Genomic DNA, 57,671 nt, shown 5'->3' on the forward strand with positions numbered 1-57,671 from the left:
TTGTGATTGATCAGGCAACACGAGACTTGCTGGTACAGCAAGACCCGGCATCGGCTGAGATCATAAAACCTTATATTGAAGGAAAAGATCTAAAAAAATGGTATACACAGACACGTAATCTCTGGTTGATATTTACCCGACGCGGAACAGATATTGAGAAATATCCTGCGGTTAAGGGTTATCTTGAGAGTTACCGCGACAAGCTTGAGCCTAAACCCAAAGATTGGTCTAAAGAAATGGAATGGCCGGGAAGAAAGGCAGGAGCCTACAAGTGGTTTGAGATACAGGATTCCATTGGCTATCACGATGAGTTCCGCAAGATAAAGATACTATGGCCAGATATTTCAAGCTCAAATGATTTTTCTATGAATGCTGATGGCAGCTTTTTAGCGAATACAGGATATATGCTGCCAAAAGCTGACTGGTTTTTTTTGGGTTGGTTAAATTCGAAAGTATTCAAGTTTTTGTTTGAAGCACGATCAACATCAATTAGGGGTGGTTTCTATAGATATATTCGGCAGAATATTGAAATCATACCTGTTCCCCCCGCTACACCAGAACAGCAGCAAAGCATCGGACAGCTGGCGCAGCAATGCCAGCAACTGGCAGAGCAGCGACTGCAGGTCAGCCAGTATTTTACCCGTCGCTTGCTGGATGATCTCTGCCCTGCAAATGCAGCTGCCCAACCCAGCCTGAACCAGAAATGCCAGCAATGGTGGCAACTGGATTTTAAAACCCTGCAGGACGAACTGAAAAAAAGCTTCAAACTCAAAGCAAAAGACACCTTGATACCGGTGGCAGAACGCAACAGCTGGCAAGACTACTTCACCGCAGAACAGCAGAAAATCTGCCAGCTGGATCAGCAAATCCAGACTGCTGAAGATCAGCTTAACCACGCAGTCAACCAGCTGTTTGGTTTAACCCCATCAGAGGTGGGCAGGTTATGAGGAAAACCAATGCGCCTGACTCCTGAAGAAGTGACCGCAATCAAAACAGCTGTACATCAGGCTTTTGGCAGCCAGGCTAAGATCTGGCTGTTTGGCAGTCGTGTGGATGACAGCAAAAAAGGTGGCGATATTGATTTGCTGGTGGAACCACCGAATGGCTGTGAAGGTCTGCTGGATAAAAAGCTGCAGGTGTTATCCACACTGATGCTGGCGCTGGGCGAACAGAAGATTGACCTGGTTGTGGCACGAGATCCTTCACGGCTGGTTGAGCAAGAAGCCAGAAACAAAGGAATTGAGTTATGAATGATGAGCTGAGCAAAACCAAGGTCGAAAAAGCACTCAGGGAGTGTGAAATACATCTGAAACGCATGGCCTATGCGCGTGGCAAGCTGGCTGTATTGATGCCAATGAGTGAGCAGGGTTATCTTGCGCTGACGGAAGAGCAAATCGAGTCACTGGATCAGTATATTTTCCGCTACATCAAAATGCAGGATGCCATGGGTGAGCGGTTGTTCAGGCAAATGCTGGATCTGCTGGAAGAGCCAGCGCGCAGTCAGCCCTTTCTGGATAAACTCAATCGACTGGAGCAGTTGGGTGCCATCAGCAGCAAGGAGGTATGGTTGAAACTGCGTAATCTCAGAAATCTTCTGACGCATGAGTATGAAGATGATTCGGCCAGTATGAGCGAAGTCATCACTCGGGTGTATGGGGTTTATCCGGAAGTTGAAGCCACTTACCAGCAGGCTGCAGATTTTATACGGCCTTATCTGCACTGATTGCGGACTTGTCGCATTTACCTACGGATTGGCTGGAGGCTGATCCAAACTCAGGCTCAGAGCTGGAGCAAAAGATCAGTGTGCTGATGCAGTGTGAAGAGTGTCACTTTCTGGAGTGGTTGTTATGAGCCGTATGGCCTGCAAATTTAAAGTTATCCAGTTTATCCCTTTCAGCGAAACAGAGGAGTTCGCCAATGTGGGGATAGCCCTTTTTTGTCCGGAAAGAAGGCAATTACACTTCCAGCTGGCATCGGGTCGGTTTCAACGTATCACCCATTTTTTTGAGCAGCTGGATGTCAGGATTTATAAGGCCACGATAGAGTTTATCCGTGAAGAACTTGAGCGGGTGCAAGCGTTATTGGTCAATGAATACCAGCAGTCTCTGGCTTTACAGATTTTTGATGAGGCTACACGTGAGAAAGGCGGTTTAATCCGTTTTTCCGGCCCGAAGTTTGTTTATGCAGAAACGCCTCATGAAAAAACCAGTGAGCTTTTCCAGCATTATGTTGAGCGGAGCTTTACAAAAACGCCCGACTGGGAACAGCAGCTTGTGCAGCGTGTGCGCGACATCCTGCATGGCTTGGGTGTTGCTCAGCATTATAAAAAGGAAAAGCTGACAGCAGGTCTGCACTCACAGACCTTCCCTTTTGTTTATATGAAAGATGGGGTGCCGTTACGAGCCATCAAGCCGGTTGTTTTTCACCAGCAACAGCCAGAGCGTGCAGTTGATCGGATTGATAAGCTGGATAAAAAGCTGAGCGAATTGACGGGGCAAGGAATTATTAAAGAAGACAACCTGTTACTTGAGGTCAGCCTGAAAGACGATCTGGATAGCAGGGCAAGGGAATATATCGAGAAAACTCTCAGGGAGTTCAGGGAAAAGGGACTGGCAGTGATTAACGCAGATGATGAGAAATCCTTGTCAGACTTTGCCTGCCAGCCTTTTTCAATTTGAAGCCGAACCAGCTCAACTCTGCTTCCCCTGCACGGCTTCATCCAGGTGGGTAAATACCAGGTCAGCATGAATATGCGGCAGGTGGGCTTCGAGTAGTTGGTTGCGCAGGTGGGGGCGTACGACCAGTTCCACATCCAGTTGGCGGCTCTGGTAGTGGGCAACAGCTTCATCCAGCATCAACAGGGCGCTGGCATCCAGCAGCTGGATTTTGCGGCAATCAAGAATAATCTGGCGGGTATCCAGCACTGCATCCACTGCTTCAATACGGTCCAGCATGTGGCTGGTGGAACCAAAAAACAACGGCCCCTTGATGTGCAGGATGCGCACTCCTTCTGTCTGGCGATTCAGGGAAGGTAGATCGTGGTTCACCTCAAAACTGACTTCGGCACGTTGTGCCAATCGCCAGGTGATAATGCCCATCGCAAGAATGATCCCTGCGGTTACCGCAATCACCAGATCTGTGAAGAAGGTCAGCAACAACACCGTGAGCAGAATGGCAAATTCACTGCGTGGCAGCACCTTTGCCATTTTGAAAATACGCAGATCCAGAATATCCACACCCACTTTCAGTAGAATACCGGCCAGAACTGCCAGCGGGATGTTTTCAGCCAGAGGTGCCAGTCCCAACAGCAAACCCAGCAGAAGCAAGGCATGAATCACACCACTGAGGCGGCTGTTGCCTCCAGCTTTAACATTCACCACGGTACGCAGGGTAGCACCGGCACCCGGCAGCCCACCGATAAAAGCACAAAGCATATTACCCAGCCCTTGTCCCATCAGCTCTCGGTTGGGTTGATGATGAGTGTGGGTGATGGAGTCAGCAACCAGAGACGTCAGAAGACTATCGATGCTTCCCAGCACTGCCAGAGTTAAACCGAGGGTGAAGATCAGTGTCCATTGATCCAGTGCAAAACCAGGCAGTGTGAACTGCGGCAGGGTTGAAGGCAGGTTGCCAATTACCGGCACATCCATGGCAAAGTGCAGGCTGATCAGGGTACATACGACCAGCGCTACCAGTGGGGACGGTAACCAGCGGCTGATACTGGCGGGGGTCAGAAAAACCAGCAGCAGTGTAATGCCACCCAGCAGCAGTGCCTGCAGGTTGATGTCTTGCAAGTGTTGAGGCAAGAGTAACAAGGCTTGCAAGGGTGTCGAGGGTGCAGTTTGCCCCAGCAGTGGAGCCAGTTGTAATACCAGAATAATGCCACCAATGCCGGTCATGAATCCAGATATCACTGGGTAGGGGATAAAACGCACCAGAACACCGGCACGCAGGGCTGCCAGCAACAGCTGGAACAACCCGGCCACCAGTACCACCATCATTACCAGTGATAAATTGTTGCCGAGCATAACCAGTGCCGAGGCAAAAACAATGGTCATTGGGCCGGTGGGGCCAGACACCTGCACACGAGTGCCGCCCAGCAATGCCGTAACCAATCCCAGTGTTATGGCACCATAAAGCCCGGCCAGTGCACCGGCACCGGAGGCAACACCAAACGCCAGCGCCAAGGGCAGTGCCACAATACCGGCAGTCAACCCGCCGGAGAGGTCTCCGGCCAGGTTGCTGAGTTTATAGGTCATGGGGGGATTATTGGCTGTCTGTTTCAGTAGCAACTGGCAGCGGGAAGTGGTTCAGCTGATGGATTTCATTCCAGTAGCGTTTGAAATCCGGACTGCCTTCACGGCTGTAGTTGAGGTTGCGGAACAACCCGGTCAGACGGGTGAAGTGTTCACGCGTTTTGTCCTTGTCATCCAGATGTGGATGTTCATACAAGCAACGTTTCAGCAATTTAAAAAAGGTCTGCTGGCGCTGCATAGAGGTGGAAGCATCCACATCATCAAAGGCATCCTGCTGCAGATACACCTGATCCAGGCACTGGGCGCGGTTGTAGGTCAGAAAGTCATCCAGCGTGACCCCTTCTTCACCGGTCACCTGCATCATCTGTTGTACGTCTTCACCCTGCACCAGTAACTGGTGCATCTGTTTAACGTCTTTTACCCAGCCTTCACCCAGATTTTCACCGTACCAGTTACTGAGTTGATCCAGATAACGTGACCAGGAGATCAGCGGATCAACCGCTGGGTAAGCCCGTTTGTAGGCACGATCTGCACTCAAACCCAGGAAGGTTTTGACGGTACGCAGGGTGGACTGGGTCACCGGTTCTTCAAAGTTACCACCTGCCGGTGAAACGGTGCCGATTAAGGTCAGGCTGCCGTATTCACCTTCGTTGTTGCGGATTAAACCAGCACGTTCGTACAGGGTACGTACCGAGGAATCCAGATAAGCAGGGAAGGCTTCTTCACCGGGGATTTCTTCCAGTCGACCGGAGGTTTCCCGCATTGCCTGTGCCCAGCGCGAGGTGGAGTCGGCAATAACCAGCACGTTGTAACCCATCTGGCGGTAATACTCACTCAGTGTGATGCCGGTATAGATGGAGGCCTCACGCGCAGCCACTGGCATGGAGGAGGTGTTACAAATAATGATGGTGCGATCCATCAGAGTGCCGCCTTTGGGATCGGGCAGTGCTGGGAATTCCGTGATGGTTTCCACCACCTCACCGGCACGTTCACCACAGGCTACTATCACCACAATATCCACATCAGAGAAGCGCGAAATCAGGCTTTGTAAAACTGTTTTACCGGCACCAAACGGCCCCGGAATACAGGCCGTACCACCTTTGGCCACCGGGAAAAAGGTGTCGATCAGGCGGATGGAGGTCAGCAGAGGCTGCTCCGGATAACAGCGTTCACTGAAGCGTTGAGCCAGCAGCGGTTGGCACACCGGAATACGTACCGGCCAGCGTTGTTGCATGGTCAGTTCATGTTCTTTGCCGCGATGATCACGGATACGGGCAACGGGGGTGTCCACCGTGAAGGTGGCTTCCTGAATCCAGGTGATTTCCACTTCACCCATCTGATTAAAAGGCACCATGATTTTGTGTTTGAAGCGACCTTCCTGCACATGACCCACCGGATCACCGGCTTTTAATCGTGCACCAACCTTCACACCCGGTTGAAAAGCCCATTGTTTCTGACTGTCGATGCCTTCCACCTGCAAACCACGGGGCAGGAAAAAACCATGCTGGGAGGCAATAATTTCCAGTGGGTTCTGCAGGCCGTCATACACCTGACCCAGCAAACCCGGACCCAGGGTCACGGACAACATCTGGCCGGACTGGCGCACCGGATCACCAATGGCAACACCACGGGTGTTCTCAAAGACCTGTACATCGGCTTCACCATGGCGCACCCGTAATACTTCGGCCTGCAGGTATTCCTGTCGGCCATCGGCAGGTGTACGTGTTGGGCAGATATACACCACTTCGTTTTTGATCAGGGGGTAGAACTGTCCCTGCTCATCCGTTTCCAGCCGCAGGGTGACAATATCATCCCTGACTCCGGCGACCCGGGCAGTAATCTGTGCATCCTTCATCAGGAGAGTTCCTCAAAGGCTGATTGCAGGTGTTGCGTGATGGCTGGTGATTCCAGCAGTTGTTCACTCATGCGCTGGAAAGAAACCAGTGCTTGGGTGGCATCACTTTTAATATGTTTTTCCGCCAGTCCCCAGCGCAGTACAAAACAGATCACGGTTTCCAGCGTGAACTGAAAGCTGCGCTCTACAAATAACAAATCTTTCCACAACCAGGCGTTCAGCTGTTGTTCCAGCTCTCCGGAATGGCCTTTCTGCAGCAGCGGTTGCAGCTCTGCCAAAAACGGTAAGGCGTTGTCCAAACCGAACAGCGGTTCGTGCCAGCGGCGGCGGATCTGTCCTGTCCAGCGTCCAAAACCGGAAAAATGCTCCGGCCCGATGCGCCCCTGCTGACGATAACGCAGGGCGGCCAGCAGCGTTTGCCATTCCAGCCGGAACTGGATGCGTTCACGGATAGCGGGTGATTCCAGTTGGTTGAGCTGATGCTGCCAATCCTTGACCAGTGTTTGATCCGGCAGGGTTTGTAGCGACAAGTCACTCTGGTGGTAGAGCTTTTCAGCCAGTTGCAACTGCTGCAAATCTTCATCACTGAGCATCGTCAGGCGGCGATCCAGAGCAATTCTGGAAATCGGCAGCTGTTTGCACTGTGCCAGTGGTGGCAGATTGGGCAGTGCAGTTACCAGAGTGTAATAACCTGTCACTAGCGGATCACTCCTTCCAGCAGTGCACGGAAGCGTGGCTGCAGGTGGCGCAGCAGCAGTTTGGCAATGGCCTGATCAGTCAGGTCCACTTCCATGTCCTGCCCCACCAGCCTTACACGAATACCTTCACCTTTATGGCTGTTAAAGCTGACACCTTCACGCAGCAGTTCAGCCGACAAGGACTGCACAAACTGGCTGAGGCGGCCTTCTTTGTATTCACTGGCGTTGCGGCGCATTTCATCCAGACCGATGATGTTGTCCGGCAATAAGACTTCCACTGCAGCGGCTTCATTCAGGCCGGATTGATCACGCACCCGACCCACCAGCTCCAGAATCATGCGCTGCATGAATTCCTGATTGTTCATCTGCTGCTGGATCAAACGATCCACCTGATCGGTGAAACTGCGCGCCAGGCTTTCTTTTACATCCAGCAGCAGATCACGAGCCGCCATTTTCAGGGCGTCTTCCCCAGCCTGACGCCGCTGAGCTGCTTCTTTGCGTGCTTGTGTCCGTAACGATTCCGCCTCTTCTTGTGCCTGTTTCAGCAGCAGTTCGGCTTCCTTCTCGGCATCCTCAATAATCCGACCGGCTTCGCTGCGCCCTTTCTGAACACCCTGTTGCCGCAGTTGTTCAATCAGCGCTTCGATGCCGGATGAGGCGTGGTTTTTTTCCAGTTCAGTCATGTTCAGCTCCCGTGAAACCTTTCATTAACTAGGCAGGCACACCGGCACTGATCACCAGAGCAAAAATGAAGGCAAAAACCGCAAAACCTTCCACGATGGCAGCCGGTGCCAGTGACATACCGAAGATTTCTGGACGGATTTTTGAAACATTAATGGCAGAAGCACAGCTGCGACCCTGATAAATTGCACTGAACATCAGTGCCAGGCCGCAGAGCAGGCCAATGGCTGCCAGACCCGGTGCATTACCCAGTGTCAGTTCACGGTTCAGGGCAAACATCACCACAATACCGTAGATGGACTGGGATGACGGCATGGCAGAAATACCTATGTAGCGGCCATGGCCGGTTTCGGTTTCCAACAATGCGCCCGCTGCTGCCTGACCGGCCAGCGAACAGCCAATCATGCTGCCGATGGCACCCAGTGCCATGGGGCCGTACAGGCCTGCCCAGCCAAGAGCCAAGATCAGGTTATCCAAGGTGTTACCTCCCGTTTTGCAAAGGGCTGGAAGGGGTAACCTTCATCAGCCAGACTCCAGTTATAAAACTCGATCAGGTTCAGACGCAGGCCGTGAATGACCCCGCTGACCACGGTTAATACAAAATTGAGCAGATGACCCACCAGCAGGATCAGCATCTGTAGCAGCAAACCAATACCCGGCATGGCTGCACCTACATCAGCAGCCAGCTGGTTAAAGGTAATCGCCAGCGAGGCACTGGCTAGACCTAGCGCAAACAGACGCAGGTAGCTGAGAATATCGCCGAAAATTTTGGTGACATTGGTGAGTGCCAGCAGGCCGGAGACCAGGGTGCCAAGGCTGAGGCTGGATTTTGGTGCCGAGAAGAGCAACACCAACACCAACCCAAGACCAAAAATCACCCAGTGCAGTGTTGTGAAGCCGTAAATCCAGCCGATCAAAGCGATGAACACCGAAAGTGCCCAACCCACCGAGGAGAGACCTTGGCTGGATTTACGCCTGACCCAGGCCATCATCAGGTTGCCGAGAATCAGGTGTCCGGCACCAATACAGATGGACAGGGTCATCATCGAATCAAAGTCGTTGAGGTCGAGGATTTTTAATGAACCCAGCAACGGCAGCGGTGCGGAGGCACCAAAATAACTGCCAACCAGCACACCCCAGAACACCCCGGCTCCAGTCAGTGCGGCACCCATGGCGCGCAGGCGGCGTCCGGTTTCGGTTTGTCCCATGGATTTCCAGTACCAGAGCAGAATGGCCCCCAGCAGCAGTGAATAACCGGCATCCGACATGATAATGGCAAAAAAGCTGACAAAGGAGAAAAACACCACCCGTGATGGATCCCAGCTGCGGTAACCGGGGGTCTGGAAAAAATTGACCACTTCTTGTCCGCCACCCACCTTTTCCGGGTTTTCCAGCAGTGTAGGGGGCAGTTCTTCCATGTTGGGTTGTTCCAGCAGCAATACCAGCCCCTGTTGTGTGGCAAAACTTTGCAGTTGTTTCAGATCTCGTTCAGCAATCCAGCCCTGCAGGGCAAACAGCTCATCATAATCCTGGGTCTGATCAGCCACTTCGGCCAGCAGTGCCGCATCTTCGGTGTTGGCAATGTTGCGTTGTAACAGGTAAATCCAGCGAGTCAGGGCTTCACGCTGGGCTTCGGTGGCTTCCAGACTGATTTCTGACTCTTCCAGCTGTTCGCGCAGCTGGCTTAAAGGCACGTCACCGGTATGAGTACGTGGCACCGGCATCAAATTGGCATCGGGTTCTGTTGCTGCAACCACCACTATGTAGGTGTGGCGGTTGTCCTGATGTACGGATATCCAGGGCAGCGTGGTGTGTTCCACTTCTTTCATCTTGAAGTTGGGCACCAGATAGAACCAGAATTTCTCATTACTCAGATGATCCGGATCGGGCAGGGAGAATTCACCCCAGGGTTCCAGATCCTTGATACGTTTTTGTAGAAAATCGCGCTGTTCACTCAAGGCAATACGTTCGCTGCGATTTTTATCCACCTCAAGCAGCACCTGTTTTAAGTTCAGCTGCTTGTCACGGGTGACCTGACGCCGTTTGTTCGGGCAGCTCAGCAGATACTGCAGTGAGCGCTTTAACAGCTCCGGATTAACGTCTTCCTCAGCAGCGGCACGCGACTCCACATCATGCAGTGGAATGATGTGCATCAAACCCAGTTGCTGCAGGGCATCCAGCGTTTGTAGCTTGTTCTGGGTCAACCCGATCAGGGAGGCTTTTTCAAGCTGCAGAATACTCATGCCTGACCTGCCTTGAGCCGTTTGTTTTTGGCAATTTTGGAGGTGACCACCCCGGCGCGTTCACTGTCCGACAGGGCAATACGAATCTTGCGGATGTTGCGTTCCGAGCGTGGAATCAGCACCTTGTCAAACAGGTTCAGGCGCTGGGTAGTTTTTTGCAGACCTTTTTCCAGCAGCTCCATGCGTTTGTTCAGTACCTGTTGATGCAGCTGTAACTCAGTGGCCTGAATCAGTAGCCGAGTCAGGTGATCCATCCAGTGATCAGTCGCCAGTAATGAATAGGGTTTGGCGACTAGCTTAAGGCTTCGGATTTCCGGCAGGCGTAAACCCACCAGATTAGCCTGAGCAATATCCAGTGTCTGGACTTCCACCAGTTCACTGGCATGACCGGAAAAATTGGACAACATCGGTAATTGTTCGCGGATTTCCCGCTGTAACTGGTTCAGTTGTTCATCACCGCTCAGCAGCAAGCGCCGTGTTGTAGCACGGGCAGCCAGTAGCTGTTTGCGTTTTAAATCCAGCGCCGGAACAAACTTCTTGTAGGCTTTGACCTTGCGGCCTTCCTTGTTCAGCGTGCTTTTGTTCAGTGCCAACTTACTCACGGCAAAGACTCCTGTCAGGCGTTTTCAGTGGCAATCTGGTGCGGAAAATACTTGTCGATCAGGCTTTGTTTCATCAGCAGCTCTTCTTCACGGAAACACTCCGCCAGCGTTTGCCAGCCCAGATCCAGGGCTTCTTCCAGTGGCAGGCTGACATTGATGTCCATAAAGCGTGATTGAAACAGGCGACCGAACTTTAACACCCGCTCATCAAACTCACTGAGTTCAAACGACATGGCCTGTTTCTGCTCAGCATCCTGTGAAGCGGCATAAAAACGGATCAGGGTGTTCATGATCTGGCTGTGATCTTCACGGGTGACCTTACCAATCACGTGCTGTTTCAGACGCGAGAGTGAACCAAAGGGATCAATCACACCATTGTGCAGGTAAAACTGGCCTTCGGTGATATAACCGGTGTTGTCCGGTACTGGGTGAGTCACATCATCACCGGGCATGGTGGTCACCGACAGGATGGTGACCGAACCGGCACCCTTGTAGTCACAGGCTTTTTCATAACGCCGTGCCAGTTGGGAATACAGGTCACCGATATAACCTCGGTTAGAGGGTACGTGTTCCATCGAGATGCCCACTTCTTTCAGGGCATCAGCATAAGCGGTCATGTCGGTCAGCAGCACCAGCACTTTTTTGCCTTCACTGACGGCATAACGCTCAGCCACCGCCAGCGCCATATCCGGTACCAGCAGGGCTTCCACGGTGGGATCAGAACCCTGATGCACAAACATTACGGTACGTGCAGCTACACCGGCTTCTTCAAAGGTACGGCGGAAGAAATAGTAGTCGTCAAAAATCAGCCCGATGCCACCAAACACTACGATGTCAGCATCCGCCTGAGCACCAATACGAGCCAGCAACTGGTTGTAGGGTTCACCGGCCACCGAGAAAATGGGGATCTTCTGGCTTTCGACTAGACAGTTGAACACATCAATCATTGGCACATCCGTACGGATCATGCGGGATGCCAGGATACGCCGGGATGGGTTAACGGTCGGGCCGTCGATTTCGATTTTTGGTTCTTCAGTCAGAGCCGGACCACCGTCAATCGGGTGACCGGTGCCGGAAAAAGCACGTCCGAGAATATTGGGTGAAAAGGTGACTTCCATCGGGCGACCAAGAAAACGCACCACCGAATGGGTGGATAAGCCCTTGGTGCCAGAAAAAACCTGCAGTGAAACCTCCTCACCTTGCAGCAGGATCACCTGTGCAGTGCGGGGCAGTACATCCTGCATTTCGTCTTTGCTTTCGATGAGTGCCAGATCACCAAAACTGATCTGGGAGGCACCGGCTTCAGAGGCGGGAACGTGTACCTTGACGATGTCACCAACAATCTCAAGGATACGGGAATAACGGATTAACAGCTGGGACACATCCACCTCCATGCAGAGCAATTAATGTTGCTGTTGTAATCTTCTTTATGCTGATTTGCAAGAGGAATCATTGAATCATGGGTCACGATTCATGATTGCCTGTCTTGCCGTCAGAATCCAATCCAACAAGGGCTTCAGGTTAAGATCAACAGATGAAGCTTTTGGGTCAGTCGTGTTATGTTTTATTGCAACTTAACAACAAGATCAAAAAACCATGCTTATCAATGCCGATGTAGGTGAAAGTTTCGGTGCCTGGCCAATGGGGCAGGATGAACTGCTGATGCCCTGGCTGGATCAGGCCAGTATTGCTTGTGGTTTTCATGCCGGTGACCCGGATGTGATGGCAGCGACTGTAAAGCTGGCATTAGAGCAGGGCGTGGAGATGGGTGCTCATCCCTCGTATCCCGATCTGCAGGGATTTGGGCGGCGCTCCATGCAGCTGCCCCCGGATGAAGTGCAACACCTGCTTCTGTATCAGGTGGGAGCCTTGCAGGCGATTGCTCAGGCAGAAGGTGGCAGTATCCGTTATGTAAAACCCCACGGTGCGCTGTACAACGATATGTTGCGAGATCCCCATCTGCTGGATGCCGTGATGCAGGCCGTGGCACGGCTGAATCAGCATCAACAACACCCGCTTAAACTCATGTTGCTGGCGCGTGCGGATAACTCAGCGGTGATCCACAAGGCCACTGAATATGAGTTGCCACTTTATTTTGAAGCTTTTGCCGATCGGGCTTATACCCCAGAGGGTTTGTTGATGCCACGCAACCAGGCCGGAGCCGTGTTGCATGATTTGCCAGCCATTCAGGCGCAGGCACAGCAGTTATTACGAGGGCAGCCAGTCAAAGCCGACAGCCTGTGTGTACACGGTGATCATCCGCGTGCCGTGGAGATTGCCGAAACCCTGTTCCGGTTGGTTAAACACCATGCAATATAAGCTCTACCGTGCTGGTTTAAGCGGGGTATTGCTGGTGCTGGCGGATCAGGTTACACCGGGACTGTCACAACAACTGCGCCAGCTGCGTGAGTACCTGCTGGAGCAGTTGGCCGATATCCAACCGCAACTGACACCTTCTTACACCAGCCTGTTGCTGGAATATGATCTGCTGCAAACGGATCATCAAAGCTTGCTGGACAGACTGGAAACCCTGCTGGTGGATTGGTTGCCACCACCATCCACATTACAGGATGCTCCACTGGTTCAGTTGCCAGTGTTTTATGACCCGCAGGTCGGACCGGATTTACAACGGGTTGCCAGTGCTTGCAACTTGTCGATTGATGAAGTGATCCAGCTGCATTCATCCTTGGATTATGAAGTCTGTGCACTGGGATTTGCGCCGGGTTTTGCTTACCTGTCTTTAACACCGCCGGCTTTATCCATGCCGCGCCTGGGTCAGCCCCGAGCGGTAGTACCCGCCGGTAGTGTGGCATTGGCGGATCGTCAGACGGCAGTTTACCCACAGGACACACCCGGCGGCTGGAATCTGCTGGGCAGAACCCCCGTTAAACTTTTTGATCGAATGCGGGACTCGCCCAGTCTGTTGCAACCCGGTCAGCGGGTGCAGTTTGTGCCGATTGATCAGGCCGAATTTTTACGTCTGGGTGGCTCGCTGACACAGGTACAACAGCCATGAGTTTTACCGGGGTTCGGGTGCTCAAGGGTGGTGTGCTGACACTGGTGGAAGATGCCGGACGCTGGGGGGTGTCGCATCTGGGATTAACTCAGGGTGGGGTGATGGATCGCCATGCCTGGGCTTGGGGTAATCGTTTGCTGGATAACCCCTGGGGCACAGCAGCACTGGAAATCACCCTGGGTGGTTTACAACTGGAGTTTTTGCAGTCGACCTGGTGTGCATTAACCGGTGCAGACATGCAGGCACAAGTGGATGGATTGCCGCAGGGCAACTGGCAGTCTTTTTATGTGCAAGCAGGCAGCCGACTGGAGCTGGGTTTTGCCCGTACTGGTATGAGAGCTTATCTGGCGGTGGCTGGTGGTTGGCAGACGCCGGTTGGACTGGGTGGCAGTCGCAGCAGTGTACAACGGGAAATGCTGGGTGGTCAGGATGGCCTGGGTAGTGCCTTGCAGGCTGGCGATCTGTTGCCTTTGCAAGGTATTGCCGCTCATACTTTGCATCGCCGTGCTGTACCGGATGACTGGTTGCCAGATTATTCCCTGCCGTTAACCCTGGGTGTGATTGAAGGGTATCAAGCTGAGCAGCTGGGTGCTGCTTTCCGCAAGGCTTTTTATCAAACCGACTGGCGACTGACTGCGGCCAGTAGTCGCATGGCAAGTTTGTTCGAGCCGGATGATGAACTGCCAGAGCTGCTGAGGCAGGCTACCTCACCTCTGGTTTCAGAAGCACTGGTGGCAGGCAGTATTCAGCTGTTACCCAGCGGTTTGCCGGTGGTGGTGATGGCTGAACGTCAAACTCTGGGTGGTTATCCCAAAATAGGTGCGGTTTGCCCGATGGATCTGGATCAGCTGGCGCAGCAGGTTCCCGGCAGTTGTATTTGTTTTAAGCCGGTTGACCCGATGGATGCAGGGCGCAGAGAAAAAGCTTTTTTGCAGTTTTTTCGTTCTGGTTGATACCAAAGGTCAGCACGTAGATGGTTACGAAGCAGGAGTTTCTTGGGTATAATCGCCCGACTAAATTTTTCCGCTTGATTTTAAAATAGACAGGCTCCCATCGGTTAAGGCTTAACAGCCTGGCTCGGTTGGCCTGAAACCAGACTAGAGGTGGTGAGAGTGAAACAGAGAATTCAGGTGTCCCGCATCCTGGCTGCTGCAGCCGTTCTGGGTTTTGGTGTGCTGATGGCGCTGCAGGTGCAGGCACGTAATGCAACTCCCGAACAAATTGCTGAGCGTCTTAAGCCTTCCGGCGAATTGTGCCTGCAAGGTATGGATTGTGGTGGTGTAGCTGCTGCACCTGTGGCTGCCGGCCCCAAGTCCGGTGATCAGGTGTACAACAGCGTTTGTATGGCTTGTCACAATACCGGTGCAGCCGGTGCGCCTAAAAAGGGTGACGTCGCTGCCTGGAGTACACGTCTGGCTCAGGGTGTGGACACACTTTATGATCATTCTCTGAACGGTATCCGTGGTATGCCTGCTAAGGGTGGCAACCCGAATCTTTCTGATGCAGAAGTTAAGGCAGCAGTGGATTACCTGATTGAAGCCAGCCGTTAATCACGCCTGAGCAATAAAAAAGGCGGTTGCCGGATTTTTTCGGCGCCGCCTTTTTTGTGCCAGCACAAACGGTTCAGCTGTTCAGCATGGCTTTTAAAGCACTGATCCTGTCTTTCTTGCGCTGTTGTTTGTCTTCCACTGTTTCTTCTTCCACATTACGGCCTTCCCACTTCAGATCCTCCTGCGGCAGTTCATCCAGAAAACGGCTGGGGGTGGAGTTGAGCATTTCCCCATAGGTTTTGCGCTGTTTGGTGAGTGTCAGCGTCAGTTGTTGTTGTGCGCGGGTGATGCCTACATAGGCCAGTCGCCGTTCTTCTTGAATGGTGTCGGCTTCAATGCTGTTGCGATGTGGCAGCAGTTCTTCTTCCATGCCCATCAGGAACACCTGTGGAAACTCCAGCCCCTTGGAGGCGTGCAGGGTTAGTAGTTGCACCTTGTCGGAGTCATCCTCTTCTTCCTGTTGTTCCAGTAAATCACGCAACACCAGTCGGGCAATGGCTTCTCGGATACCAGCCTGGTCGTCTTCTTGCTGCATTCTTTTCAGGGTTTCTGCCAGCGAGTCAATCAATACCCAGATGTTGGCATAACGCCTTTCTGCCACTGTAGGCGAGCTGGCATTCTGGTGCAGCCAGGCTTCGTAATCCATGTCGCGGATCATTTCACCGATGGCTGCTATGGGGTCGTCTGTTTCACAACGGCGGATGATGCCATCCAGCCAGTGGGTGAAACGTCGCAGTCGCTCCACCTGATTTTCTTTCAGGTATTGTTCCAGCCCCAGTTCATGGCAGGCAGCAAACAAGCTGACACCCCGATCCTTGGCATAAATAGCCAGTTTTTCCAGAATCGCCGGGCCGATCTCCCGGCGCGGAATATTGATGATGCGCAAAAAAGCATTGTCGTCAGATGGGTTAATCAGCAGACGCAGATAACCCATGATGTCCTTGATTTCGTTGCGGGCAAAAAAGCTGGTACCACCACTGATCTTGTAGGGAATCTGAAAAGCCTGCAGTTTGATTTCCAGAATCCGTGACTGGAAGTTACCCCGGTAAAGGATGGCAAAATCTTTCCAGTGCACCCGCTCCTTAATACGGCGGGTCATGATTTCCGCAGCAATACGCTCCGCTTCGGCTTCTTCGTTGGGGCATTCAATCACCCGGATGGGATCACCATACCCCAGCTGGCTCCAGAGGTTTTTTTCGTGCAGGTGTGGATTATTGGCAATCAGCTGGTTGGCCGCTTTAAGAATACGCCCGGTGGAGCGGTAGTTTTGTTCCAGTTTGATGATTTTTAAATTGGGGAAGTCATCACCCAGCTGAATCAGGTTTTCCGGTCGGGCACCGCGCCAAGCATAAATGGACTGGTCATCATCCCCCACCACAGTAAAGGTTTTGCGCAGGTTGGTCAGGAGTTTCACCAGCCGATACTGGCTGATGTTGGTGTCCTGATATTCATCCACCAGCAGGTAATGCATCCGGTGTTGCCACTTTTCCAGTACTTCGGGCTGCTGCTGAAACAACAGCACCGGCAGGCGGATCAGGTCATCAAAATCCACCGCATTATAAGCACGCAGGTGGCGGTTATAGTGCTCATACACCTGTGCTGCCAGACGAGCAGAAGGGTTTTCCTCTGATGCCTGTGCCGCCATTTCCGGCTCCACCAGATCATTTTTCCAGTTGGAGATCAGATGCTGCACCTGATTGATAATGTCGGCATCCACCTGAGCATCCTTGTGCATCAGATCACGGATCAGGGCTTTGGTGTCTTCGGTGTCAAACAGGGAAAAACCGCTTTTATAACCCAGGTGTTTCACTTCCTTGCGGATGATGTCCAGCCCCAGTGAGTGGAAGGTGGATACAGTCAGCCCTTTGGCTTCTTCTCGACTGAGCATTTTACCGACCCGCTCACGCATTTCACGGGCTGCTTTGTTGGTGAAGGTGACAGCGCAGATGTGACGCGCGGCCATGCCCCGCTCACGAATCAGGTAGGCAATTTTGCTGGTGATGACACTGGTTTTGCCGGAACCGGCACCGGCCAGTACCAGTAGTGGGCTATCCACCTGCTGTACGGCTTCCTGTTGATGATCATTCAGTCGGGCAAGAATTTTCTGCATGGGGGCATCAAGCGCTCAGGTGGCGTTGGTTGGGATCGCGCCGGGAAAACCCAGTTGTTTCCAGGCTTCATAAACAATCAGGGTGCAGGCATTGGAAAGATTCATGCTGCGGCTGTCCGGTAGCATTGGAATACGCACTCGTTGTTGCGGTGGCAGGGTGTCGAGAATTTCGGCAGGCAGGCCACGGGTTTCCGGGCCAAACAGCAGCAGATCGTTTTCTTGGTAACTCACCTGATGGTAGTGCTGACTGCCTTTGGTGGTCAGTGCCAGTACTCGGCCAGGCTGTACACTTTCCAGCAGATCCACCATGCCGGTATGCACAGTGACTGCTGCCCATTCGTGATAATCCAGACCGGCACGACGCAGGCGCTTGTCATCCAGCAGAAAACCCAGAGGTTCGATCAGATGCAGGCGAAAGCCGGTGTTGGCACACAGGCGGATGATGTTGCCGGTATTCGGCGGTATTTCCGGTTGAAAAAGGGCAATGTCAGGCATGGGGTCTCCTGTGAAGACCCCGGATTATAACACCTTACTCGTCTTCATCATCGGCACCGCTGATACCCAGCTCTTTTAGTTTGCGGGTCAGGGTGTTGCGCCCCCAGCCCAGCAGTTCGGCAGCATCACGCTTGCGACCGCCGGTGTGTTTCAGTGCGGCATGGATCATGATGCTTTCAAAGGCTGGTACAGCCTTGTCGAGCAGGCTGGTTTCACCACGCATCAGTGCTTGTTCTGCCCAGTATTTCAGTGAGGCTTCCCAGTCACTGGCAATACGGCTGGGTGTTTTTGCCAGCAGTTCCGGTGGCAGATCATCAATGAGCACTTCCCGACCGGAGGCCATCACGGTCAGCCAGCGGCAGGTGTTCTGCAGCTGGCGCACGTTGCCCGGCCAGTCGAGGCGGCAGATGTATGCAATGGTATCCGGGTGCAGTACTTTGGTTTCCGAGTTCAGCTCGCGTGCCGCCTCTGACAAAAAGTGTTCAGTCAGGCGTGGAATATCTTCACGGCGATCTTTTAATGAGGGCAGGTGCACCCGGATGACGTTGAGCCGGTGAAACAAGTCTTCACGGAAACGTCCGGCCTCGACCAGTTTTTCCAGATCCTGGTGGGTGGCGGCAATGATGCGCACATCCACTTTAACGGCAGTATGGCCACCCACCCGATAAAACTCACCATCAGCCAGCACTCGCAGCAGGCGGGTCTGAGTCTCTGCTGGCATATCACCAATTTCATCCAGAAACAGGGTGCCACCATTGGCCTGCTCGAAACGTCCGTGACGTTGGGTGGCGGCACCGGTAAAAGCCCCTTTTTCATGACCAAATAATTCAGACTCAATCAGGTCACGTGGAATGGCCGCCATGTTCAGGGCAATAAACGGCTGGTGTGATCTGGGGCTGTGCTGGTGCAGAGCGTGAGCCACCAGTTCCTTGCCGGTGCCAGATTCACCGTTGATCAGTACGGTGATGGTGGAATGAGACAAGCGACCGATGGCACGGAACACCTCCTGCATGGCAGGTGCTTCACCGATGATTTCTGTTGTCTGCACGGCAGCGGTCTGCACCTGAGACTGATCAGCTGTTTTGGCTTTCTGTTCTTCAGCATGAGCCAGAGCACGGCGCGCTAATGCCACGGCTTCATCCACATCAAAGGGTTTGGGCAGGTATTCAAAGGCACCACCCTGATAGGATGCTACGGCACTTTCCAGATCCGAATGAGCTGTCATGATAATCACCGGCAAACCCGGATAGAGTTCGTTGACCTGTTTTAAAAGATCTAGGCCATCCATTCCGGGCATACGAATATCGGTGATCAGCGCATCTGGTTTTTGCTTCAGCATCTGCCTTAGCGCACTGTCGGCACGATCAAAGGCAGTGACCTGGATATTGGCCTGCTCCAGTGCCTTTTCCAGTACCCAGCGAATGGAACGGTCATCATCGATGACCCAGACATGGCCTTTAGGTGCGGTCATGGTGCTGCTCCTGTATCGGTTTGTTCAGTGGTGCTCTGATTGTCAAAAGGGATCAGCATCCGAAACTCGGTGTGCCCCTGCTGGCTGATGCATTCAATCAGCCCCTGATGTTGCTGCAGGGCGGCTTGTGCAATGGTTAACCCTAATCCGGTACCTTCCGCACGACCGCTGACCATGGGATAAAAAATGTTTTCCAGCATGTTTTCCGGTATGCCGGGGCCGTTGTCGATGATCTTGACCTGACAGACCAGCCGGTGGCGCTCGGAGCCGAGGGTGAACTGACGCTTGGCTCGGGTTTGCAGAATGATGCGGCCATTGGACTGACCGGATTCGATTAATGCCTGCATGGCGTTACGTACAATGTTGAGTACCGCCTGAATCAGTTGTTCTTTGTCACCAGCAAACTCGGGCAGGCTGGGATCATAATCACGAATCAGGCGCACCTGACCGCCAAACTCTGCCTGAGCCAGGGTGTACACTCGCTCCAGTACTTCATGGATGTTCAGGCGTTTCATTTCTGGCAGATGGCGCGGCCCCAGCATTCTGTCCACCAGATTACGCAGCCGGTCAGCCTCATCAATGATGACCTGGGTGTAATCTTTCAGGTCAGTATTGGGCAGGGCGCGCTCCAGCAATTGTGCAGCACCACGAATCCCACCCAGCGGGTTTTTGATTTCGTGTGCCATGCCCCTTACCAGTGCGCGAACGGTTTCCTGTTTATTGACCAGTTCTTCTTCGCGAGAAATGCGCAGTTGCCGATCACGCGGAAAAATTTCAATGATCAGCTGGGTGTTTTTCATCTCCGCGATGGGGGATGCTGTGTAGTCTACAGTTAAAGTTTCACCGTTATGCAGCTGTAGCTGCGCCTCCCTTTTGGTGAAGGGGTGCCCGGTGCTGGCTGATTGAGTCAGCGTGTCTGATCCTGCCCTTGGCTCCTGAAACAATTGAGCTACAGGCTGGCCGCGAAAACGCGTCAGACTGGCCGCAAGAAGCATTTCTGCGGCGGGGTTCATATAAATCAACTGAAGATTCTGCTCAAGCAGCAACACAGCAGTGGTCAGATTCTCCAGCAGGTGACGGGGCGGTTCCTGAGCCGGACTCATGCTTTTCTCTGGTGTAGTGAACTGTCGATACAATTTTCAAAGGGGATGCAAAAGCCGCACCAACCTGACTTTTTTGCACCAACAACCTACATCTCTGGCCTTGGGTGGGCATCATCACGGTGCGAGACATAAATGTGGGGTGTATCTTCCGGTACGCACTAGTCATCAGTGCATCAATATAGGGCTTATTTGATATTGATGCACTTATATGGTGCTTTTTATTGCGGGGGGATTTCCAGGGGCGGTAATTTTGCCGACTGGTGGCGTGGGAAAATCAGGCTGAAACGGGCACCTTGTAATTCCGGGCTGCGATCCACCTGGGTGCTGCCACGATGCCAGTAGATGATGCGTTGTACTATCGACAGCCCCAGCCCGTAACCGCCGGAGCTGCGGGTACGGCTGTCATCCAGTCGAGAAAAGGGCATGAATACTCTTTGCCAGTCTTCTTCTGGAATACCTGAGCCGTCATCTTCTACATCCACACGGAAGGTGTCACTTTCCAGATGACAGGTGACATGAATCCGATGGCTGGCATAACGCACGGCGTTACCCACCAGATTCTGAATGGCGCGCTGAAAATATCGGCCTTCCAGATCGGCTTCCGGGCTGAGTTCGGCAGGATTGTGGATGGTCAGTTTTAATTCCAGTTGCGGGTTGGTGCGCTGAAAACCACTGAGTACTTCTTCGAGTAGACCAGTAACATCCTGATTCAGAAACTGCAGTTGCAGTTTTTCCTGACCCAGACGGGCGTAGGTGAGAATTTCATCAATCAGGGTGTCGAGTTCATCAATGTCCCGATCTATGCCCTGTACCTGATGCAGGATGGCCGCGTGAGGGCTGCCGTCTTCACTCAGATCTTCGATCATTTGCAGGCCAAAACGGATACGTGCCACGGGTGTGCGTAATTCATGAGATACCGCATGAATCATTTCTTGCTGGGTACGCAGCAGGCGTTGTACCTGCTCGGCCATACGGTTAAAGGTGGTTGCCAGTTTACTGACAAAATCTTTGCCGGGCATATTGGCGCGTGCCTGCAGGTTACCGGCAGCGAGCTGACTGGAGGCTCGTTCAAGGTTGCGCAGACGATTTTCCAGACCATGCAAAAAACACCAGATGCTGGCCGCCAACATCAGCAGTGAAACAAGTAAAATACTGATCAGCAGAGGCAGAGGATAAGGATTAAACAGCTCAATTGGCCCAACCCGTAACCAGTTATTGTCACCCAGCTGTACATAACTGACCATGCTGCGCCCGTCATCGGAAAACAATACCACCTGCTCACCACGCTCCAGCCGTCTTTGCTGCAAGGGGTCGGTTTCAGCCGGTAATCGGGAAAGGAGTTGCAGTGGGTAAGCAAAGCGTTCGCCCAGTTGTAGCAGACGTTGTTCACGCAGTTCAGTTGGGGTGCGCTGCAGATCACGCAATAACAGATAAATTGAGGCGCTGGCCTGCTGTTCAGTCACACGCCACAAATCAGAGGTTAGCAGCAGTTCGGACTGATGAACCGGAAACACCACCTGCAACTGCTTAGACGTTTTTTTGCGCAGCACCAGTCGGTTTTCAGTCAGGCGACTGATTTCGCGGCGGGTGGACTGCAAGTCATTCAGGCTGCTGAGCTCAACATGTATGCCCAGAGTCTGGTTGATGTCATGCAGCCATTCGTGTTTCTGACCTTCATCGGTCAGGGTGAATTCTTCAGTCAGAGTGATGAACAGGCCGGATAGCAGCTCTTCCTGATAAGCCTCCAGCCGTACCTGATTGGCAAGATTAACCAGCAGAATGCTGAGTAGCAGGGTGCCAACCAGTGCGCCGAATACCCCGAGATACACACGCAGGAATATATTTCCAAGGCGTTTGTGCAGCAGACTGAAGCTCATGTCAGGATCTGTTTCCGGTGTTCACTTGTTGCTCAAACTTCCTTAACAAACAGATAACCCTTGCTGCGCACTGTCTTGATGCGACGTGGGTGCATCGGGTCATCACCGACCTTGGGACGAATGCGGGAAACACGCACGTCGATGGAACGATCCTGGCCGTCATATTCAATACCACGCAGGGCAGTGAAAATTTCTTCACGAGTCAGTACACGACCGGCACTGGATGCCAGCAGCCACAACAAGTCAAACTCAGCACTGGTCAGATCAATACTTTCACCTTTCAGCCACGCCTCACGCATGGCGCTGTCGATCACCAGATCACCGAACTCCAGACGCGAACTCTGTGGCTCATTGCTGTCTGCGGTGACAGGTTGAACCTCGGAGCGGCGCAGCAGTGCCCGAACCCGAGCCAGCAGTACTCGTGGGCGTACAGGCTTGGCAACATAGTCGTCAGCACCCATTTCCAGACCGACCACCTGATCCATATCATCGGTTCTGGCAGTCAGCATCAGAATGGGAATGTCTTTTTCCATCTTCACTTTGCGACAGATGCTCAGGCCATCTTCGCCGGGTAGCATCACATCAAGAATGATGAGATCAGGGTTTTCACGATCAATCCGTTCAACGGCACGAGCCCCGTCACCTTCAATGGAGATCTGGAAACCATTACCTTCCAGGTACTCGCGCGTCAGGGTTGCCAGGCGAGCGTCATCTTCAACAATCAGTATGTGGGGTGACTGGTTTGCATCCACTTTTTTAGTCTCACTTCGTAAATTGCCAGTTGATTTTAACCTGCCGAGCTTTTACCGCCGCTGCAGTGTTTTTCTGCATCATACCGCAATCCAGCGTGGTTTAAAGGGGTAAGAGGGAAATGTAGCGGCTAGGAACACAAACCAGGGTTTTTGTTGATCAATGGTTCAGACAGTTTCATGATGCAATAGCACCGTAGTTGCAAAGCTCCTCAAAACCTAACTGGGATTTTATGCCATTGAAGTCTAGGCCTAACAAATAACCAGAACCAGTAATGCTTGCGCGGGCTCACAACAGCTGCGCTTGTCTTCAAGGCTATTTTTCTACAATAGCGCATAACAGGCTGTTTTCTTAAGTATCTTTTTAAGAGCGGGAATTGCTGTATAAGCGTCAGGATAAATCAAGAAGCAGAGCAGCACGAATCAATTCTGCCAGGGAGTTCAGCTGCATTTTTAACATCAGATTATGACGATGAACATCCACGGTTTTAGGGCTAATTCCCAGCTCATCAGCAATAACCTTGCCGGGCATTCCTGCCGCCAGTCGTTTCATCACCTGTAGCTCCCGTGCGGTGAGCCGATTCAGTTGCAAGCGTAAATGGCTGATGTGTTGTTGTTCTGTCAGCCGTTGCCGGTGCAGGTTAACACCACGCTGGATTGAGTCCAGCAGCAGCTGATCATTAAAGGGTTTCTCAAAAAAATCCAGCGCACCTTCTTTCATGGCCTGTACCGCCATACTAACATCAGCGTGACCGCTCATCAGAATAACCGGCAGCAGAGGTTGTTGCTGCTTCAGCTGTTGTTGCATTTCCAGCCCACTCAAACCAGGCATCCGTACATCCGACAGCAGGCAGCCAGGTCGATCACTGGCTGGGCAGGCTAAAAAGTCATTAGGATGTCCAAAAGCCATCACTTCCAGGTCGACGGTTTCCAGCAACCATTGCAAGGACTCACGTACCTGCTGATCATCATCCAGCAGTCGAATCAAAGGCTGGGTTGTTTCTTTGTGCATCCATCCCACTCCAGAATCAGGTTTTGAGTTGTGGCAACTCAATTCGAGCCACGGCTCCCCCTTCCGGGGAGTTGGTTAAAGTCAGTGACCCGCCATGTGAGCGAGCCAGAGTCTGGCAGAGTTTTAGTCCTAACCCCATACCATTGCTGCGAGTAGTAAAGAAGGGATCAAACAGGTCGGCGACCAAATTGTGGGCAATTCCTTCACCCTGGTCTTTAAGAGTGATTATCCAGCAATGCTGCTGTTGCTCACAGCGGATGTCAAGGTTGCGCGCTACTACAGGTGTATTCCGCATGGCATCCAGAGCGTTGTTCAGTAGATTGATAAACAACTGCAACAGCTCGATCCGATTACCGTGCACCAAAGCAGAGGAAGGCAATAGTTTTAGCTGGACTTGTACCTGCTGTGCCTGAAGTGTTGACTCCATCAGCACCAATGCCTCTTTTAACAGCAGGTTGATATCCAGATCCTGTTTAGGTGGCAGTTCCTTACGCAGGAATCCACGTAAATTGCGAATAATTCCAGCTGCACGTTCACTCTGAGCAATGATCCGTGTGGTGGCTTCCTTGATTTTATTGTGGTCGGATAGTTTTTGTTCTGACTCAGGTTTATTCAACAGGCGCAACATACCCTGTGCATAATTCATGCTGGCGGTCAGGGGTTGGTTCAGTTCATGCGCCAGTCCGGCTGCTAGCTCACCCATCATGGAAAAACGAGAAAGATGAGCCAGTTCGGCTTGTTTCTGCTGCTGCTCCTGCATTAATTGCTGCAGTTCACGACTGCGCTGATGAACCAGATAACTCACCCGCAGGTGATGCATCAAAAACAAAAATATCAATCCCAGCGCCAACAGCAGGGGATAGCGGTACTGATACAACAGCGCCAGCAGCGGGTTATGTGGAAAGGCCGCATAAGGCCCGAAACGAAGGCGCTCGAACAGCCGATAAATACTCTGGTAGGACAAAGGAGCAGACCACTGAGAGCGCTCGTCATCCGCCCCGGGCATCTGCAACAACGCCAGCAACACCTGCTGCACCACCTCAGCTGGCTGGCGACTGGTGCTCAGAAAAGGCCAGTCTGGATAGAGATCACTGGACAACTGACAGGGGTAACCAGCCAATTGTCGATTTTCAACAACCCGGTAATCCTGCAGGTCAAGACGACCTTCAGCGGCCAGAGATTCCAGCAGGCAACTGCGCAGCACCACGGCATCCACTTCACCGGCATCCAGCAAATCAAGCAAAGATTCCATCGGATAACCTGCAAACACCCATTCACCGACATCACGCCGAACATCTAACCCCTGTTGCTCCAGTTGATCTCGAATCAACTGGAAACCACCAAAAGCATCCGGGTGCACTGCAGCCACTCGCCGACTATGTAGATCCTGCCACTGCTGCACGGAAGAATCCGCAGCAGAAACCACCAGCACCGATCCCACGGCTTGTTGTGGTGGATCAAAAATAGGATTGCTCAGAGTAGCCAGAGGTGCCAATGGGTAATGCTGACTTAGTTGCACATAATGACCAGGGTTGGTCATTACAAAATCCAGCTGGCCTGCTGCTAAAGCTGTCTCCAGCTCTTGCAGATTAAGTGGATGCAAAACCACCTGATGATTCGGCAGTTGCCGACCTATTGCAGTCAAGGTTGGCTGCCAATAACCGGCTGGAATAACATTATCTCGCCACTCAAGCACACCGAGATGCAGGGTTGAAGAGGGCGCAGCATTGCTGTTGCCACTCAGCAGCAGCAATACCAGCCACAATCCCACTTTATGCATAATTGACATCAAAGGTTGGCAAAAAATACGATCAACACACCTACCAGTGCCAGGTAACGCGCCAGCAGGTTCCACAGGCTGAAGTCTTGAAATCCTTCCCCGGCTCTTTGCGTACATCTTCTTTTTCCAGGCACCAGACATCAACAACATCGGCCTCCTTCGGGGTAAGAAGGCCAGGGGTCTGGCAGGATCACTGCTTTAACTTGGGTGATGCCAGCGGATATACCGGCTCACGTGACCCAGGTTAGTTGACCGATCAGGTAAACTAAAGGGTGATGCCCGGCATTTTGCCGCAAAGATGCCTTCAGGTCACCTTGCAACTGCAGTGAATGGCGACTTTCCCTGTAACCCTCTGGTAAACTGAGTCACATTACTTTAATGACTGTTTTCCGGAGCCAAACTTCCATGACGCAGAAAAGCGCCCCGTCCGCAGAGCATAATCCTGCTGCAGAAACCGAAAAACCCTGGGGAGGCCGTTTCAGCGAGCCGACCGATGCTTTTGTTGAAGGCTTCACTGCCTCTGTACTGTTTGATAAGCGTCTTTATCACCACGATATCGAAGGTTCTATTGCCCACGCCACCATGCTGTCCAAGGTGGGTGTGCTGACTGAGATGGAGCGGGATGCCATTGTGCAGGGTCTGAAAGAAATTCGCGCCGAAATCGAACGTGGTGAATTCCAGTGGTCAGTGCAACTGGAAGACGTACACATGAACATTGAGTCAGCTTTAACGGCACGTATTGGCATCACCGGTAAAAAGCTGCACACGGGGCGCTCCCGTAATGATCAGGTGGCTACGGATGTGCGTCTTTATCTGCGTGATGAAATAGATACCATCGCGGCAGAACTGACACGCCTGCAAAGTGGCTTGATTGATCTGGCGGCGGCTCATAACGACACCATCATGCCTGGTTTCACCCATCTGCAGACTGCACAACCGGTCACTTTTGGTCACCATCTGCTGGCTTGGAATGAAATGCTGCAGCGGGATTACGAGCGCCTGATGGATACCCGCAAACGGGTGAATATCATGCCCTTGGGTGCTGCTGCGCTGGCGGGCACCACCTACCCAATTGACCGGATTCAAACTGCTGAGCTGCTGGGTTTTGATCGTCCCAGTGAAAACTCACTGGACTCAGTGTCTGATCGGGATTTTGCGATTGAATTCTGCAGTTTTGCCAGCCTGTTACTGATGCACATGTCACGCATGAGTGAAGAGTTGGTGCTCTGGACCAGCTCCCAGTTCAACTTCATTAACCTGCCGGATCGTTTCTGCACCGGCAGCTCCATTATGCCGCAGAAGAAAAACCCGGATGTGCCTGAGCTGGTGCGTGGCAAAAGTGGCCGGGTGTATGGTCATCTGATGAGCCTGCTGACGCTGATGAAATCCCAGCCACTGGCTTACAACAAAGATAATCAGGAAGACAAAGAACCGCTGTTTGACACCCTGGATACCGTCAAGGGTTGCCTGCGTGCTTTTGCCGATATGATTCCGGCGCTGGAACCCCGCAAGGATGTAATGCGTGAAGCCGCTCGCCGTGGTTTTGCCACTGCAACGGATCTGGCTGATTATCTGGTTCGCAAGGGTGTAGCCTTCCGTGATGCCCACGAAGTAGTCGGTAAGTCTGTTGCTTTTGGTGTGGCAGAAAACCGTGATCTGGCAGAAATGTCTCTGGAAGAATTACAGCAGTTCTCCACCGTCATCAGTGCTGATGTGTTTGATGTGTTAACACTGGAAGGCTCGGTAGCCGCGCGCGATCACCTGGGAGGCACTGCACCGGCACAGGTGGCGGCTGCCGCCAAACGTGCCAAGGCACTGTTACGCCAGCGTGGCTGACAAACTCCGGGGAGCCATGATTATGCCATTACGTTTATCCCTGTTGCTGCTGGCACTTGTATTGCTGGCAGGCTGTGGTCAAAAGGGTGACCTTTACCTGCCACAGCAGACTTCACTCCTATCAACCGATTCAAGAGTCTGACAACCATGGACTTTTTTAACTACCGTAACGGCCAGTTGTTTGCTGAGGATTTACCGATTCAACAACTGGCTGAAGAATTTGGCACACCACTTTATGTTTATTCCCGTGCCACACTGGAGCGCCATTACCGCGCTTATGCCGAGCCGCTGGCCGGTCAGCCACATCTGATCTGTTATGCCGTCAAGGCCAACTCCAATCTGGCAGTACTGAATGTACTGGCTCGGCTGGGGGCTGGGTTTGACATCGTTTCCGCCGGCGAGCTGGAACGGGTACTGGCTGCCGGTGGTGATCCCGCCCGAGTGGTGTTTTCTGGCGTTGGCAAACAGGCTGGAGAAATTCGCCGTGCCCTTGCCGTGGGTATTAAGTGTTTTAATGTGGAATCCATCCCGGAACTACAACGCATTGATTGTGTTGCTGAAGAAATGGGGCTGTCTGCTCCGATTTCCATTCGTGTAAACCCAGATGTTGATCCCAAAACTCACCCTTATATCTCCACCGGCTTAAAAGCCAACAAGTTTGGTATTGGTTTTGAGCTGGCACGCGAAGTCTACAAACAAGCGGCCAATCTGCAACACGTACAGGTGGTCGGGGTTGATTGCCACATCGGCTCTCAGATCACTCAGATTGAACCCTTCCTGGATGCACTGGATCGACTGCTGGTGCTGATTGACCAACTAGCCGAAGACGGTATCAGCATCCAGCATCTGGATCTGGGTGGCGGCCTGGGAGTGTGTTACAACGATGAAACCCCTCCTTTACCTTCCGTTTATGTTGAAGCCCTGCGCCAACGCTTAGGTGATCGCCAGTACGAACTGGTGTTTGAGCCAGGGCGCGCCATTGCAGCCAATGCCGGTATTCTGGTCACCCGCGTGGAATACCTGAAAGAAGGTCAGGAAAAACACTTTGCCATCGTGGATGCCGCTATGAATGATCTGCTGCGCCCCGCACTTTATGGTGCCTGGCAGGCCATTATCCCGGTCATCCCGCATCAGGATGGTGTGCAAAGAAGCTGGGATATTGTAGGTCCAGTGTGTGAAACCGGTGATTTTCTCGGTAAGGATCGTGATCTGACCTTAAAACCCGGCGACCTGCTGGCGGTGCGTTCTGCCGGTGCTTATGGTTTTGCCATGGCCTCCAACTACAACAGCCGCAACCGCGCTGCTGAACTGATGGTGGATGGTCAGGAGCGTCATCTGGTGCGCCAGCGCGAAAGTTATGAGCAGCAGATGGCGGGTGAATTCACCCTGCCCAGACAGTGAGCTAACACCATGTTGCTTCATTTCACCAAAATGCACGGCCTTGGTAATGATTTTATGGTGCTGGATTTAATCAGCCAGAGAGCTAGGTTGCGTCCAGAACAAATTCGCCGCCTGGCTGACCGTCACTTTGGCATCGGTTTTGATCAACTCTTGACTGTGGAGCCTCCAACCAAGCCGGATGCAGACTTTTGTTACCGTATTTTTAATGCCGATGGCTCCGAAGTGGAAAACTGTGGCAATGGTGCTCGCTGTTTTGCCGTGTTTGTGCATGATAAAAAACTGACCTGCAAACAAACATTAAGAGTCGAGACTGCTGGCGGGCCACTGATTCTGCAGCTGAACGACAAGGGGCTAGTCACTGTCGATATGGGCGTGCCACGCTTGCAGCCTGACGACATCCCTTTTCAGGCCGCCCAACAAGCCACCAGTTATCCCTTGCAGCTGCAGGATCAAACCCTGGAGATCGGTGCGGTTTCTATGGGCAATCCACACGCGGTATTGCGTGTAGACGATGTGCTCAACTATCCGGTTGAACAAATCGGCCCACAAATCGAAAGCCATCCCCGCTTCCCAAAAAGAGTGAATGCCGGATTTCTGCAAGTCATTTCCCGTAACCAGGGTCGACTCAGGGTGTATGAACGGGGTGCAGGAGAAACTCTGGCCTGCGGTACCGGTGCCTGTGCCGCCATGGTGTATGGTCGCCTGCAAGGATGGTTCGATTCCCGAGTGGAAATGCACCTACCCGGTGGCTGCCTGCAGCTGGAATGGAGCGGTGAGGGTCACCCAGTCAAAATGACTGGGCCTGCACAGCGCGTTTTTGAGGGGCACTTGTTTATATGAGTACTTCTCAGCTTGATGAAATATCAGTACATCACTCACTGGATGCCGAACAGGTTGCTCAGTGGTTGCAACAGCAGCCGGATTTTTTTATTGGCAGAGAAGCGCTTTTTTGCCGAATGCAACTGCAGCATGAGTGTGGTGACGCCGAGTCGCTGATGCTCTTGCAGTTGAATTTATTGCGCTGTCAGCTGCAGGAGCAGGAAACTCGTTACCAGCAGCTACTGAGCAATGCACGGGATAATGAAAAACGCCTGAGACGCATTGAGCGCCTGCTGGTGAAGCTGGTCGAAGCCAGCACCACCGAGGAGCTGGTCACACTGCTACGAGAAGACCTGCAAATGCATTTCGGCATTCCGCGGTTGATGATCTGGAGTTATACCAACCTCTGCAGCCTGCCTCGTGCCAGTGAAACCCAGCAGGCACAACAGATGAACCTGCTGGGGCAACACCAAGCCTGTAGCTTGCAGCTTGATGCCAGCATCAGCCAGCAACTAGGGTTGGATAACTTAAACAGTGGATCTGCTGTGATCTGCCATTTAAGCCATACCCGCACTCTTGGGTTGATGGTGCTGGCTCACCCATCCAGCCAGCACTTTCGTCAGCAGGATACCCTGTTTGTAGAGTATCTGGGTGCGGTGATCAGTCGTTTATTGTATCGGGATCGCCTGGGGTTTCGTCCGGAATAACTTCTGGCTGCGGCTCATTGATCTGCAGCCATTCATCGAGCTTTTTCCAGGCCTCACCTGTACCGCTGGCTTTTAAAGATGAAAACAGCTGCACACTGAACTCACCGTTCAGCAGCTTGAGCTCATTACGCACCATTTGCAGCTGAGCCGCAGCCGGTCCACGCTTTAGCTTGTCTGATTTGGTCAGCAGGATATGTACCGGCAGATTACGGCTGGCAGCCACCTCCATCAACTGGTGATCAAAATCCGTCAGTGGGTGACGTATGTCCATCATGATCACCACACCACACAAACACTCACGCTGGCCGATGTAATCACCTAGGTGTTGCCCCCATTCACGCCGCATGGCCTCCGGTACCTTGGCATAACCGTAACCGGGCAAATCCACCAGTCGGCGCTGTTCATCCACCGAAAAAAAGTTAATCAGTTGGGTGCGACCCGGTGTTTTACTGGTTCGTGCCAAACGAGCAGAGGTGAGGCAATTCAACGCACTGGACTTACCGGCATTGGATCGACCGGCAAACGCAATTTCCCAGCCCTCATCCGCCGGACACTGAGCCAAGGTCTGAGCACTGATCAGAAAGTCGGTGGCAGCGAAATGGCGGGGCTGAGATACCTTGGGCTTTACCGAGGCGGGTTCATAAATAATTTTTTGCTGAGGCTTTTTTTTCTTGACCTGGCGCATAAGGAGTCATCTGGAGGAAAATTAAACAAAAGGGATTAGACCACTGGCATTCCAGTTAGCTTAAGCCTTAGCTATAATGCGGAAACTTTTACAGGTGATAGTCTATCACTCGAAGTCCGCAGGCGCGATGCTGGTGCCAGTCAACGGGCGACAGATTTCCAAAGACTAGCAAATGATGAGACTGGACGAACGATGAAAAAATTACTTTTAGGTTTGACCCTTGTTGTTGGTGTAAGTGGTGTAGCTCAGGCAGCAGGTGATGCTGCAGCGGGAGAGCAGAAAGCTGCAGTTTGTGCTGCATGTCATGGTGCTCAGGGTGTCAGCATGGTACCCAACTGGCCGAATCTGGCCGGTCAACATGCCAGCTACCTGAGCAAACAAATCATGGATATTCGTGATGGTCGCCGCTCGGTTCCCGAGATGGTTGGTATTGTAGACAACCTCAGCGACCAGGATATTCGTGACATCTCCGCCTTTTATGCCAGCCAGTCGGGCAACTTGGGTCAGGCTGATCCTGCCTTAGCAGAGCGTGGTCGCAACCTTTATCGCGCTGGCGACCTGGCAAAAGGTATCCCCGCCTGCACAGCTTGCCACCTGCCCAACGGTCAGGGTAACTCGCCGGCAGCCTTCCCGGTTGTATCCGGCCAGCATGCCACCTATGCCGTTAATCAGTTAAAAGCTTTCCGTGATGGTGCGCGTAGCAATGATCCGAACTCCATGATGCGCCTGATTGCTGAAAAAATGACTGATGCCGAAATGGAAGCCGTTGCTTCTTATATGCTGGGTCTGCACGGAACCAACCGTTAAGCGGTGAATCAAAAAGGGGCTTAAAGCCCCTTTTTGCTTTCTGGAGATTTATTTATGCCCTTTTTAAAACGCGGCCTACTATTAGTGCTGCTGACATTTGTATCCACTCAACTTTTTGCACAAGGCTACAAAACCCTTGCAGACAGAGTGCCGGTGCATGTTGCTGCTGATCAGATTGAAGTCACCGCTATTTTTTCTTATACCTGCCCTTATTGTTACCAGCTGGAGCCTCAACTACTGGCATGGAGTGATAAACAGACTGCTGATGTGCAGGTCGTCCATCTCCCCGCTGCTTTTAATGCTCAATGGGAACATCTCGCGCGCGGTTATTACATCATGGATGCACTGAATATCACCGACAAGGCACACATGGCGATGTTTGATGCGATCCACCGCGACAATACCAACCTTGGCAGTCAGCGTGCCTTGAACCAGTTTTTTGAGCGTTTTGGCATCAAAGCCGAAGACACCGAGCGTCTGTACCGCAGCTTTGGTGTTGAAAGTCGTCTGCGTCAGGATACAGCCAGACTCAGGGGTTATCGAGTCACCGGCGTTCCTGCACTGGTGGTTGATGGTCGTTATGTGATTGACGGCAACTCTGCCGGTAGCCTGCCTAATATGCTGAAAGTGGCTGACCAGCTGATTGAAAAAATCCGCGCCAGTCGTTAACAGCCTGCCAGCCCTGCCAGCCCAATCACCAGGGCGTAACGCAGGGCTTTACCCGCTCCAACCAGCAACAAAAAGGTGAGCCAGTGTACACGCAGCACACCCGCCACCAGTGTTAATGGATCACCCACCACCGGCAACCAGGCAAAAAACAACGACCACCTACCCCAGCGTTTAAACCACTCTTCCGCCCTCAGTCTTTGTTGCGGCTTGATCGGGAACCAGCGCCTGTCTTCATAATGCAGCAGAAATCGCCCCAACCCCCAGTTTACAAAAGATCCCAGCGTATTGCCGACTGTAGCGGCCAACCATAACAACAATCCTGAGCTACCCAGACAGACCTGAGCTGCAACCAGTACCTCTGACCCACCTGGCAACAGGGTTGCCGACAGTAGGCTGATCAGAAAAATCCACCACAAAGATGACAGCATCAGCCGAATTTCCCTTCATCAGCCAAGAGTAAAACGGGTAAAATGATTAAACCACAATTGCACACGACTCCTGCAAATAGTAGTCTAGGGTTACAGGTTGAAACGGACAAAGTATAGATTAACCTCTATTATTGCAATCTACTCACTATCAGGAACACAGTGGTCTTGCTGTGAATATATCAGACGATAACCATGGACACGGCAGCACCCGCTTGGGTGATGCTGAAAAGAATCAAGAAACTTGGGCGACCGATCAGAAATCTACCTCTGATGCCGTCAAGGAGAGTCGTGCTGCGCGCGAAAAAGAACGCTTGCAGTGGGAAGAAGAAGAACGGCTAAAAAAGATTGAAGAGCGCGATAAAGCAGAAAAAGAGCGTCTCGAAGCTGAACGCCGTGCACTTTATGCTGAGCTGGAAGGCTTGGACTATGATCTTCTGTCGCTAATTGATTACCCCACCGACCATGAAATCTATGCTGCCAAGCGTGCCCGCACCCTCTGGTTCATTGCGCTTGGTTCGGCGCTGTTCCTGTTTCTGGCCAGCCTGCTTAGCCTGACTAGCTCCTGGGTCGGAGGTATTGCAGGCGGCATAGCCTTTGTACTCTGGCTGACCCACGGTGCCGGCATGATGAGTTATTTTCCATCACTGAACCGTTACCCAGGACTGATCTCACAGCGTAAACGCCTTAAGCGTGACTTGATTGAATACATACGTAATCTGGAAGGCCGCCTGGGTTATATGCACCGTATTTATCCGCTGGTGCAGTTTAACTCTCGACTGGGATCCCGCAAGTTCAAACGCCTTGCACTGATGTCCAAAGAGCATACACTGCTGGCCAACCTCAAAACCTTGCAGGATACACGTGCCTATCATGAATTTATGGTGGAAGCCCTGCGTGGTTATCAGGAAATGCTGCAACAGGAAAAAGAAGACAAGTTTGTGGAATCCATGGACTTTGATCCCGACCTGTTGGAAGAAAATGCTGAACTTCACTCAAAGCAAGATCAGGAAGAGCAGCCACAGGCGCCTCAAGAAGATCAGGAAGCCAACACTGATCCTACGTTGTTCGCACCAAAAGACTAGGCTCTTGCTGCTCTGCTGCGGAAGGGCCTCCATCTCTTACTTCTTACCAACCATCAACCCGGACCCGCAGAACTCACAAGGGTTTTAAACCCACTTGGGTGATATGATCACCCTCTACAGCAACCACCACCCAACGAATGCCATGCCACTCCATCTGGTCACCCACCACCGGATGCCCACCAAAACGTCGTGTCAGTAATTCACCCAAGGTCAGCCCCTCCTGATTCGGGCTGATGGTTAAACCATAAAGATCCGCAACATCCTTGAGCGGTGCATCACCAGACAAGGTGAAGTCACCAAAAAAGCTGCGAGCTTTTTCCTTGGCAGGCTGGGGTTCCTCGTTGAACATCTTGCTGAATACCGGTAGATCAGCTTCACGCCCGATAATACAGAGCAGGTCACCCTGCTTTAAGCGTGTACTGCCCGATGGGTGGATCAGCTGTTTTTCACGGAACAAGGCCGCAATACGAGCACCTGATGGAAAGCGTAAACGCCGTAACTCAACACCATTCAGCGTTTCGCTTTTTACGTTGTACACAAAGGCTTCATAATCATCCTCAGCAAATACACCCAGCAAACTGCGACGCTTTGGCATAAAGTCAGCAGGTACTTCCACCTTCAGCCAACGAGCAACCCAGGGCAAACTTGAACCCTGGATCAGCAAAGAGATCAACACCACAAAAAAAGCGATATTAAAATAGAGGCTGGCATTGTCCACTTCGGCAATCACCGGGAAGATTGCCAACACTATGGGCACGGCACCGCGTAAACCCACCCAGGAAATAAAACCCAGCTCACGCCAGTTAAATTTAAAAAAGGGCTTCAAACACAAAAACACTGCCAAAGGACGTGCAATAAAAATCATACCCAACGCCAACAACGTGGCAGGCACAGCGGTCAGTAACATTTCATGCGGAGTCACCAGCAAACCCAGTATCAGGAACAGGCCTATCTGACTCAGCCAGGCCAAACCATCGTGAACGGGTAGAATATGCTGCAACTTGGCAGACCGGCTGTTACCAATCATTAAACCTGCCAGATAAATAGCCAGAAAACCACTACCACCCAGCAGGTTGGTGGTGGCAAACAACCCCAGACCTGCTCCAGTCACCAGCAAGGGATAAAGCCCGGTAGCCAGTTGCAGTTTTTTTAATGTCCAGGCAAAAAGCCAGCCCACTGCCAGCCCCATGGGTAACCCGATACCAAACTGCTGCACAAACATCAGCAGTGCGCTGAGTGGATCAGCAACATCCTGAGTTAACAGGGTAATCAGGGTGATGGTGAGAAAAATGGCCATTGGGTCGTTGGTGCCGGATTCAATCTCCAGCGTGGCGCTGACCCGTTCGTTCAGATGCACCCCTTTACCACCGAGCATTGAGAAAACCGCAGCCGCATCGGTGGAGCCCACAATGGCACCCACCAGCAGACCCTGCAGCAGAGTCAGATCAAAAATCCACATCGCCAGAAAACCCGTCAGGCCGCTGGTCATCAATACACCCAGAGTTGCCAGTGACAAGGCCGGTCGCAAACCCACCCGGAAGGTTTTCATCCGGGTGCGCATGCCACCATCCAGCAGGATAATCGCCAATGCCAGATGCCCAATGACATAAGCGACTTCAAAGCTGGCAAAAGCCAGACCACCAATACCATCTTCGCCAGCCAGCATACCCATACCCAGAAATACCAGCAGCAGAGGCATGCCAACACGGGCGGAAATCACGCTGGCCAGAATACTCAGGCATAACAGCAGTGAAATAATCAGAAAGATAGAATTGAGGTTTTCCACAGTGGCATCAGATCATCATGGGTCATAAGTGTTTCTATTCTGCCACAAAATTTTGTCGGCAAAGCATGTCGCTGAAGGAAAATCACACCACCAGAGTTGGGCAAGGTGCACCACTGGCAATTCGCTCGGACATCCAAAACAACGGCTAGTAAAACGCCAGATCCCGAAGGAACAGCGCAATTTGTGGAAAAATGATAATCAAAGCAGCCGAGAGGACCAGCATAAAAACAAAGGGTGGCGTGCCTTTGATCACCTCCCAGTAGGGGCGTTTGAAGATGGCAATCGCTGTAAAAATGTCACAACCAAACGGGGGTGTCGCCGAGCCGATTGCCACCATCAGTGTGATTAGTACCCCCACCAGTACTGGGTCCAGCCCTGTTCCGGCAATCGCTGGTGCAAAAATCGGGGTTAACACCAGAATCACTACAATGGGGTCAACAAACATACAGGCCACAAAAAATGCCACGGCAATGGCAATCAGCACACTGGTCGGACCGGCTTCATTGATACCCAGACTGCCCAATACCGCCTGCGGAATCTGGGCAAAAGAAATGATCCAGGAAAAACCATTACCTACGGCTACAAGAATAAAAACCACAGCGGTAATCAACCCAGTGGACTTGGCAATACGATAGATGTCCTTCAGACCCAGTGAACGAAAAACAATAAACTCCAGCACCACCGCATAAAGCACACAGGCTGCGGCAGCTTCTGTGGGGCTAAAAATCCCGCCATAAATACCACCCACAATAATGACCGGAAAACCCAGCGGCCAGAGTGCCTGCTGCACGGATTTTATACGCTCCATCCAGCTGGCTTTGGGTTCAGTAGGCACCTTGTTGATCATTGCATAAACAATACAATAGGCTGAAAACATTGCCAGAATCAGCAAGCCGGGGCCGATACCGGCAATAAACAGCTCCCCGATGGATGTACCGGAAATCACCCCGTAAATGATCATGCCGATACTGGGCGGGATCAGAAAGGCAATATCACTGGAGTTGATGATCAGCGCCAGCGTGAAAGAATCCTTGTAACCCGCCTTCAACATACGCGGGCGCAGGGGTGAACCCACCGCCACCACTGTAGCCTGGGTTGAGCCGGACACTGCACCAAACAAGGTGCAGGATGCGGCCGTACTGACCGCCAAGCCACCCTTGATGTGACCAATAAATGCCATCACCATATTAACCAGACGATTGGCAGACTGACCACGAGTCATAATATCTGCCGCCAGAATAAACATTGGCACCGCAATCAGTGCTGCAGGACGGATACCCCCCATCATCTGCTGGATAAAAGTGTTCATCTGGCCAAAGCCGTCAAACATCATATAAAAACCGATCAGCGCCGCCGCAATCAATGGCACCATCATCGGGAATCCCAGCAGCAACAACACCACCATGGTGACCAGCATCAGAGTCATCATGCTTCAGACCTCCGTTTCATTGTCTTCATAACCATCCAAAACCTGTGTTGAGAGATAAACATCCCTCGAAACCAGATTCTTGATACCCGTCATGAAGTACTGAATGGCTGTCACCAACAAACCAATAGGCACCCACAGGTACATCAGATACACCGGAATGCTCAGAGCCGGTAACACTCGGCCAGTTGCATAAACACTCTGGATGTAGCTGATTGCAAACCAAGTCAGGAACAGCATCAGGGCCGAGGTGATAAAAGAGATAACAATCATCAGGTAACGCCGTGCTTCCACCGGCAGGGCATCATAAACGGCTGACATACGAATATGGCGACCATGGCGGGCGGCATAACCGATGCCGGCAAAGGTGATCATCACGATCAGAATACGATTGACCTCTTCAGAAAAGAACAGGCTTTCACCAAACACAAAACGCCCAACAATATTGGCTACGGTGTTGAATGCCATCAACAACACTCCAGCAGCCAGAATGACCCCTTCAACCTTGCTGATGCCGGTATCTATGCTGCCCAGCACACCGGGCAAACTGGATCGAATTGCCGCAGGCGGCTCATCCTTCATTTTCTGTCCTCCCAGAAAAGTGGTCATCCCTGACCACCAGAAAACAAAAAACCAGATCAGCGAGCCGCGGCCTGCAGATCAGCTTTGAACTGCTCCAGCAGGGCTTCACCCCGCTCACCCGTCATCTCGATAAAACGTGCTTCCACCTGGGGTGCACGATCCATAAAGACCTGGCGCTCTTCTGCGGTCAGGCGGGTAACGGTGACCGCATCACTGGCTTCCATGATTTTATCCAGCATCCGTTCACTCAGACCCGGTACATATTCAGTGATGTATTCAAAAGCATGGGCTGTGGCAGCCTGCACCAGCTGCTTGTCAGCATCAGAAAGACCCTGGTAGAACGCCTGATTAGCCATCATTGCTGTAGTGAACCAGCCATGGCCAGTGAAAATCAGGTTGGGAGAAACTTCATACAAACCACCGGATTCAATCCAGAAAATGGGATTTTCCTGCCCCTGAATGATGTTGGTTTGCAGACCACCATACACTTCACCCCAGGCCAGCGGGGTCGGAGTGGCACCAAAGGCACGGTAGGTTTCTGCCAGCAGCGGATTAGTCATGGTGCGAATGTTCTTACCGCGAAAATCTTCCGGGCTACGCACGGGTGTGTCTGCAGTGACCACCATTTCACCTTCCGGATACATGCTGAGCAGCTCCAGACCCTGCTCGGCATACAACTCAGGGAACATTTCATTAATTGCCTTGCTGGATTTAAAGAACTCAACAACCGTCTGCTCATCGGTGGGCAGCAGATAAGGCACAAAAAACACCTGGGCTTCTGGTATCAGGGAGCCAGTAAAACCCGGAGACTGGTTCACAAACTGCAGAATACCCGCCTGAGTCTGTTCCATGATGTCATCTGACTCACCCAGCTCGCCAAAACGGAAGACCTGTACCGTGTGAGGTGAGTTAGCTTCAATGTATTCCTTGAACTGCTGTGCAAAAACATCCTGCACATCACCTTCAAACTCCTCATGGGCATAACGCCAGTTTTGACCCTGCACAGCAGATGGAGCCGCACTGCTGGTTTCAGCGTCCTTGTCACCACCACAAGCGGCCAGACCTGCCAGCATCACCCCTGTGATGGCAGTCGCCAGAATCTTTTTCAGCATCATTGATCTATCCTCTTTTTCCGGTTTCGGCCAGAATTCAGCCTGCAGAACACAGCAAAAGCCCTGCCTGATAACCAGAATGGCAAATCGGTTTATGGATATCAAGCGTTCTGATTATTTAATATTATGCATTGCGCGTTATAACACTAAAGGAATCCGGTACAAAATGAAGGCATTAATACAGAGAGTGACCGAAGCCCGTGTGGATGTTAGTGGCCAACTGGTCGGTCAAATAAAGCAGGGGTTACTGGTGTTTCTGGGTGTAGAAAAACGGGATACCGAACAGGATGCTGAGTGGTTATTAAATCGACTTTTACACTACCGGATTTTTGCTGATGAAGCAGGTAAAATGAATCTTGGATTGCAGCAGTCTGGCGGTGGTCTACTGATTGTTTCTCAGTTCACGCTGGCCGCAGACACCCGCAAGGGGTTACGTCCGGGTTTTTCCAGTGCGGCAGACCCAACCCGAGGGGAGTTGCTCTATAATTACTTTCTGAGTTTGGCACATGCCTGTCACTCACCCGTTGCCAGCGGTCGTTTTGGTGCCAACATGCAGGTGCAGTTGACCAACGATGGGCCGGTGACTTTTATGCTTGAATCACCCCTGACCCGAATTTGAGGAGAAGAACCTTGAGTCAATCAAAACCCGTTGCTGTTGTGACCGGTGGTGCCCAGGGCATTGGCCGTGCCATTACCGGCGTACTGTTACAACAGGGCTGGCAGGTCATGATTGCAGATATTGATGGTGAGGCAGGAACCGAGTGTATCCATCTTTTTGATAACCTCGGCACGGTGCACTTTCAACCTGTGGATGTTTCTCGCGAAGATCAGGTACAACAACTGATGCGTACCACCCATGAAAAAATGGGACAGGTAAAATTACTGGTCAATAATGCCGGTATTGCCAATCCTTTTACTGGTGCGCTGGAAGATCTGGATCTTGCCACCTGGCAACGCTATCTGGATGTGAATCTGACCGGGGTTTTTTTATGCAGTAAACACGCAGCCGAAGATCTACGCAACACTAGGGGCAGCATCATTAACCTAGGCTCGACTCGCGCCATCCAGTCCGAACCGGATACTGAAGCCTACTCCGCCAGCAAAGGGGGGGTCTTGGCACTCACTCATGCGCTGGCCATGAGCCTGGGGCCGGATGTACGGGTCAACTCCATCAGCCCCGGCTGGATTGAAGTGGGTGAGTGGCAGAAGGCCAGCTCACGTTACCAGCCGTTTCACTCGGACGAAGACCATGAGCAACACCCGGTTGGCCGTATGGGTAAACCCGATGATGTTGCCGGGCTGGTGCTCTGGTTGGCCTCGGATCTGGCCGGTTTTGTGACTGGGCAGGACTTTGTACTGGATGGCGGCATGAGCCGTAAAATGGTGTACAAAGAGGACTAAAGCCCCAGCGCTGCGGTGCGGGCTTCCAGCTCTTCACTGGCTTCCAGCCATTGTATTTCCAGGGTATCCACTTGCTGCTGCAGGCTGCCCTGATCCTTCAGCAGTGATTGGAGTTCTGCCTTGCGACCCGCATCACTGTAGAGTGAGGTTTCCGCTAGGGCTTCCTCAATGCGCGTCAGACTGGCTCTGGCCTGATCCATCTGCTGTTCCAGCTTGTTGACCTGGTTTTTTAAGGGTTTGAGCTGTTCCCGCAGGCGTGCCGCTTCTTTACGATCCATTTTTTTATTTACAGGAGCGGCCACACTCTGCTCCACAACCGGAGCTACCCTGTTTTTATCCACTCGCCGTTCAGCGGCTTGGCGTTCTTTTAACCAACGCGCATAATCCTCCAGATCCCCTTCAAAGTTGCTGATGCCACCATCCACCACCAGCCAGTATTCGTCCACGGTATTGCTCAGCAAATGTCGGTCGTGAGAGACCACCATCACTGCCCCAGAAAACTCTTGTAATGCCAATGTTAGGGCATGACGCATTTCCAGATCCAGGTGGTTGGTTGGCTCATCCAGCAGCAACAGGTTGGGTTTCTGCCAGGCAATCATTGCCAGTGCCAGACGGGCTTTTTCACCGCCGGAAAAACGACTGACCGGTGATAATACCTCATCACCCTGAAAACCAAAACCACCCAGAAAATTACGCAGCTCCTGTTCACGGGCATCGGGAGACAAACGCTGCAGATGCAGCAGCGGTGTGGCATTCACATCCAGTGCTTCCAGCTGATGCTGGGCAAAATAACCAATATAAAGATGTTCACCCGGTGTACGTTGCCCTGTCACTGGCGGCAAATCTCCCACCAGGCTTTTGATCAGGGTGGATTTACCCGCACCGTTGGGGCCCAGCAGACCAATCCGCTGTCCCGGATGCAGAGTAAAACCCACCTGCTGCAGAATGGGTTTTGTCTGATAACCCAGCGTGGCATCACGCATCACTAACAACGGATCGGATGACTGGCTGGCTTCAGGAAATAAAAAATGAAAGGGTGAATCCACATGTGCTGGAGCAATTTTTTCCATCCGCTCCAGTGCCTTGATACGGCTCTGTGCCTGTTTGGCTTTGGTGGCCTTGGCTTTGAAGCGGCGGATAAAGTCTTCCATGTGTGCCATTTCACGCTGCTGCTTTTCAAACATCGACTGTTGTTGTGCCAGCCGTTCTGCCCGCTGCCGCTCAAAAGCAGAATAACCCCCTTTGTAGAGGTTCAGCTGGCGTGCCTCAACATGCAGCAGGTGATCCACGACATTATCGAGAAAATCACGATCATGAGAAATTAATAACAGGGTGCCGGGATAAGTGCGTAACCAGCTTTCCAGCCAGAGGGTAGCATCCAGATCCAAGTGGTTGGTGGGCTCATCCAGTAACAGCAGATCAGAAGGCATAAACAGGGTACGCGCCAGATTCAGACGGATACGCCAGCCACCGGAAAAACTGTTCACCGGATTGTTGAAGGTATCCTGCGGGAAGCCCAGTCCCGCCAGCAGTTGTTCTGCTTCAGCCCGTTTGGAATAACCCCGCAGCAGGTCAAACTGATCGTGCAATTCTGCCAGCCGATGATTGTCGCCACTGGCCTCCGCTTCCTTTAACCCCTGCTCAACAGCGGTCAGCTCCTGATGCCCCTCTAGCACATAGTCTATGGCTGGCTGGATCAATCCCGCCACCTCCTGAGCCATATGAGCAATGCGGTCGTAGCCGGACATTTGCAGCTCACCGGCATCCAGTGTAAGTTCACCTAACAGCAGCTTGAAGAGAGATGACTTGCCTGAGCCATTTGCTCCAGTCAGACCCACTTTCCAGCCTGAGTGGAGGCTGACACTGGTATTTTCCAACAGGCGCAAATCGCCCCGTTGCAGTGTCAGACCACGAAATGTCATCATAGCTTGTTGCTCCCGACCAGTTTCCCGTAATAAGGATAAAAAAATGCTGCTGCATGATAACCCTTTCTGGCGTTTTTCGCTGAGCCTCTATCAGCTCAAGCGCATCAAGGATGCCTGTCTGCAACTTCAGGATGAAAGTGGTGCCAACGTTAATCTGATATTTTTTGCCCTCTGGGTTGCACAGCAGCAGCTGCGCTTTGCCCCTGACTGGCCGCAAGCATTTCAGCAGCTGGAAAACTGGCACCGGGATTACACCCTGCAATTGCGCCGTCAGGCCAATGATCTTAAACGTCTGGCCGAAAAAGCAGATATGCACGAAGATGGCCCACTGCACCGGATGCGTGAGCATATTCTGAAAGCGGAATTGCTGGCTGAGCAGCAGGAACAGGCCGTACTTTATTATTATTACCAGGAGCGCCAGGGATTAATTGAGTGTGAGAACAAGGAAGCTGCACTGATTGAAAACCTCTGCCACTGCTTTTCTGATCCCACTACCGTGGATGACGCGCCACTCCGAGTCATGCTAGCGATTATACTGGATGAGCAGGATGTAGGTTCGGTCTCTGTTCGCTTGCGTGAACAGCTGGAAAAACGCCATTTGCGTCGTTAAGGAACTTATATTCCACGGCAACACCTAAAACAACTCAGTTGTTATAACCAAGAAAAACCTATAAGGAGTCATCATGTACAAACAATTGGGCCAGCTGACCTTAGCCACAGCAGTCAGCCTCTCGCTGGCCTTACCGATTACGGCCTCAGCAGCCACCCCCAAAACAACCGAGGAGCGGGTGGGTTATAGTCTTGGCATTATGGTAGGCCGCCAGCTGCAACAGGATATCCAGAATCTGGATGTGGACAGCTTCAGCAGCGCCCTCAAGGATCTTTATGCCGGTCAACCACAAAAAATCAGTGATGACGAAATCGGCCAGATCCTGGAAGAACTGCAGCAGAACCTGATGGCTGAAGCACAACAGGCTGCTAATCAAGCAGCGGAGCGCAATTTAAAAGAAGGCCAGGATTTTCTGGCCGCTAATGCCCGCAAATCTGGTGTTAAAGTCACCGATAGCGGTTTGCAATACAAGGTCATCAAAGCCGGCAAGGGTAACAAGCCTCAGGCCACCTCCAGCGTGAAAGTTCACTATGAAGGCACCCTGATTGATGGTACGGTATTCGATAGCTCTTACCAGCGCGGCGAGCCGGTGGATTTCCGTGTTGATCAGGTCATTGCCGGCTGGCAGGAAGCACTGCAGCTGATGCCACAAGGCAGTGAGTGGATGGTTTATATCCCTGCTGATCTGGCTTATGGCCCAGCCGGTGCTGGTGGTGCTATCGGCCCGAATGCTGCATTGATCTTCAAGGTTGAACTACAGGAAGTGAAAGACTGAGTTTGTTTTTCCACCTTGCAATAAAAAACGGCCTTACGGCCGTTTTTTATTGCAGAAGATCAGGATTAACCCTGTGCGGCAGCCGCAAAAGCAGCCTTGTCTTCTTCAGTTACTTCCTTGATAGACAGTTTTACACGGTTGCGGTTATCAATATCGATCACCTTGACCAGTACTTCCTGACCTTCGGTCAGATAGTCTTTGACGGCCTCAACCCGCTTGTTGTCAATCTGAGAAATATGCACCAAGCCATCCTGACCCGGCAGGAAGGTCACAAAAGCACCAAAGTCAGCCAGACGGGCAACCTTGCCCATATAGACCTTGTCGATTTCCGCACTGGCAGTCAGACCCAGAATCATATCTATGGCAGCACGTGCAGATTCCTGAGAATCAGCATACACCTTGATCTCGCCGGAATCGTTGATATCAATGGATGCGCCTGTTTTTTCGGTAATACTGCGGATGGTGGCACCACCCTTACCAATAACATCACGGATCTTGTCGGTATCAATTTTGATAGTGGTCATGGTGGGTGCATTATCAGACAACTCAGAACGAGCGCTGGGCAGCACCTGATTCATCTGCTCCAGAATCTCCATACGAGCCTGATTGGCCTGTTGCAATGCCTGCTCCATGATTTCTTCATTGATGCCTTCGATCTTGATGTCCATCTGTAAAGCAGTCACACCGGCAGCAGAGCCGGCTACTTTAAAGTCCATGTCACCCAGGTGGTCTTCATCGCCCAGGATGTCGGTCAGTACTGCAAAACGCTCACCTTCCTTGACCAGACCCATGGCAATACCCGCTACCGGAGCCTTCAGCGGTACACCGGCATCCATTAGTGCCAGAGAAGAACCACAGACCGAAGCCATGGAGCTGGAACCGTTGGACTCGGTGATTTCTGAAACCACACGAATGGTGTAGGGGAAATCACTCTCGGATGGCAGCATGGATTGAACACCACGCTTGGCCAGACGACCGTGACCAATTTCACGACGCTTGGGGCCACCCATAAAACCCGCTTCACCAACACAGAAAGGAGGGAAGTTGTAGTGGAACAGGAAGCTGTCCTTGAACTCACCTTCCAGGCTTTCGATGATTTGTGCATCACGGCTGGTACCCAGCGTGGCAACAACCAGCGCCTGAGTTTCGCCACGGGTGAACAATGCTGAACCGTGAACCTTGGGCAGCACACCCACTTCGATGGTCAACGGGCGCACGGTTTTAAGGTCACGACCATCAATACGCGGTGCGCCATCCAGCACGTTGTTACGAACCACTTCTTTTTCCAGCTTGGCAAATACTGATTTGACCGCATCCTTGGATGGGGCACCTTCAGCATCAGTTACCAGCTGGGCGATTACATTCTGGCGCACTTCATCCAGACGTGTGTAACGTTGCATTTTGTCGGTGATTTTGTAAGCTTCACGAATACCGGCTTCTGCCAGCGGGCGCACCAGTTCTTCGGTGCTGGTATCACGTGGCGCAGGCTGCCAGTCCCATGCTGGCTTACCGGCCTCAGCAGTGAATTCTTTGATGGCTTGGATAGCGACCTGCATTTGATCATGGGCGAAGAGCACTGCGCCGAGCATCTGGTCTTCGGTCAGTTCTTTGGCTTCGGATTCAACCATCAGTACCGCCGCTTCCGTACCGGCCACCACCATGTCCAGGCGGGAATCTTTCAGCTGTACCGAGCTGGGGTTCAGCATGTAACCACCGGCATCGGTATAACCCACGCGGGCAGCAGCCAACGGACCATTAAATGGCGCACCCGAAATACACAGAGCAGCAGAGGCACCAAGCATGGCTGCAATGTCTGCCTCCATACCACGTTCGGCAGAAACGACAGAACAGATAACCTGCACTTCGTTCATGAAGCCTTTAGGGAACAGAGGACGAATCGGACGGTCGATCAAACGGGAAATCAGGGTTTCCTTTTCAGTCGGGCGGCCTTCACGCTTGAAAAAGCCACCGGGGATTTTGCCGACAGCGTAGGTTTTTTCCTGATAAAAAACAGCCAACGGGAAAAAATCCTGGGCTGGGTTAACATCTTTTTTAGCAACAGCGGTACACAGCACGCTGGTGTTATCTACAGTGACCAGAACGGCACCACTGGCCTGACGGGCAATGCGACCTGTTTCGAGGGTGACGGTGTTCTGACCATACTGGAAGGTTTTTTTAATCGCTACTGGAGTCACAGATTTTTCCTTTGAATACAATTTTTTTCGCCATTAATTAGCCCGACTATCATACGCTGCCTTGCAACACAAACAAAGTATTACCGGATACAAAACAAAAACCCCCGGAGCCGAAGCTGCGGGGGTTTTTGTGGACTTACGCCAAGGTTTAGCGGCGCAGACCCAGACGTTTGATCAGATCCGCATAGCGGGTCATGTCTTTTTTCTTCAGGTAGTCCAGCAGTTTACGACGCTGGTTAACCTTACGGATCAGACCACGACGGCTGTGGTGATCCTTTTTGTTCACTTCAAAGTGACCCTGCAGGGTATTGATATCAAAAGTCAGCAGAGCAACCTGTACTTCTGGGGAGCCGGTGTCGTTTTCGCCACGGGCATAGTCTTTTACAATTTCAGCTTTATGTTGTGCGGTCAGCATTTTTAAAACTCCACAGTCGCTTCGATACATGGGCAAAGCCGTGCGACGTTACAGCCTGCCTGATTCATCTTTTATTTCAGTCGGATGCGGTATTCTGCATCTTGACCGGTTGCAACAACCAGTCCTTAACGGGGTCTTGTTGCAGCTGTGCCATCCCCAGAAAATGCTCATCCGAAGTATAAAGGCGTACATTCTCACCGATTGCACCCGGCGCGTCCAGTAATTTAACCGCCTGTCCGTGCAGCAAACGCTCGGCATCTTCAGCATTCACCTGCACCTTTTGCAGCTGCTGGATCAGATAATCCACTGGCTGCAAATACTGCAGAATACCGGCCTCACCCTGCTGCTCAAAAGCGGCTTCCAATTGCGGCAAGGTCACCAGTGAGTCATCACCGATATCACCGGAGCGAGTCCGCCGCAGACTGGCTAGATAACCACCACTACCCAGTGCACGAGCCAGGTCTTCACCCAGCACACGAATATAAGTGCCTTTGGAGCAATGCACTTGAATCGTCAGGCTGTCGGATGTGAACTCCAGTAGTTCCAGCTGATGCAGCGTGATGTCTCGCGGGGGGCGTTCGACACTTTTACCGGCACGAGCCAGCTCATAAAGCTTTTGCCCCTGATACTTAAGCGCCGAATACATCGGCGGCACCTGCTGCTGTTTTCCAAGGAAAGACTGCAACACCTGCTGTATATACTTGGCATTAAGATCAGGCAAAACAAAACGTTCCACCACCTGACCTTCTGCATCACCAGTATCACGGGTTTCACCCAGTTGAATCCGGGTGACATACACCTTGTCTGCATCCAATCCTTGACTGGCAAACTTGGTGGCCTCACCAAAACACAGGGGCAAAACACCCGAGGCCAATGGATCCAGGTTTCCGGTATGACCGGCTTTTTTTGCTTTCAGCAGCCACTTGATACGTTGCAGCGCCTGATTACTGGATAAACCCAGAGGTTTATCCAGCAGCAACACACCATCAACTATTTTACGGGGGATCTTTTTTTGCATAACAGCAGCTGAGGGGTTTATTCCTCGTCAGATCCTTTGTTGCGATTACGATCTTCAGCAACAGCCCGCTCAATCAAACTGCTCAGTTGCTGGCCGCGTTGCACACTTTCATCAAAGTGAAAACGCAGCTGGGGCACAACACGCAGTTTAATGCTCTGTCCAATACGACCACGCAGAAAACCGGCCGCCTGCTTGAGGATAGCCATGTTTTCCTTGATCACTTCCGGCTTGTCTTCCTTACCCAGCACCGTGACATAAACATCGGCATAACCCAGGTCTTTACTGACTTTGACACCACTGACGGTAATCATGGCATCGAGGCGTGGGTCTTTTATTTCACGCTGGATCATCACTGCCAGCTCTCGCTGCATTTGATCGGCTATGCGATCCAAACGACTGAATTCTTTCATGCTGACTCCTGATAAAACAGCCTCGATCCCGACGAATCGGAAAACCGAGGCTGCTCTTGTGTGCTTCAGGTGGTGATCAGGTTCAGAGACTACGCTCTACCCTGATCTTGTCAAAGACTTCGATCTTATCGCCGACTTTAACGTCATTGTAGTTCTTCACACCAATACCACATTCCATGCCATGACGAACTTCACCGGCATCATCTTTAAAGCGGCGCAGAGATTCCAGCTCGCCTTCATAGATAACCACATTGTCACGCAGCACACGGATTTTCTTGTTACGGTAAACCGTGCCTTCCACCACCATACAGCCAGCAACCTGACCAAACTTCGGTGAGCGGAACACATCACGGACTTCTGCAATACCCACAATGTCTTCGCGGTATTCAGGAGCCAGTTTACCGGACATGGCTTGTTTGACCTGATCAATCAGCTCATAAATGATGCTGTAATAACGCAGATCCAGCTCTTCACGTTCAACAATGGCTTTAGCTGAAGCATCCGCACGGACGTTGAAGCCCAGCAGGATGGCATCAGAAGCCAGCGCCAGGTTGGCATCAGTCTCGGTGATGCCACCAACACCGGAAGAAACGATGTTGACCTTCACTTCATCAGTTTCCAGATCTTTCAGGGCGCCAATGATGGCTTCAACAGAACCACGAACATCCGATTTAAGTACGATGTTAACACTGGCGGTTTCACCCTTCTCAAGGTGGCTGAACACATTTTCCAGCTTGGCTTTCTGCTGACGCGCCAGCTTGACTTCGCGGTATTTGCCTTGACGGAACAGCGCCACTTCGCGAGCTTTTTTCTCGTCTTTGACTACCGTGAATTCATCACCGGCTTCCGGCGTACCATCCAGACCCAGAATTTCAACTGGGATAGACGGACCCGCGGAATCGATCTGTTTGCCGTTTTCGTCGATCAATGCCCGTACTCGACCATAATTCAGGCCAGCCAGTACGATGTCACCCTTACGCAGAGTGCCGTTTTGTACCAGTACCGTAGCAACCGAACCACGACCGCGATCCAGACGGGATTCCACCACCACACCCTTGCCGGGCGCTTCGGGTACTGCGGTCAGTTCCAGCATCTCGGATTGCAGCAATACTGCCTCAAGCAGGGCATCCAGTCCGGTACCTTTTTTGGCAGAAACATGCACAAAAGGTGTATCACCACCCCAGTCTTCCGAAATAACTTCGTGCTGGGACAGCTCATTACGGATGCGATCTGGGTCCGCACCTTCTTTATCAATTTTGTTAACGGCGACAACCAGTGGCACGCAGGCAGCCTTGGCATGTTGCACTGCTTCAATGGTTTGCGGCATCACACCATCATCAGCAGCAACGACCAGGATAACCACGTCGGTCGCCTTGGCACCACGCGCACGCATGGCGGTAAATGCCGCGTGACCGGGGGTATCCAGGAAGGTGACCATGTTGCCACCATCTGTTTCCACGTGATAAGCACCGATATGCTGAGTAATACCACCCGCTTCACCGTCTGCCACGCTGGCACGGCGAATGTAATCGAGAAGCGAGGTTTTGCCGTGGTCAACGTGACCCATAACCGTTACAACCGGTGCACGGGTAATGGAATGACCTTCGTAGCTGATGGTATCGAGAACCTCCGTTTCTATAGCGTTCTCTTTTTGCAGCTTGGGTGTATGACCCATTTCCTCAACCACAATTGAGGCTGTTTCCTGATCGATCACCTGGTTGATGGTGGCCATGGCACCCATCTTGAACATCACCTTAATGACTTCAGAACCCTTGATGGCCATACGGTCAGCCAGTTCGGCAACCGTTATGCTTTCAGGGATCAGCACCTCACGCTTGATTGGGGTTGTGGGGCGCTCAAAACCATGCTCACGAGTAGCACCAGGCGCACGACGACCGCCTTTACGCTTGTCATCCTTGCCACCACGACGGCTCAGGCGACGATCATCAAACTCATCTTCGCGTTTGCTGCCGGTTTTTTTGCCACCAGCGGATTTACGACTGCCCGGCTTGGATGTTTTGGGTTTGTCGTCGGCAGTCACCTTGGCTGTTTTCAGCAGTGACTCAGCAGGCTCTTCCACCACGCCTTCATCTGCACCAGTCACAACTGGGTTGGCGCGAGCTTTACGAGCCTGTTCAGCACGACGTTTTTCGTCCTGCTTGCGCCGTTCTTTTTCAGCTTCAGCTTTTTTCTGAGCTTCTTCATCCAACACCGGCTCAGCCACTTTGTTTTCTTGCAGGGCACGACGGCTGGCTTCTTCAACTTCCAACTGCACACGAGCCGCTTCTTCAGCTTCACGACGCTGCTGTTCAGTTAGTTTTCGCTTGATTTCAGCTTCTTCTTCCGCCTTCCTCAGTTGCTCTGCTTCAGCAGCTTTGCGAGCCGCTTCTGCCTCTGCCTCTGCTTTACTGGCCTGCGCCAGATCAACTTCACTGCGCTTAACAAAGGTGCGCTTTTTGCGCACTTCAACATTAACGCTTTTACGACCATCGGTTTTTAACTGCTGAGTGACTTTGCGTGTCATGGTAATCCGTGTCGGTTCATCACCACCCACACTGTTACGCTTCAAAAAACTCAGCAGTGTTTCTTTATCCTGTTCGGATACGGTCTGATCAGCATTCTTGTGCGCCAATCCGGCCTGCTTCATCTGGTCTAGCAGACCATCTACAGGTCGACCTATTGCTTCAGCAAATTCTTTTACGGTGTTTTCTGCCACTGTGTCCATCTCCTCTAACTACGACCCGTGCGCTCAAGCTTCGTCTTCAAACCAGTGAGCGCGGGCTGCCATGATCAGTTTGCCGGCACGCTCTTCGGTCATAGCCTCGATATCCATAAGATCATCAATGGATTGTTCGGCAAGATCATCAAGGGTGGTTATGCCCATCTGAGCCAGTACTGATGCCAGGATGCGATCCATCCCTTCAAGTTTCAGCAGGGCTTCATCAGGTTTGGCATCGGCCAATGCTTCTTCCGAGGCAATCTCGAGTGTCAGCAGTTCGTCTTTCGCGCGGCGGCGAAGCTCATTCACCAGGTCTTCATCTAAATCTTCAATTTCCAGAAATTCTTCCAGCGGCACATAGGCCACTTCTTCCAGACTGGTAAAACCTTCTTCAACCAGCAGGCGTGCAAGGTCATCATCCACTTCCAGATGCTGGACAAAATACTGGATGAGTCCATCCTGCTCCTGCTCCTGCTTACCACTGGCTTCTTCTTCCGTCATGACATTCAGGCGCCAGCCTGTCAGGTCACGTGCCAGCTTGACGTTCTGACCGCCACGGCCAATCGCCTGTGCCAGATTGTCAGCAGCAACAGCCACATCCATGGCATGTGCATCTTCATCAACAATAATAGAAGCAACTTCTGCCGGTGCCATAGCATTAATCACCAGCTGTGCGGGGTTATCATCCCACAGCACAATATCAACCCGCTCGTTGTGCAGCTCGGTGGATACCGCTTGTACACGTGAACCACGCATACCAACACAGGCACCAACGGGATCAATACGACGATCATTGGTTTTGACCGCAATCTTGGCGCGTGAACCCGGATCACGGGCAGCACCACGGATTTCGATCAGCTGCTCGGAAATTTCTGGCACTTCAATTTTGAACAACTCAATCAGCATTTCCGGGCAGGTGCGCGACAGCACCAACTGTGGACCACGATTATTCGGGTTCACTTCCAGCAGAATGGCGCGTACACGATCATTCATACGGAATTTTTCACCAGGGATCATTTCGTGACGTGACAGGTAGGCTTCAGCATTACCACCCAGATCCACAATCAGGCCATCCCGAGTGGTTTTTTTAACCACACCGGAAACCAGTTCACCCTGGTGATCCAGGTACTGACGAATAACTTCCGAGCGCTCGGCTTCACGTACTTTCTGTACAATCACTTGTTTAGCAGTCTGAGCGGCAATACGCCCGAACTCAATGGAAGGAATCATTTCTTCCTTCACATCACCGACGACTAATCCTTCTTCTTTTGCTTCAGAAGCCGGAAGCTCGCAGTCTGGCTCACTGAAATCTTCATCGTCTACCACGGCCCAGCGACGGAAGCTTTCATATTCACCGGTCTTGCGATCTATATTGACGCGAACATCCACGCCGTCTTCCATAAAACGTTTTTTGGTTGCGCTTGCCAGCGCGGCTTCTATAGCCTCGAAAATGGTGTCCTTGGGTACGCCTTTTTCATTGGAGACGGCATCCACCACCAAAAGGATCTCTTTACTCATGCCTTGGCCTCTCGAAAACTGTCCTTGCTACTTGTTATGCTTGTCCAGGTCGGGTTTGACTCTTGCCTGGTCGATTGTTTCTAATGGAAAACAATATTCTTCATCTTCTATCTGAAGAACCACTTCATCTTCTTCCACGCCCTTCAGCAAACCTGTGAATTTGCGCTGACCGTCATAGGGCAGACGCAACTTGATCTGTATTTGCTCACCGGCATAACGCTGATACTGATCCAGCCGGTACAAGGGGCGATCCATACCAGGGGACGATACTTCCAGGGTGTATTCAGAAGGAATGGGGTCTTCGACATCCATCAGTGCACTAATTTGCCGACTCACACGTGCACAGTCGTCTACCGTGATGCCCTTATCACTTTCAATATAGACGCGTAACAGAGTATTTTGTCCACGACCGGTTAACTCCAGCCCCCAGAATTCAAAATCCAGAGACTGAACAACAGGCTCAATCAGCTGCTCAAGCAACTTGTCTTTACTTGCCACGGAAAAGCTCCAGCACTCTGCTAATGCAGATCAGATGATCAAAGGCCGGAAAACTTCGGAGATGAGGCTGAATAGGAACCGCCTGTGCGAAGATTTTTTCGACCTAACAAAAAGCCCCTTAAAAAAGGGGCTTCTGATAAATCTTGGTAGCGGGGGCCGGATTTGAACCGACGACCTTCGGGTTATGAGCCCGACGAGCTACCAGGCTGCTCCACCCCGCATCAGAGGCAGGTATTATAGGGGCGACAACCACAAAGGTCAACCTAAAGCCCCAAATACCTGTTGATACTTCCCACATTACTAAACACTTGGTGCCGAAGGCGGGACTCGAACCCGCACGGGCATACGCCCACTACCCCCTCAAGATAGCGTGTCTACCAATTCCACCACTTCGGCTTTTACACTGTGCCATTACTGACTGACAAGTGCTCAAGGCGGGCAAATAATAGAGGTGCAGCCCCACCTTGGCAACCCCCGCAGCAAAAAAAACCTTTTACTCTTGCGGGCGAGCTGGAGTCAGAGGAGCATCATCCAGCAACGGCAGGCGCTCACGTTCAAACTCTTCAATAACATCTTCAGATAACAGAGCAGGATCTTCACCGTACTGCTGAGTCGCCAGATATGCCAGACCCATGCTGGTGGCAAAAAACGCTGCTGCCAGCCACCCCGTCATCTTGCCGATGAAACCTATAGGACCCAAGCTGCCGAATACGGTATTGGATGCACCACCACCAAAAGACGCACCCGCTTCAGCACCCTTACCCTGCTGCATTAAAACTAAAGCAACCACACCAATTGCCAGTAAAACATGCACAATCAAAACAATGCTTTGCATAAATTTATTCCGCTGCGTATCCAATTGCCAAAAACTGGTCGGCATCCAGAGATGCACCACCAATTAACCCACCATCAATATCCGTCATCCCAAACAATGATGCGGCATTATCCGGTTTTACACTGCCGCCGTACAGCAGCAGCATGTTTTCTGCGAGTTTTTTATCTACTTTTGCAACTACCGACCGCAACAGGGCATGAATTTCCTGCGCCTGCTCCGGTGAGGCCGTTAACCCGGTACCTATCGCCCAGACCGGCTCATAAGCAAAAATCACCCGATCCAGTTGATCCCGATTTAAACCCCGAAGAATGACTCCGGCCTGCTCCAGTACAACCTCACCACTTAACCCTGCATCACGCTGTTGCAGGGTTTCACCGACGCAGACTACGGGGATCAAACCAGCAGCCAATGCTGCCTGAGTCTTGGCCAACACCAGCTCGTTACTCTCTTGCTGGTACTGACGACGCTCGGAATGCCCCAGAAGCACATGGGTCACACCCAGATCAGCCAGCATTAAAGCAGAAACATCACCAGTAAAAGCACCTTCCTGAGCAACCGCACAATCCTGGGCACCAACAGCTATGGTACTCCCTTGCAACAACTGTGCAGCCTGTTGTAAATAAGGGAAGGGCGGACAGACCAACAGTTGTGCTGCTGGCAGCTGTTTTTTAAGCAACTTTTTCAGCAAGTCCTGTGTCATCTGCAGGTTGCCATGCATTTTCCAGTTGCCTGCTACCAGTTTTTGTCGCATCAGCTCAGCCTGTTGGTTATTTTAAGGAGGTGGATTCTATTAAAAAACCGCCCCAAGCTCAACCAGCCACAGCGGCAATCACCGCTGCAATCTCTTCTGCCAGCGCCTGCACCACATCCTGATCGTCTCCCTCCACCATCACCCTCAACAGCGGTTCAGTGCCTGATGGACGGAGTAATATTCTGCCGCGACCAGCCATTCGTGTTTCCACTTCCTGAACCTTTGCTGTGACTTGCGGGTGCCGCATCAAAGCTTCCTTGTTGGCACTGGTTCTGACATTCACCAGGCTCTGTGGCATTTTTTTCATGCCTTGCAGCAGGCTTTCCACCTGCCCATTTGCTTTCATAATGGCCTGCAACACTTGCAAAGCCGCAACAATTCCATCGCCGGTTGATTGCACATGGCGACAAACCAGATGGCCGGAGCCCTCACCACCCAACAACCAACCCTGTTGCTGCAGCTCAGCCATCACATAACGGTCACCCACCTTGGCACGCACAAAATCAATGCCAAGCTCTTTTAGTGCCAGCTCCAGACCTAGATTGGTCATCAGAGTGCCCACCACACCACCTTGCAGCACACCTTTCTGATGCATGTCTTTTGCCAGGATATAAAGCAGGTCATCCCCATCCAGTAAACGACCGGTACGGGTCACCATTACCAATCGATCACCGTCACCATCAAAACCCACACCCAGATCCGCACCGATCGCCAGCACTCGCGCCTGTAAAGCCAGCGGATTGGTGGAACCAAAACCCTTGTTGATGTTTAATCCATCGGGTTCAGCACCGATCACATCCACACTCGCACCCAGCTCACTGAATACCTCAGGAGCAATGTGATAGGTGGCACCATGTGCACAATCCACCACTAGATTCAGGCCTTGCAGACTAGCACTGAATGGCAGGGTGTTTTTACAGAACTCGATATAACGCCCGGCAGCATCATTGATGCGTTTTGCTTTACCCAGTTGTGCAGGTGCTACGGTCTCAAGTGGTTTATCCAGCCAAGCTTCAATTTCCAGCTCGACTTCATCCGGCAGTTTTTCACCATTACGTGAGAAAAACTTGATGCCGTTATCTTCAAAAGCATTGTGTGATGCGCTGATCACGATACCGGCATCAGCATGAAAGGTTTGTGTGAGGTAAGCAATACCGGGGGTGGGCATGGGTCCCAGCAAATAAACATCCACCCCGGCAGCAGACAAACCTGCCTCCAGTGCTGACTCAAACATATAACCGGAAAGACGCGTGTCCTTGCCAATCAGAATGCGTTTTTTGCCCTGCTGAGCAAAAACCTTACCTGCCGCCCAGCCAAGGCGCAGTACAAAATCTGGAGTAATAGGAAACTCACCAACACGCCCACGAATACCATCTGTTCCAAAATATTTTCTTGTCATTTTCTTTTATTTACCCAGTAAATTCCTGTCTGCAGCTGCCACCGCCTGCCACACTTTTAAAGCATCTTTTAATCCAGCCACCGAATGCACCCGCAGAATTCTTGCACCCTGCTGTACGGCCAACAGATGAGCTGCAATACCCGCTGCATCACGATGATTAACATCCTTACCGGTCAGCTCGCCAAGCATACGCTTGCGCGACATTCCCGCCAACACCGGTTGACCCAGTGCAACAATTTCATGCAACCCGGCCAGCAAAGCAAGGTTGTGTTGTAAATGCTTGGCAAAACCAAAACCGGGATCCAACAGGATTTTCTCTTTTTTTAGTCCCGCATCCACACATTGCTGCAGACGCAGCATCAACCAGCTTTTAACTTCATCCACTACGTCGGTGTATTCAGCCTGCTGCTGCATACTAGAAGGCTCACCACGCATATGCATGATACACACCGGCAAATCGGTCTGTATGGCAGCCTCTAATGCGCCGGGGCGCGTTAAAGAGCGCACATCGTTAATTAGATCGACTCCCAACCGTGCTGACTCCAGCATCAACTGTGGATTACTGGTATCCACCGAAATCAGCACATCAGAAGCTTGTCGTAACGCCTCAATCACCGGTAACACACGATCCATCTCTTCCTGAGAGCCAACACAACTGGCACCAGGGCGCGTAGACTCACCACCCACGTCAATAAAAGTCGCCCCTTCCTGCGCCAACCTGAGTGCTTGCTCTACAGCATCAGATACACGACAGTAACTGCCGCCATCAGAAAAGGAATCCGGCGTTACATTCAGTATGCCCATAATTTGCGGCTGCTGCAGATCCAGATTATTAAACAGCATGATCAACCTTTATCTGTTTTATACCCTTAAACAAAACCCCGCCGTAGCGGGGTTCAGGATTTCACTACTGACCGGATTCGATTTAGTGTACCGAACCACCCAGAGGATCAGCGGGCTTGGTTGCTGGTTTCACTTCATCATCCTGCTCGTCAGTTTCAACGTCTTCAGAGCTTTCATCTGATTCAGCTTTTACACCACCTTCACCGTCATTATTCCAGTCTTTGGGTGGTTCTGGTGTACGGCCTTCCATGATCTGATCGATCTGATGGGCATCAATGGTTTCATACTCCATCAAGGCATCCTTCATCAGCTCCATCTGCTCTCGGTGCTCTTCCAGCAGACGAGTTGCCTCAGCGTAACAGTCATCCAGTATCTTGCGAATTTCAGCATCCAGCAGTTTGGCGGTTTCACCACTGACATTCATATTACCGCCACCGGCATTACCCTTGCCGAGGAAAATCTCACCTTCTTCTTCGCTGTAGAGTACCGGACCCGCTTTATCCGACAGACCCCACTTGGTCACCATGTTGCGAGCCATTTTGGTGGCTTGCTGAATATCGTTGGACGCCCCCGTGGACACACCATCTGCGCCGTAGAACATTTCTTCGGCAATACGACCGCCGTAAGCAGAAGTAATACGGCTTAACAGGTAACGCTTGCTGTAAGAGACCTTATCTTCTTCCGGCAGGAACATGGTGACACCCAGCGCACGACCGCGCGGAATGATGGACACCTTGTACACCGGATCATGGCCGGGCAGTAATCGACCTAGAATGGCGTGACCTGCTTCATGATAAGCGGTCATGATCTTGTCTCTTTCTGTCATCACCATGGATTTGCGTTCAGCACCCATCATGATTTTGTCTTTGGCCTTGTCAAACTCTTCCATACCCACCAGACGTCGATCGGTACGTGCAGCAAAAAGTGCCGCCTCGTTCACCAGGTTAGCCAAGTCAGCACCGGAGAAACCGGGAGTACCACGGGCAATCACCGAAGGATTCACATCATCCGCCAGCGGCACCTTGCGCATGTGCACTTTCAGAATCTGTTCACGACCACGGATATCAGGCAAGCCAACCACTACCTGACGGTCAAAACGACCGGGGCGCAGCAGCGCAGGATCCAGTACATCTGGGCGGTTGGTGGCGGCAATAACAATGACACCATCATTGGGATCAAAACCGTCCATCTCAACCAGCAGCTGGTTCAGTGTTTGTTCACGCTCATCATGACCACCACCCATACCGGCACCACGATGACGACCGACCGCATCAATTTCGTCAATAAAAATAATACAGGGCGATTGTTTTTTGGCCTGCTCAAACATGTCACGAACACGGGACGCACCCACACCCACAAACATTTCCACAAAGTCAGAACCGGAGATGGTGAAAAAAGGTACCTTGGCTTCACCGGCTACAGCTTTTGCCAGCAGGGTTTTACCAGTACCGGGACTACCGACCATCAACACACCACGGGGAATTTTGCCGCCCAGACGCTGAAACTTGCCGGGATCACGCA

General features: G+C 52.0%; 55 protein-coding genes and 2 tRNA genes (1 of these 57 running past the window's edge). 20 read left to right on the forward strand and 37 right to left on the reverse strand.

What is annotated here, in order from left to right:
- The 4 genes from IBX50_RS00495 to IBX50_RS00510 form a co-directional block, all read left to right on the forward strand.
- A partial coding sequence (locus IBX50_RS00495) for a TaqI-like C-terminal specificity domain-containing protein (RefSeq protein ID WP_292252513.1) occupies window positions 1-947 on the forward strand: 947 nt, incomplete at its 5' end.
- 9 nt (window positions 948-956) lie between these two features.
- Window positions 957-1,250 (forward strand): nucleotidyltransferase domain-containing protein, encoded by a 294-nt coding sequence (locus tag IBX50_RS00500; RefSeq protein ID WP_292252515.1) that lies wholly within the window; start codon window positions 957-959, stop codon window positions 1,248-1,250.
- Window positions 1,247-1,723 carry a hypothetical protein gene (locus IBX50_RS00505; protein WP_292252517.1) on the forward strand — a complete coding sequence of 159 codons (477 nt, stop codon included), beginning with the start codon at window positions 1,247-1,249 and terminating at the stop codon, window positions 1,721-1,723. The genes IBX50_RS00500 and IBX50_RS00505 overlap by 4 nt, the downstream gene beginning before the upstream one ends.
- Window positions 1,724-1,847: 124 nt before the next feature.
- Window positions 1,848-2,678, forward strand: coding sequence for a DUF3037 domain-containing protein (locus IBX50_RS00510; protein ID WP_292252519.1), 831 nt, complete (start codon window positions 1,848-1,850; stop codon window positions 2,676-2,678).
- Window positions 2,679-2,690: 12 nt separating this feature from the next.
- Here IBX50_RS00510 and IBX50_RS00515 read toward each other — a convergent pair whose 3' ends face one another.
- Genes IBX50_RS00515 through IBX50_RS00550 form a run of 8 tightly spaced genes read right to left on the reverse strand, consistent with a single transcriptional unit; the run spans window position 2,691 to window position 11,717 of the window.
- A complete protein-coding gene (locus IBX50_RS00515; RefSeq protein WP_292252521.1) occupies window positions 2,691-4,259 on the reverse strand; it encodes a SulP family inorganic anion transporter in 1,569 nt (522 codons plus the stop codon).
- 7 nt (window positions 4,260-4,266) lie between these two features.
- Window positions 4,267-6,111, reverse strand: coding sequence for a V-type ATP synthase subunit A (locus tag IBX50_RS00520; protein ID WP_292252522.1), 1,845 nt, complete (start codon window positions 6,109-6,111; stop codon window positions 4,267-4,269).
- Window positions 6,111-6,809 carry a hypothetical protein gene (locus tag IBX50_RS00525; protein WP_292252523.1) on the reverse strand — a complete coding sequence of 233 codons (699 nt, stop codon included), beginning with the start codon at window positions 6,807-6,809 and terminating at the stop codon, window positions 6,111-6,113. The genes IBX50_RS00520 and IBX50_RS00525 overlap by 1 nt, the downstream gene beginning before the upstream one ends.
- Entirely contained in the window at window positions 6,809-7,492 is a 684-nt protein-coding gene (locus tag IBX50_RS00530; RefSeq protein ID WP_292252525.1) for an ATPase, read from the reverse strand. Before IBX50_RS00530 ends, IBX50_RS00525 begins: the two co-directional genes overlap by 1 nt.
- A 28-nt stretch (window positions 7,493-7,520) precedes the next feature.
- Window positions 7,521-7,967, reverse strand: coding sequence for an ATP synthase subunit C (locus IBX50_RS00535; RefSeq protein WP_028303529.1), 447 nt, complete (start codon window positions 7,965-7,967; stop codon window positions 7,521-7,523).
- Window positions 7,955-9,733 carry a V-type ATP synthase subunit I gene (locus tag IBX50_RS00540; protein WP_292252526.1) on the reverse strand — a complete coding sequence of 593 codons (1,779 nt, stop codon included), beginning with the start codon at window positions 9,731-9,733 and terminating at the stop codon, window positions 7,955-7,957. The genes IBX50_RS00535 and IBX50_RS00540 overlap by 13 nt, the downstream gene beginning before the upstream one ends.
- Window positions 9,730-10,335, reverse strand: coding sequence for a V-type ATP synthase subunit D (locus tag IBX50_RS00545; RefSeq protein ID WP_292252527.1), 606 nt, complete (start codon window positions 10,333-10,335; stop codon window positions 9,730-9,732). Before IBX50_RS00545 ends, IBX50_RS00540 begins: the two co-directional genes overlap by 4 nt.
- A gap of 14 nt (window positions 10,336-10,349) precedes the next feature.
- Entirely contained in the window at window positions 10,350-11,717 is a 1,368-nt protein-coding gene (locus tag IBX50_RS00550; RefSeq protein ID WP_292252528.1) for a V-type ATP synthase subunit B, read from the reverse strand.
- A 214-nt stretch (window positions 11,718-11,931) separates the two neighbouring features.
- On the opposite strand from IBX50_RS00550, the gene IBX50_RS00555 reads away from it, so the two are divergent.
- The 4 genes from IBX50_RS00555 to IBX50_RS00570 all read left to right on the forward strand — a co-directional run bounded on the left by IBX50_RS00555 (window position 11,932) and on the right by IBX50_RS00570 (window position 14,901).
- Entirely contained in the window at window positions 11,932-12,654 is a 723-nt protein-coding gene (locus IBX50_RS00555; RefSeq protein WP_292252529.1) for a 5-oxoprolinase subunit PxpA, read from the forward strand.
- A complete protein-coding gene (gene pxpB / locus IBX50_RS00560; protein WP_292252530.1) occupies window positions 12,644-13,351 on the forward strand; it encodes a 5-oxoprolinase subunit PxpB in 708 nt (235 codons plus the stop codon). The genes IBX50_RS00555 and pxpB overlap by 11 nt, the downstream gene beginning before the upstream one ends.
- Window positions 13,348-14,304 carry a biotin-dependent carboxyltransferase family protein gene (locus tag IBX50_RS00565; protein WP_292252531.1) on the forward strand — a complete coding sequence of 319 codons (957 nt, stop codon included), beginning with the start codon at window positions 13,348-13,350 and terminating at the stop codon, window positions 14,302-14,304. The genes pxpB and IBX50_RS00565 overlap by 4 nt, the downstream gene beginning before the upstream one ends.
- A 159-nt stretch (window positions 14,305-14,463) precedes the next feature.
- Complete coding sequence (locus tag IBX50_RS00570) at window positions 14,464-14,901, forward strand: c-type cytochrome (protein ID WP_292252532.1); 438 nt, start codon at window positions 14,464-14,466, stop codon at window positions 14,899-14,901.
- Window positions 14,902-14,974: 73 nt separating this feature from the next.
- On the opposite strand, the gene rep is transcribed toward IBX50_RS00570, so the two are convergent.
- From rep to IBX50_RS00610, 8 genes are all read right to left on the reverse strand, one after another.
- Window positions 14,975-17,011, reverse strand: a complete 2,037-nt coding sequence (rep, locus tag IBX50_RS00575; RefSeq protein WP_292252534.1) for a DNA helicase Rep — start codon at window positions 17,009-17,011, stop codon at window positions 14,975-14,977.
- Between the two features lie 15 nt (window positions 17,012-17,026).
- On the reverse strand, window positions 17,027-17,506 hold the full coding sequence (gene trmL, locus IBX50_RS00580; RefSeq protein ID WP_292252535.1) for a tRNA (uridine(34)/cytosine(34)/5-carboxymethylaminomethyluridine(34)-2'-O)-methyltransferase TrmL: 480 nt from the start codon (window positions 17,504-17,506) through the stop codon (window positions 17,027-17,029).
- 34 nt (window positions 17,507-17,540) lie between these two features.
- The gene (gene ntrC, locus IBX50_RS00585; RefSeq protein ID WP_292252536.1) at window positions 17,541-18,977 is read right to left on the reverse strand and encodes a nitrogen regulation protein NR(I); all 1,437 of its coding nucleotides are present in this window, start codon (window positions 18,975-18,977) and stop codon (window positions 17,541-17,543) included.
- Window positions 18,974-20,080: a nitrogen regulation protein NR(II) gene (gene glnL / locus IBX50_RS00590; RefSeq protein WP_292252537.1), complete on the reverse strand. Its 1,107-nt coding sequence runs from the start codon at window positions 20,078-20,080 to the stop codon at window positions 18,974-18,976. The genes ntrC and glnL overlap by 4 nt, the downstream gene beginning before the upstream one ends.
- Before the next feature lie 218 nt (window positions 20,081-20,298).
- A complete protein-coding gene (locus IBX50_RS00595; protein WP_292252538.1) occupies window positions 20,299-21,957 on the reverse strand; it encodes an ATP-binding protein in 1,659 nt (552 codons plus the stop codon).
- Window positions 21,958-21,989: 32 nt separating this feature from the next.
- Window positions 21,990-22,709, reverse strand: coding sequence for a response regulator (locus IBX50_RS00600; RefSeq protein WP_292252540.1), 720 nt, complete (start codon window positions 22,707-22,709; stop codon window positions 21,990-21,992).
- 388 nt (window positions 22,710-23,097) lie between these two features.
- Window positions 23,098-23,718: a response regulator gene (locus IBX50_RS00605; protein WP_292252541.1), complete on the reverse strand. Its 621-nt coding sequence runs from the start codon at window positions 23,716-23,718 to the stop codon at window positions 23,098-23,100.
- Between the two features lie 16 nt (window positions 23,719-23,734).
- Window positions 23,735-25,498 carry a PhnD/SsuA/transferrin family substrate-binding protein gene (locus IBX50_RS00610; RefSeq protein WP_292252543.1) on the reverse strand — a complete coding sequence of 588 codons (1,764 nt, stop codon included), beginning with the start codon at window positions 25,496-25,498 and terminating at the stop codon, window positions 23,735-23,737.
- 405 nt (window positions 25,499-25,903) lie between these two features.
- On the opposite strand from IBX50_RS00610, the gene argH reads away from it, so the two are divergent.
- Genes argH through IBX50_RS00635 form a run of 5 tightly spaced genes read left to right on the forward strand, consistent with a single transcriptional unit; the run spans window position 25,904 to window position 30,261 of the window.
- Window positions 25,904-27,334: an argininosuccinate lyase gene (gene argH, locus IBX50_RS00615; RefSeq protein WP_292252544.1), complete on the forward strand. Its 1,431-nt coding sequence runs from the start codon at window positions 25,904-25,906 to the stop codon at window positions 27,332-27,334.
- Entirely contained in the window at window positions 27,327-27,476 is a 150-nt protein-coding gene (locus IBX50_RS00620) for a lipoprotein (RefSeq protein ID WP_292252546.1), read from the forward strand. Before argH ends, IBX50_RS00620 begins: the two co-directional genes overlap by 8 nt.
- A gap of 5 nt (window positions 27,477-27,481) precedes the next feature.
- Entirely contained in the window at window positions 27,482-28,735 is a 1,254-nt protein-coding gene (gene lysA / locus IBX50_RS00625; protein ID WP_292252547.1) for a diaminopimelate decarboxylase, read from the forward strand.
- Between the two features lie 9 nt (window positions 28,736-28,744).
- A complete protein-coding gene (gene dapF / locus IBX50_RS00630; protein ID WP_292252549.1) occupies window positions 28,745-29,575 on the forward strand; it encodes a diaminopimelate epimerase in 831 nt (276 codons plus the stop codon).
- Window positions 29,572-30,261 carry a DUF484 family protein gene (locus IBX50_RS00635; RefSeq protein ID WP_292252551.1) on the forward strand — a complete coding sequence of 230 codons (690 nt, stop codon included), beginning with the start codon at window positions 29,572-29,574 and terminating at the stop codon, window positions 30,259-30,261. The genes dapF and IBX50_RS00635 overlap by 4 nt, the downstream gene beginning before the upstream one ends.
- Here the strand turns inward: IBX50_RS00635 and yihA are convergent.
- Window positions 30,215-30,946 carry a ribosome biogenesis GTP-binding protein YihA/YsxC gene (yihA, locus tag IBX50_RS00640; RefSeq protein WP_292252552.1) on the reverse strand — a complete coding sequence of 244 codons (732 nt, stop codon included), beginning with the start codon at window positions 30,944-30,946 and terminating at the stop codon, window positions 30,215-30,217. The genes IBX50_RS00635 and yihA overlap by 47 nt on opposite strands.
- 192 nt (window positions 30,947-31,138) lie before the next feature.
- Between yihA and IBX50_RS00645 the strand changes: the two genes are divergently transcribed.
- Together IBX50_RS00645 and IBX50_RS00650 are read left to right on the forward strand one after the other, a co-directional pair.
- A complete protein-coding gene (locus IBX50_RS00645; RefSeq protein WP_292252553.1) occupies window positions 31,139-31,753 on the forward strand; it encodes a c-type cytochrome in 615 nt (204 codons plus the stop codon).
- Window positions 31,754-31,807: 54 nt separating this feature from the next.
- Window positions 31,808-32,422 (forward strand): thiol:disulfide interchange protein DsbA/DsbL, encoded by a 615-nt coding sequence (locus tag IBX50_RS00650; protein ID WP_292252554.1) that lies wholly within the window; start codon window positions 31,808-31,810, stop codon window positions 32,420-32,422.
- On the opposite strand, the gene IBX50_RS00655 is transcribed toward IBX50_RS00650, so the two are convergent.
- On the reverse strand, window positions 32,419-32,850 hold the full coding sequence (locus tag IBX50_RS00655) for a YqaA family protein (RefSeq protein ID WP_292252555.1): 432 nt from the start codon (window positions 32,848-32,850) through the stop codon (window positions 32,419-32,421). The genes IBX50_RS00650 and IBX50_RS00655 overlap by 4 nt on opposite strands.
- A 170-nt stretch (window positions 32,851-33,020) precedes the next feature.
- On the opposite strand from IBX50_RS00655, the gene IBX50_RS00660 reads away from it, so the two are divergent.
- Window positions 33,021-33,932 carry a hypothetical protein gene (locus tag IBX50_RS00660; RefSeq protein ID WP_292252557.1) on the forward strand — a complete coding sequence of 304 codons (912 nt, stop codon included), beginning with the start codon at window positions 33,021-33,023 and terminating at the stop codon, window positions 33,930-33,932.
- A 73-nt stretch (window positions 33,933-34,005) separates the two neighbouring features.
- Here IBX50_RS00660 and IBX50_RS00665 read toward each other — a convergent pair whose 3' ends face one another.
- The 4 genes from IBX50_RS00665 to dctP all read right to left on the reverse strand — a co-directional run bounded on the left by IBX50_RS00665 (window position 34,006) and on the right by dctP (window position 38,841).
- The gene (locus IBX50_RS00665) at window positions 34,006-35,718 is read right to left on the reverse strand and encodes a potassium/proton antiporter (protein ID WP_292252558.1); all 1,713 of its coding nucleotides are present in this window, start codon (window positions 35,716-35,718) and stop codon (window positions 34,006-34,008) included.
- 145 nt (window positions 35,719-35,863) lie between these two features.
- A complete protein-coding gene (locus IBX50_RS00670) occupies window positions 35,864-37,147 on the reverse strand; it encodes a TRAP transporter large permease (protein WP_292252560.1) in 1,284 nt (427 codons plus the stop codon).
- Window positions 37,148-37,150: 3 nt separating this feature from the next.
- Window positions 37,151-37,753 carry a TRAP transporter small permease gene (locus tag IBX50_RS00675; protein WP_292252562.1) on the reverse strand — a complete coding sequence of 201 codons (603 nt, stop codon included), beginning with the start codon at window positions 37,751-37,753 and terminating at the stop codon, window positions 37,151-37,153.
- A gap of 29 nt (window positions 37,754-37,782) precedes the next feature.
- On the reverse strand, window positions 37,783-38,841 hold the full coding sequence (gene dctP, locus IBX50_RS00680; RefSeq protein WP_292252564.1) for a TRAP transporter substrate-binding protein DctP: 1,059 nt from the start codon (window positions 38,839-38,841) through the stop codon (window positions 37,783-37,785).
- Window positions 38,842-39,004: 163 nt separating this feature from the next.
- Between dctP and dtd the strand changes: the two genes are divergently transcribed.
- The gene (gene dtd / locus IBX50_RS00685) at window positions 39,005-39,457 is read left to right on the forward strand and encodes a D-aminoacyl-tRNA deacylase (RefSeq protein ID WP_292252566.1); all 453 of its coding nucleotides are present in this window, start codon (window positions 39,005-39,007) and stop codon (window positions 39,455-39,457) included.
- Between the two features lie 11 nt (window positions 39,458-39,468).
- Window positions 39,469-40,239 (forward strand): glucose 1-dehydrogenase, encoded by a 771-nt coding sequence (locus IBX50_RS00690; RefSeq protein ID WP_292252567.1) that lies wholly within the window; start codon window positions 39,469-39,471, stop codon window positions 40,237-40,239.
- On the opposite strand, the gene abc-f is transcribed toward IBX50_RS00690, so the two are convergent.
- A complete protein-coding gene (abc-f, locus tag IBX50_RS00695; protein WP_292252568.1) occupies window positions 40,236-42,164 on the reverse strand; it encodes a ribosomal protection-like ABC-F family protein in 1,929 nt (642 codons plus the stop codon). The genes IBX50_RS00690 and abc-f overlap by 4 nt on opposite strands.
- A gap of 43 nt (window positions 42,165-42,207) precedes the next feature.
- On the opposite strand from abc-f, the gene IBX50_RS00700 reads away from it, so the two are divergent.
- The gene (locus IBX50_RS00700) at window positions 42,208-42,774 is read left to right on the forward strand and encodes a TIGR02444 family protein (protein WP_292252570.1); all 567 of its coding nucleotides are present in this window, start codon (window positions 42,208-42,210) and stop codon (window positions 42,772-42,774) included.
- Window positions 42,775-42,847: 73 nt separating this feature from the next.
- Window positions 42,848-43,549: an FKBP-type peptidyl-prolyl cis-trans isomerase gene (locus IBX50_RS00705; RefSeq protein WP_292252572.1), complete on the forward strand. Its 702-nt coding sequence runs from the start codon at window positions 42,848-42,850 to the stop codon at window positions 43,547-43,549.
- 65 nt (window positions 43,550-43,614) lie between these two features.
- On the opposite strand, the gene pnp is transcribed toward IBX50_RS00705, so the two are convergent.
- The 14 genes from pnp to ftsH all read right to left on the reverse strand — a co-directional run.
- The gene (pnp, locus tag IBX50_RS00710; protein WP_292252574.1) at window positions 43,615-45,744 is read right to left on the reverse strand and encodes a polyribonucleotide nucleotidyltransferase; all 2,130 of its coding nucleotides are present in this window, start codon (window positions 45,742-45,744) and stop codon (window positions 43,615-43,617) included.
- Between the two features lie 148 nt (window positions 45,745-45,892).
- On the reverse strand, window positions 45,893-46,159 hold the full coding sequence (rpsO, locus tag IBX50_RS00715; RefSeq protein ID WP_292252575.1) for a 30S ribosomal protein S15: 267 nt from the start codon (window positions 46,157-46,159) through the stop codon (window positions 45,893-45,895).
- A gap of 76 nt (window positions 46,160-46,235) precedes the next feature.
- Entirely contained in the window at window positions 46,236-47,177 is a 942-nt protein-coding gene (truB, locus tag IBX50_RS00720; RefSeq protein WP_292252577.1) for a tRNA pseudouridine(55) synthase TruB, read from the reverse strand.
- Window positions 47,178-47,194: 17 nt separating this feature from the next.
- On the reverse strand, window positions 47,195-47,587 hold the full coding sequence (gene rbfA / locus IBX50_RS00725) for a 30S ribosome-binding factor RbfA (protein WP_292252578.1): 393 nt from the start codon (window positions 47,585-47,587) through the stop codon (window positions 47,195-47,197).
- Between the two features lie 82 nt (window positions 47,588-47,669).
- The gene (infB, locus tag IBX50_RS00730) at window positions 47,670-50,303 is read right to left on the reverse strand and encodes a translation initiation factor IF-2 (RefSeq protein ID WP_292252579.1); all 2,634 of its coding nucleotides are present in this window, start codon (window positions 50,301-50,303) and stop codon (window positions 47,670-47,672) included.
- 33 nt (window positions 50,304-50,336) lie between these two features.
- Window positions 50,337-51,824 (reverse strand): transcription termination factor NusA, encoded by a 1,488-nt coding sequence (gene nusA / locus IBX50_RS00735; protein ID WP_292252580.1) that lies wholly within the window; start codon window positions 51,822-51,824, stop codon window positions 50,337-50,339.
- 27 nt (window positions 51,825-51,851) lie between these two features.
- Window positions 51,852-52,322, reverse strand: a complete 471-nt coding sequence (gene rimP / locus IBX50_RS00740; RefSeq protein ID WP_292252581.1) for a ribosome maturation factor RimP — start codon at window positions 52,320-52,322, stop codon at window positions 51,852-51,854.
- Window positions 52,323-52,466: 144 nt separating this feature from the next.
- A tRNA-Met gene (locus IBX50_RS00745) sits at window positions 52,467-52,543 on the reverse strand.
- An 88-nt stretch (window positions 52,544-52,631) separates the two neighbouring features.
- Window positions 52,632-52,718, reverse strand: a tRNA-Leu gene (locus IBX50_RS00750).
- A 97-nt stretch (window positions 52,719-52,815) separates the two neighbouring features.
- On the reverse strand, window positions 52,816-53,157 hold the full coding sequence (secG, locus tag IBX50_RS00755) for a preprotein translocase subunit SecG (protein ID WP_292252582.1): 342 nt from the start codon (window positions 53,155-53,157) through the stop codon (window positions 52,816-52,818).
- A gap of 4 nt (window positions 53,158-53,161) precedes the next feature.
- On the reverse strand, window positions 53,162-53,908 hold the full coding sequence (tpiA, locus tag IBX50_RS00760; protein ID WP_292252583.1) for a triose-phosphate isomerase: 747 nt from the start codon (window positions 53,906-53,908) through the stop codon (window positions 53,162-53,164).
- A 58-nt stretch (window positions 53,909-53,966) separates the two neighbouring features.
- Window positions 53,967-55,307, reverse strand: a complete 1,341-nt coding sequence (glmM, locus tag IBX50_RS00765; RefSeq protein ID WP_292252584.1) for a phosphoglucosamine mutase — start codon at window positions 55,305-55,307, stop codon at window positions 53,967-53,969.
- Between the two features lie 6 nt (window positions 55,308-55,313).
- The gene (folP, locus tag IBX50_RS00770; RefSeq protein WP_292252585.1) at window positions 55,314-56,150 is read right to left on the reverse strand and encodes a dihydropteroate synthase; all 837 of its coding nucleotides are present in this window, start codon (window positions 56,148-56,150) and stop codon (window positions 55,314-55,316) included.
- A gap of 82 nt (window positions 56,151-56,232) precedes the next feature.
- Window positions 56,233-57,671, reverse strand: partial view of an ATP-dependent zinc metalloprotease FtsH gene (gene ftsH, locus IBX50_RS00775; RefSeq protein WP_292252587.1) — the 3' portion only. 526 nt of this gene lie beyond the right edge of the window; only the last 1,439 of its 1,965 coding nucleotides appear in the window; its start codon lies off the right edge, out of view; its stop codon occupies window positions 56,233-56,235.

The organism is Marinospirillum sp. (assembly GCF_014859565.1).

What these genes read in the sequence shown, in the direction of transcription:
- IBX50_RS00500 (WP_292252515.1), top strand. Translation starts at nt 957, where the DNA reads ATGCGCCTGACTCCTGAAGAAGTGACCGCAATCAAAACAGCTGTACAT.
- IBX50_RS00505 (WP_292252517.1), top strand. Translation starts at nt 1,247, where the DNA reads ATGAATGATGAGCTGAGCAAAACCAAGGTCGAAAAAGCACTCAGGGAG.
- IBX50_RS00510 (WP_292252519.1), top strand. Translation starts at nt 1,848, where the DNA reads ATGAGCCGTATGGCCTGCAAATTTAAAGTTATCCAGTTTATCCCTTTC.
- IBX50_RS00515 (WP_292252521.1), bottom strand. Translation starts at nt 4,259, where the DNA reads ATGACCTATAAACTCAGCAACCTGGCCGGAGACCTCTCCGGCGGGTTG.
- IBX50_RS00520 (WP_292252522.1), bottom strand. Translation starts at nt 6,111, where the DNA reads ATGAAGGATGCACAGATTACTGCCCGGGTCGCCGGAGTCAGGGATGAT.
- IBX50_RS00530 (WP_292252525.1), bottom strand. Translation starts at nt 7,492, where the DNA reads ATGACTGAACTGGAAAAAAACCACGCCTCATCCGGCATCGAAGCGCTG.
- IBX50_RS00540 (WP_292252526.1), bottom strand. Translation starts at nt 9,733, where the DNA reads ATGAGTATTCTGCAGCTTGAAAAAGCCTCCCTGATCGGGTTGACCCAG.
- IBX50_RS00555 (WP_292252529.1), top strand. Translation starts at nt 11,932, where the DNA reads ATGCTTATCAATGCCGATGTAGGTGAAAGTTTCGGTGCCTGGCCAATG.
- pxpB (WP_292252530.1), top strand. Translation starts at nt 12,644, where the DNA reads ATGCAATATAAGCTCTACCGTGCTGGTTTAAGCGGGGTATTGCTGGTG.
- IBX50_RS00565 (WP_292252531.1), top strand. Translation starts at nt 13,348, where the DNA reads ATGAGTTTTACCGGGGTTCGGGTGCTCAAGGGTGGTGTGCTGACACTG.
- rep (WP_292252534.1), bottom strand. Translation starts at nt 17,011, where the DNA reads ATGCAGAAAATTCTTGCCCGACTGAATGATCATCAACAGGAAGCCGTA.
- trmL (WP_292252535.1), bottom strand. Translation starts at nt 17,506, where the DNA reads ATGCCTGACATTGCCCTTTTTCAACCGGAAATACCGCCGAATACCGGC.
- ntrC (WP_292252536.1), bottom strand. Translation starts at nt 18,977, where the DNA reads ATGACCGCACCTAAAGGCCATGTCTGGGTCATCGATGATGACCGTTCC.
- glnL (WP_292252537.1), bottom strand. Translation starts at nt 20,080, where the DNA reads ATGAGTCCGGCTCAGGAACCGCCCCGTCACCTGCTGGAGAATCTGACC.
- IBX50_RS00595 (WP_292252538.1), bottom strand. Translation starts at nt 21,957, where the DNA reads ATGAGCTTCAGTCTGCTGCACAAACGCCTTGGAAATATATTCCTGCGT.
- IBX50_RS00605 (WP_292252541.1), bottom strand. Translation starts at nt 23,718, where the DNA reads ATGCACAAAGAAACAACCCAGCCTTTGATTCGACTGCTGGATGATGAT.
- IBX50_RS00610 (WP_292252543.1), bottom strand. Translation starts at nt 25,498, where the DNA reads ATGCATAAAGTGGGATTGTGGCTGGTATTGCTGCTGCTGAGTGGCAAC.
- argH (WP_292252544.1), top strand. Translation starts at nt 25,904, where the DNA reads ATGACGCAGAAAAGCGCCCCGTCCGCAGAGCATAATCCTGCTGCAGAA.
- lysA (WP_292252547.1), top strand. Translation starts at nt 27,482, where the DNA reads ATGGACTTTTTTAACTACCGTAACGGCCAGTTGTTTGCTGAGGATTTA.
- dapF (WP_292252549.1), top strand. Translation starts at nt 28,745, where the DNA reads ATGTTGCTTCATTTCACCAAAATGCACGGCCTTGGTAATGATTTTATG.
- IBX50_RS00635 (WP_292252551.1), top strand. Translation starts at nt 29,572, where the DNA reads ATGAGTACTTCTCAGCTTGATGAAATATCAGTACATCACTCACTGGAT.
- yihA (WP_292252552.1), bottom strand. Translation starts at nt 30,946, where the DNA reads ATGCGCCAGGTCAAGAAAAAAAAGCCTCAGCAAAAAATTATTTATGAA.
- IBX50_RS00645 (WP_292252553.1), top strand. Translation starts at nt 31,139, where the DNA reads ATGAAAAAATTACTTTTAGGTTTGACCCTTGTTGTTGGTGTAAGTGGT.
- IBX50_RS00650 (WP_292252554.1), top strand. Translation starts at nt 31,808, where the DNA reads ATGCCCTTTTTAAAACGCGGCCTACTATTAGTGCTGCTGACATTTGTA.
- IBX50_RS00655 (WP_292252555.1), bottom strand. Translation starts at nt 32,850, where the DNA reads ATGCTGTCATCTTTGTGGTGGATTTTTCTGATCAGCCTACTGTCGGCA.
- IBX50_RS00670 (WP_292252560.1), bottom strand. Translation starts at nt 37,147, where the DNA reads ATGATGACTCTGATGCTGGTCACCATGGTGGTGTTGTTGCTGCTGGGA.
- IBX50_RS00675 (WP_292252562.1), bottom strand. Translation starts at nt 37,753, where the DNA reads ATGACCACTTTTCTGGGAGGACAGAAAATGAAGGATGAGCCGCCTGCG.
- dctP (WP_292252564.1), bottom strand. Translation starts at nt 38,841, where the DNA reads ATGATGCTGAAAAAGATTCTGGCGACTGCCATCACAGGGGTGATGCTG.
- dtd (WP_292252566.1), top strand. Translation starts at nt 39,005, where the DNA reads ATGAAGGCATTAATACAGAGAGTGACCGAAGCCCGTGTGGATGTTAGT.
- abc-f (WP_292252568.1), bottom strand. Translation starts at nt 42,164, where the DNA reads ATGATGACATTTCGTGGTCTGACACTGCAACGGGGCGATTTGCGCCTG.
- IBX50_RS00700 (WP_292252570.1), top strand. Translation starts at nt 42,208, where the DNA reads ATGCTGCTGCATGATAACCCTTTCTGGCGTTTTTCGCTGAGCCTCTAT.
- IBX50_RS00705 (WP_292252572.1), top strand. Translation starts at nt 42,848, where the DNA reads ATGTACAAACAATTGGGCCAGCTGACCTTAGCCACAGCAGTCAGCCTC.
- rpsO (WP_292252575.1), bottom strand. Translation starts at nt 46,159, where the DNA reads ATGCTGACCGCACAACATAAAGCTGAAATTGTAAAAGACTATGCCCGT.
- truB (WP_292252577.1), bottom strand. Translation starts at nt 47,177, where the DNA reads ATGCAAAAAAAGATCCCCCGTAAAATAGTTGATGGTGTGTTGCTGCTG.
- rbfA (WP_292252578.1), bottom strand. Translation starts at nt 47,587, where the DNA reads ATGAAAGAATTCAGTCGTTTGGATCGCATAGCCGATCAAATGCAGCGA.
- nusA (WP_292252580.1), bottom strand. Translation starts at nt 51,824, where the DNA reads ATGAGTAAAGAGATCCTTTTGGTGGTGGATGCCGTCTCCAATGAAAAA.
- secG (WP_292252582.1), bottom strand. Translation starts at nt 53,157, where the DNA reads ATGCAAAGCATTGTTTTGATTGTGCATGTTTTACTGGCAATTGGTGTG.
- tpiA (WP_292252583.1), bottom strand. Translation starts at nt 53,908, where the DNA reads ATGCGACAAAAACTGGTAGCAGGCAACTGGAAAATGCATGGCAACCTG.
- glmM (WP_292252584.1), bottom strand. Translation starts at nt 55,307, where the DNA reads ATGACAAGAAAATATTTTGGAACAGATGGTATTCGTGGGCGTGTTGGT.
- folP (WP_292252585.1), bottom strand. Translation starts at nt 56,150, where the DNA reads ATGCTGTTTAATAATCTGGATCTGCAGCAGCCGCAAATTATGGGCATA.